This window comes from Klebsiella sp. C239, from assembly GCF_048822715.1.
GTDB classification, from domain to species: Bacteria; Pseudomonadota; Gammaproteobacteria; order Enterobacterales; family Enterobacteriaceae; genus Klebsiella; species Klebsiella quasipneumoniae.
Genome location: NZ_JBMEZK010000007.1, coordinates 111802 through 167821, shown reverse-complemented (window position 1 = coordinate 167821; position 56020 = coordinate 111802). Strand labels below are relative to the sequence as shown.

Annotated in this window: 53 protein-coding genes and 1 riboswitch (2 of these 54 running past the window's edge); of the genes, 27 read left to right on the top strand and 26 right to left on the bottom strand. The window is 60.6% G+C overall.

Annotated elements, in window-relative coordinates; all coding sequences use genetic code 11:
* Nucleotides 1-817, top strand: partial view of a pyridoxal phosphate-dependent decarboxylase family protein gene (locus ACOI6Z_RS19275; protein ID WP_420687488.1) — the 3' portion only. 665 nt of this gene lie to the left of the window's left edge; 817 of the gene's 1482 nt are visible here — the last part of the coding sequence; the start codon falls outside the window, past its left edge; the stop codon is at nt 815-817.
* A 203-nt stretch (nt 818-1020) separates the two neighbouring features.
* A complete protein-coding gene (locus ACOI6Z_RS19270) occupies nt 1021-1914 on the top strand; it encodes a LysR substrate-binding domain-containing protein (protein ID WP_420687506.1) in 894 nt (297 codons plus the stop codon).
* Nucleotides 1915-3225: 1311 nt separating this feature from the next.
* Here the strand turns inward: ACOI6Z_RS19270 and ACOI6Z_RS19265 are convergent.
* From ACOI6Z_RS19265 to ACOI6Z_RS19250, 4 genes are all read right to left on the bottom strand, one after another.
* A complete protein-coding gene (locus ACOI6Z_RS19265) occupies nt 3226-4416 on the bottom strand; it encodes a cytochrome c biogenesis protein/redoxin (protein ID WP_112201506.1) in 1191 nt (396 codons plus the stop codon).
* 102 nt (nt 4417-4518) lie between these two features.
* Nucleotides 4519-5862 carry an ATP-binding protein gene (locus ACOI6Z_RS19260; protein WP_420687487.1) on the bottom strand — a complete coding sequence of 448 codons (1344 nt, stop codon included), beginning with the start codon at nt 5860-5862 and terminating at the stop codon, nt 4519-4521.
* On the bottom strand, nt 5859-6599 hold the full coding sequence (locus tag ACOI6Z_RS19255) for a response regulator (RefSeq protein ID WP_132133615.1): 741 nt from the start codon (nt 6597-6599) through the stop codon (nt 5859-5861). The genes ACOI6Z_RS19260 and ACOI6Z_RS19255 overlap by 4 nt, the downstream gene beginning before the upstream one ends.
* A gap of 86 nt (nt 6600-6685) precedes the next feature.
* A complete protein-coding gene (locus ACOI6Z_RS19250) occupies nt 6686-7678 on the bottom strand; it encodes an alpha/beta fold hydrolase (RefSeq protein WP_171878710.1) in 993 nt (330 codons plus the stop codon).
* A gap of 242 nt (nt 7679-7920) precedes the next feature.
* Between ACOI6Z_RS19250 and ACOI6Z_RS19245 the strand changes: the two genes are divergently transcribed.
* The 7 genes from ACOI6Z_RS19245 (at nt 7921) to pqqF (ending at nt 14573) form a co-directional block, all read left to right on the top strand.
* The gene (locus ACOI6Z_RS19245; RefSeq protein ID WP_180265903.1) at nt 7921-8940 is read left to right on the top strand and encodes a dipeptidase; all 1020 of its coding nucleotides are present in this window, start codon (nt 7921-7923) and stop codon (nt 8938-8940) included.
* A 136-nt stretch (nt 8941-9076) separates the two neighbouring features.
* Entirely contained in the window at nt 9077-9148 is a 72-nt protein-coding gene (gene pqqA / locus ACOI6Z_RS19240) for a pyrroloquinoline quinone precursor peptide PqqA (protein WP_002905689.1), read from the top strand.
* A gap of 54 nt (nt 9149-9202) precedes the next feature.
* Entirely contained in the window at nt 9203-10129 is a 927-nt protein-coding gene (gene pqqB, locus ACOI6Z_RS19235) for a pyrroloquinoline quinone biosynthesis protein PqqB (RefSeq protein WP_420687486.1), read from the top strand.
* Complete coding sequence (gene pqqC / locus ACOI6Z_RS19230) at nt 10123-10878, top strand: pyrroloquinoline-quinone synthase PqqC (RefSeq protein ID WP_132133612.1); 756 nt, start codon at nt 10123-10125, stop codon at nt 10876-10878. The genes pqqB and pqqC overlap by 7 nt, the downstream gene beginning before the upstream one ends.
* A gap of 2 nt (nt 10879-10880) precedes the next feature.
* On the top strand, nt 10881-11159 hold the full coding sequence (gene pqqD / locus ACOI6Z_RS19225) for a pyrroloquinoline quinone biosynthesis peptide chaperone PqqD (RefSeq protein WP_372418776.1): 279 nt from the start codon (nt 10881-10883) through the stop codon (nt 11157-11159).
* On the top strand, nt 11146-12288 hold the full coding sequence (gene pqqE, locus ACOI6Z_RS19220) for a pyrroloquinoline quinone biosynthesis protein PqqE (RefSeq protein WP_032452962.1): 1143 nt from the start codon (nt 11146-11148) through the stop codon (nt 12286-12288). The genes pqqD and pqqE overlap by 14 nt, the downstream gene beginning before the upstream one ends.
* Complete coding sequence (gene pqqF, locus ACOI6Z_RS19215) at nt 12288-14573, top strand: pyrroloquinoline quinone biosynthesis protein PqqF (protein ID WP_420687485.1); 2286 nt, start codon at nt 12288-12290, stop codon at nt 14571-14573. The genes pqqE and pqqF overlap by 1 nt, the downstream gene beginning before the upstream one ends.
* Here pqqF and ACOI6Z_RS19210 read toward each other — a convergent pair.
* From ACOI6Z_RS19210 to ACOI6Z_RS19200, 3 genes are all read right to left on the bottom strand, one after another.
* Nucleotides 14570-15307, bottom strand: a complete 738-nt coding sequence (locus ACOI6Z_RS19210; RefSeq protein WP_101996766.1) for a glutamine amidotransferase — start codon at nt 15305-15307, stop codon at nt 14570-14572. The genes pqqF and ACOI6Z_RS19210 overlap by 4 nt on opposite strands.
* Before the next feature lie 109 nt (nt 15308-15416).
* Nucleotides 15417-17327 carry a penicillin-binding protein 2 gene (gene mrdA, locus ACOI6Z_RS19205; RefSeq protein ID WP_032452966.1) on the bottom strand — a complete coding sequence of 637 codons (1911 nt, stop codon included), beginning with the start codon at nt 17325-17327 and terminating at the stop codon, nt 15417-15419.
* Nucleotides 17328-17548: 221 nt separating this feature from the next.
* Nucleotides 17549-18181, bottom strand: a complete 633-nt coding sequence (locus ACOI6Z_RS19200; RefSeq protein ID WP_023289802.1) for a LysE family translocator — start codon at nt 18179-18181, stop codon at nt 17549-17551.
* Between the two features lie 17 nt (nt 18182-18198).
* Nucleotides 18199-18278, bottom strand: a riboswitch (ZMP/ZTP riboswitch).
* Between the two features lie 343 nt (nt 18279-18621).
* Between ACOI6Z_RS19200 and katG the strand changes: the two genes are divergently transcribed.
* Complete coding sequence (gene katG / locus ACOI6Z_RS19195; RefSeq protein WP_044523422.1) at nt 18622-20799, top strand: catalase/peroxidase HPI; 2178 nt, start codon at nt 18622-18624, stop codon at nt 20797-20799.
* Nucleotides 20800-20833: 34 nt separating this feature from the next.
* On the opposite strand, the gene zapE is transcribed toward katG, so the two are convergent.
* Together zapE and ACOI6Z_RS19185 are read right to left on the bottom strand one after the other, a co-directional pair.
* The gene (zapE, locus tag ACOI6Z_RS19190) at nt 20834-21895 is read right to left on the bottom strand and encodes a cell division protein ZapE (RefSeq protein WP_420687484.1); all 1062 of its coding nucleotides are present in this window, start codon (nt 21893-21895) and stop codon (nt 20834-20836) included.
* Between the two features lie 81 nt (nt 21896-21976).
* Nucleotides 21977-22657, bottom strand: coding sequence for an MgtC family protein (locus ACOI6Z_RS19185; protein WP_032452970.1), 681 nt, complete (start codon nt 22655-22657; stop codon nt 21977-21979).
* A 590-nt stretch (nt 22658-23247) separates the two neighbouring features.
* Between ACOI6Z_RS19185 and ACOI6Z_RS19180 the strand changes: the two genes are divergently transcribed.
* A complete protein-coding gene (locus ACOI6Z_RS19180; RefSeq protein WP_420687483.1) occupies nt 23248-24654 on the top strand; it encodes an MFS transporter in 1407 nt (468 codons plus the stop codon).
* 8 nt (nt 24655-24662) lie between these two features.
* Here the strand turns inward: ACOI6Z_RS19180 and ACOI6Z_RS19175 are convergent, their stop codons facing one another.
* From ACOI6Z_RS19175 to ACOI6Z_RS19160, 4 genes are all read right to left on the bottom strand, one after another.
* The gene (locus ACOI6Z_RS19175; RefSeq protein ID WP_023289814.1) at nt 24663-25544 is read right to left on the bottom strand and encodes a LysR family transcriptional regulator; all 882 of its coding nucleotides are present in this window, start codon (nt 25542-25544) and stop codon (nt 24663-24665) included.
* Nucleotides 25545-25690: 146 nt separating this feature from the next.
* Entirely contained in the window at nt 25691-27991 is a 2301-nt protein-coding gene (locus tag ACOI6Z_RS19170) for an FdhF/YdeP family oxidoreductase (protein WP_240247598.1), read from the bottom strand.
* Nucleotides 27992-28311: 320 nt separating this feature from the next.
* Entirely contained in the window at nt 28312-29229 is a 918-nt protein-coding gene (locus ACOI6Z_RS19165) for a bestrophin family protein (protein WP_060589518.1), read from the bottom strand.
* A gap of 242 nt (nt 29230-29471) precedes the next feature.
* Nucleotides 29472-30413 (bottom strand): cation diffusion facilitator family transporter, encoded by a 942-nt coding sequence (locus tag ACOI6Z_RS19160; RefSeq protein WP_420687482.1) that lies wholly within the window; start codon nt 30411-30413, stop codon nt 29472-29474.
* A gap of 221 nt (nt 30414-30634) precedes the next feature.
* On the opposite strand from ACOI6Z_RS19160, the gene ACOI6Z_RS19155 reads away from it, so the two are divergent.
* The gene (locus ACOI6Z_RS19155; RefSeq protein ID WP_420687481.1) at nt 30635-31321 is read left to right on the top strand and encodes an ABC transporter substrate-binding protein; all 687 of its coding nucleotides are present in this window, start codon (nt 30635-30637) and stop codon (nt 31319-31321) included.
* A 1-nt stretch (nt 31322) separates the two neighbouring features.
* Here the strand turns inward: ACOI6Z_RS19155 and ACOI6Z_RS19150 are convergent, their stop codons facing one another.
* From ACOI6Z_RS19150 to ACOI6Z_RS19135, 4 genes are all read right to left on the bottom strand, one after another.
* The gene (locus tag ACOI6Z_RS19150; protein WP_023289819.1) at nt 31323-32192 is read right to left on the bottom strand and encodes an oxygenase MpaB family protein; all 870 of its coding nucleotides are present in this window, start codon (nt 32190-32192) and stop codon (nt 31323-31325) included.
* Nucleotides 32193-32305: 113 nt separating this feature from the next.
* The gene (locus ACOI6Z_RS19145; RefSeq protein ID WP_004202630.1) at nt 32306-32737 is read right to left on the bottom strand and encodes an OsmC family protein; all 432 of its coding nucleotides are present in this window, start codon (nt 32735-32737) and stop codon (nt 32306-32308) included.
* A gap of 114 nt (nt 32738-32851) precedes the next feature.
* Nucleotides 32852-32998 (bottom strand): hypothetical protein, encoded by a 147-nt coding sequence (locus tag ACOI6Z_RS19140; protein ID WP_032452980.1) that lies wholly within the window; start codon nt 32996-32998, stop codon nt 32852-32854.
* A 15-nt stretch (nt 32999-33013) separates the two neighbouring features.
* Nucleotides 33014-33418, bottom strand: a complete 405-nt coding sequence (locus ACOI6Z_RS19135; protein ID WP_032452981.1) for a YdeI family stress tolerance OB fold protein — start codon at nt 33416-33418, stop codon at nt 33014-33016.
* 145 nt (nt 33419-33563) lie between these two features.
* Between ACOI6Z_RS19135 and ACOI6Z_RS19130 the strand changes: the two genes are divergently transcribed.
* From ACOI6Z_RS19130 to ACOI6Z_RS19120, 3 genes are all read left to right on the top strand, one after another.
* The gene (locus tag ACOI6Z_RS19130; protein ID WP_101881166.1) at nt 33564-34067 is read left to right on the top strand and encodes a hypothetical protein; all 504 of its coding nucleotides are present in this window, start codon (nt 33564-33566) and stop codon (nt 34065-34067) included.
* Nucleotides 34068-34075: 8 nt separating this feature from the next.
* Nucleotides 34076-34522, top strand: a complete 447-nt coding sequence (locus tag ACOI6Z_RS19125) for a DUF421 domain-containing protein (protein ID WP_023289822.1) — start codon at nt 34076-34078, stop codon at nt 34520-34522.
* A gap of 320 nt (nt 34523-34842) precedes the next feature.
* Nucleotides 34843-35838 carry an SDR family oxidoreductase gene (locus tag ACOI6Z_RS19120; protein ID WP_101989550.1) on the top strand — a complete coding sequence of 332 codons (996 nt, stop codon included), beginning with the start codon at nt 34843-34845 and terminating at the stop codon, nt 35836-35838.
* Here ACOI6Z_RS19120 and ACOI6Z_RS19115 read toward each other — a convergent pair.
* The 5 genes from ACOI6Z_RS19115 to ACOI6Z_RS19095 form a co-directional block, all read right to left on the bottom strand.
* On the bottom strand, nt 35835-37460 hold the full coding sequence (locus ACOI6Z_RS19115) for an alpha-amylase family protein (protein WP_420687480.1): 1626 nt from the start codon (nt 37458-37460) through the stop codon (nt 35835-35837). The genes ACOI6Z_RS19120 and ACOI6Z_RS19115 overlap by 4 nt on opposite strands.
* Before the next feature lie 39 nt (nt 37461-37499).
* A complete protein-coding gene (locus ACOI6Z_RS19110; RefSeq protein WP_048297585.1) occupies nt 37500-37673 on the bottom strand; it encodes a hypothetical protein in 174 nt (57 codons plus the stop codon).
* A 16-nt stretch (nt 37674-37689) separates the two neighbouring features.
* The gene (locus tag ACOI6Z_RS19105; RefSeq protein ID WP_023289827.1) at nt 37690-38196 is read right to left on the bottom strand and encodes a ferritin-like domain-containing protein; all 507 of its coding nucleotides are present in this window, start codon (nt 38194-38196) and stop codon (nt 37690-37692) included.
* A 23-nt stretch (nt 38197-38219) separates the two neighbouring features.
* On the bottom strand, nt 38220-38435 hold the full coding sequence (locus ACOI6Z_RS19100; protein ID WP_110243358.1) for a hypothetical protein: 216 nt from the start codon (nt 38433-38435) through the stop codon (nt 38220-38222).
* Between the two features lie 346 nt (nt 38436-38781).
* A complete protein-coding gene (locus ACOI6Z_RS19095; RefSeq protein ID WP_004143718.1) occupies nt 38782-38967 on the bottom strand; it encodes a general stress protein in 186 nt (61 codons plus the stop codon).
* Nucleotides 38968-39622: 655 nt separating this feature from the next.
* On the opposite strand from ACOI6Z_RS19095, the gene ACOI6Z_RS19090 reads away from it, so the two are divergent.
* Both ACOI6Z_RS19090 and ACOI6Z_RS19085 read left to right on the top strand, forming a co-directional pair.
* A complete protein-coding gene (locus ACOI6Z_RS19090) occupies nt 39623-40537 on the top strand; it encodes an SDR family oxidoreductase (protein WP_023289828.1) in 915 nt (304 codons plus the stop codon).
* Nucleotides 40538-40726: 189 nt separating this feature from the next.
* A complete protein-coding gene (locus tag ACOI6Z_RS19085) occupies nt 40727-40972 on the top strand; it encodes a YmjA family protein (RefSeq protein ID WP_048335843.1) in 246 nt (81 codons plus the stop codon).
* A 67-nt stretch (nt 40973-41039) separates the two neighbouring features.
* On the opposite strand, the gene ACOI6Z_RS19080 is transcribed toward ACOI6Z_RS19085, so the two are convergent.
* A complete protein-coding gene (locus tag ACOI6Z_RS19080) occupies nt 41040-41933 on the bottom strand; it encodes a LysR family transcriptional regulator (protein ID WP_044523447.1) in 894 nt (297 codons plus the stop codon).
* 114 nt (nt 41934-42047) lie between these two features.
* On the opposite strand from ACOI6Z_RS19080, the gene ACOI6Z_RS19075 reads away from it, so the two are divergent.
* Both ACOI6Z_RS19075 and sra read left to right on the top strand, forming a co-directional pair.
* Nucleotides 42048-42899, top strand: a complete 852-nt coding sequence (locus tag ACOI6Z_RS19075) for a Vmh family MBL fold metallo-hydrolase (RefSeq protein WP_420687505.1) — start codon at nt 42048-42050, stop codon at nt 42897-42899.
* Nucleotides 42900-43076: 177 nt separating this feature from the next.
* Nucleotides 43077-43217, top strand: coding sequence for a stationary-phase-induced ribosome-associated protein (gene sra / locus ACOI6Z_RS19070; RefSeq protein WP_012541615.1), 141 nt, complete (start codon nt 43077-43079; stop codon nt 43215-43217).
* On the opposite strand, the gene ACOI6Z_RS19065 is transcribed toward sra, so the two are convergent.
* Nucleotides 43214-43321, bottom strand: coding sequence for a hypothetical protein (locus ACOI6Z_RS19065; RefSeq protein ID WP_032425875.1), 108 nt, complete (start codon nt 43319-43321; stop codon nt 43214-43216). The genes sra and ACOI6Z_RS19065 overlap by 4 nt on opposite strands.
* A gap of 78 nt (nt 43322-43399) precedes the next feature.
* Here ACOI6Z_RS19065 and ACOI6Z_RS19060 point away from each other — a divergent pair, with 78 nt between their 5' ends.
* Together ACOI6Z_RS19060 and ACOI6Z_RS19055 are read left to right on the top strand one after the other, a co-directional pair.
* The gene (locus ACOI6Z_RS19060; RefSeq protein WP_004202648.1) at nt 43400-45097 is read left to right on the top strand and encodes an NAD-dependent malic enzyme; all 1698 of its coding nucleotides are present in this window, start codon (nt 43400-43402) and stop codon (nt 45095-45097) included.
* 522 nt (nt 45098-45619) lie between these two features.
* Nucleotides 45620-47332 (top strand): ABC-F family ATP-binding cassette domain-containing protein, encoded by a 1713-nt coding sequence (locus ACOI6Z_RS19055; protein ID WP_065813107.1) that lies wholly within the window; start codon nt 45620-45622, stop codon nt 47330-47332.
* 35 nt (nt 47333-47367) lie between these two features.
* Here ACOI6Z_RS19055 and ACOI6Z_RS19050 read toward each other — a convergent pair whose 3' ends face one another.
* On the bottom strand, nt 47368-48321 hold the full coding sequence (locus tag ACOI6Z_RS19050; RefSeq protein ID WP_032452996.1) for a bifunctional helix-turn-helix transcriptional regulator/GNAT family N-acetyltransferase: 954 nt from the start codon (nt 48319-48321) through the stop codon (nt 47368-47370).
* 556 nt (nt 48322-48877) lie between these two features.
* Here ACOI6Z_RS19050 and ACOI6Z_RS19045 point away from each other — a divergent pair.
* The gene (locus ACOI6Z_RS19045; RefSeq protein ID WP_044523450.1) at nt 48878-49708 is read left to right on the top strand and encodes a hypothetical protein; all 831 of its coding nucleotides are present in this window, start codon (nt 48878-48880) and stop codon (nt 49706-49708) included.
* Between the two features lie 402 nt (nt 49709-50110).
* Here ACOI6Z_RS19045 and ACOI6Z_RS19040 read toward each other — a convergent pair whose 3' ends face one another.
* Entirely contained in the window at nt 50111-50710 is a 600-nt protein-coding gene (locus ACOI6Z_RS19040; protein ID WP_032452997.1) for an inorganic diphosphatase, read from the bottom strand.
* 253 nt (nt 50711-50963) lie between these two features.
* Between ACOI6Z_RS19040 and adhP the strand changes: the two genes are divergently transcribed.
* From adhP to ACOI6Z_RS19015, 5 genes are all read left to right on the top strand, one after another.
* On the top strand, nt 50964-51974 hold the full coding sequence (gene adhP / locus ACOI6Z_RS19035; RefSeq protein WP_264032596.1) for an alcohol dehydrogenase AdhP: 1011 nt from the start codon (nt 50964-50966) through the stop codon (nt 51972-51974).
* 171 nt (nt 51975-52145) lie between these two features.
* The gene (locus ACOI6Z_RS19030; RefSeq protein WP_032452998.1) at nt 52146-53768 is read left to right on the top strand and encodes a TIGR04028 family ABC transporter substrate-binding protein; all 1623 of its coding nucleotides are present in this window, start codon (nt 52146-52148) and stop codon (nt 53766-53768) included.
* A 10-nt stretch (nt 53769-53778) separates the two neighbouring features.
* On the top strand, nt 53779-54723 hold the full coding sequence (locus ACOI6Z_RS19025) for an ABC transporter permease (protein ID WP_023289836.1): 945 nt from the start codon (nt 53779-53781) through the stop codon (nt 54721-54723).
* A complete protein-coding gene (locus ACOI6Z_RS19020; RefSeq protein WP_023289837.1) occupies nt 54720-55568 on the top strand; it encodes an ABC transporter permease in 849 nt (282 codons plus the stop codon). The genes ACOI6Z_RS19025 and ACOI6Z_RS19020 overlap by 4 nt, the downstream gene beginning before the upstream one ends.
* Nucleotides 55565-56020, top strand: the 5' portion of a protein-coding gene (locus ACOI6Z_RS19015) for a dipeptide ABC transporter ATP-binding protein (RefSeq protein ID WP_044523453.1). 1161 nt of this gene lie beyond the right edge of the window; 456 of the gene's 1617 nt are visible here — the first part of the coding sequence; it begins with the start codon at nt 55565-55567; the stop codon falls past the right edge of the window. The genes ACOI6Z_RS19020 and ACOI6Z_RS19015 overlap by 4 nt, the downstream gene beginning before the upstream one ends.

Below are 56020 nucleotides of genomic sequence, written 5' to 3'. Positions count from 1 at the left end.
GCGGATGGACGTGGCCGACCTGAAGGCGAAGATTGCGCAGGCGCAGGCTAACGGCGAACAGATCATGGCGATCGTCGCCACCGCCGGGACCACCGACGCGGGGGCTATCGACCCGCTGCGCGACATCGCCGGTATCGCCGCGGAGCATCAGATCTGGCTGCACGTTGACGCGGCCTGGGGCGGCGCGCTGCTGCTGTCTGAGCAGTATAGCGACTACCTTGACGGTCTGGAGCTGGTGGATTCCGTTACCCTGGACTTCCACAAGCAGTTTTTCCAGACCATCAGCTGCGGTGCCTTCCTGCTGAAGGATGCCCGCCATTACGAGCTGATGCGTTATCAGGCGGCCTATCTGAACTCCGAGTTCGATGAAGAACACGGCGTGCCGAACCTGGTCTCTAAATCGCTGCAGACCACCCGCCGCTTCGATGCCCTGAAGCTGTGGATGGGCCTCGAAGCGCTGGGGCAGAAACAGTATGCGGCGATCATCGATCACGGCGTCACCATGGCGAAAAACGTCGCGGAGTACGTGAAGTCGCAGCCGACGCTGGAGCTGGTGATGCAGCCGCAGCTGGCGAGCGTGCTGTTCCGTTCTCGTCCGGCGCAGATGGCGCAGAGCGACGCGGCGGCTATCGCCCTGCTCAACCAGCGCGTCGGCGACGCCCTGCTGGCTTCCGGCCGCGCCAACGTTGGCGTGACCGAGCACAACGGCGTTACCTGCCTGAAGCTGACCCTGCTGAATCCGGTGGTGACGCTGGATGATGTGAAGGTCCTGCTGAGCCTGGTGGAGCGCACCGCTCAGGAGCTGCTGGCGCAATAATCTGCCTGAGCGAGGCGGCGCCTGTCGCCCCGCTCAGCGGCCAGCCCTGCCTGCACTAAGCCGATAAGTTCCCTTATCGGCTTTTTTTATGCCTGCCTGCGCGACTTCTACGCTTCTCGCCGCAGGGTCCGTTGACGCCTGCCCGCCACGATGCCACAGTAAGGTCCCGATAATGGCAATCGCCAGAATCCAACGTCCCGGTAATAAGGATGATAATGGAGAAACGCTTAACCGGCCTCGATCTTGACGCCCTGCGCAGCTTTGTGACCGGCATGGAGTGCGGCAGCTTCGCCCTGGCGGCGCAGCGTCTGGCGCGCTCCACCTCCGCCGTCAGCGCCCAGCTCAAAAAGCTGGAGAGTCAGTGCGGCGCCGCGCTGGTGGTTAAACAGGGGCGGCACCTGGCGCTGACCGCGGAGGGCGAAAAGCTAATGAGCTACGCCAGACGGCTGCTGGCGCTCAATGATGAAACCCTGCGCGCGCTGCAGGGCGAAAGGCTCACTGGCGAAATTCACCTTGGCATGCAGGAAGATTTTGGCGAATCGCTGATGCCGGGGATCCTTGGGCAGTTTACCCGCCACCATCCGCAGGTGCGGATCGTCGCCAGGGTGGATCGCAATGGCCCGCTGCGCCAGGCGCTGGCGGAGCAGACGCTGGATCTGGCGCTGCTGTGGCAAACCGAAGATCAGGGCCCCGGGCTGGGCCGCTGCCCGCTGGCGTGGATTGCGCATCCTGACTTTGTCGTTCGCGCGCGGCTGGCGTCCGGCGAGCCGCTGCCGCTGGTGATGTTCGACAGCCCGTGCCTGATGCGTTCCCGCGCTATTGCCTGTCTCGATGCCGCAGGGATCCCCTGGCAGGTGGTGTTCGTCAGCCACAGCCTGAGCGGCATCTGGGCGGCGGTGCAGGCCGGCCTGGGGCTGACGGTACGCAGCCGCATCGGCATGCCAGGCAATCTGCGCCCCGCCGGCGGATCACTGCCATCCCCCGGCAACCTGGCCGTCAGTCTGCAACAAACCCCGCGTCAGGAACCCCATTCCGCCGCGGTCACGCTGCTCGGCGAACTGATGTCCGAGGCCCTGCAGGAGTGGGTTGTTCGGTGACAGTGTCACGCCAGTTTCCCTCACCCTAACCCTCTCCCGGAGGGAGAGGGAACCGTTCAGCAACGTCTGTTACCCCGGCAAACATTTTGTCTCCACCAGCTACGTAACCCGCCTTACCGGGCAAGCGCAGCGCCGCCCGGCAATGGGCATCCAGCACCCTTCCCGTTTCAACGCCCGGTGGCGGCTGCGCCTTACCTGGCCTACATTCTCCCTGCGCTCTCCTGTAGGCCGGGCAAGCGCAGCGCCGCCCGGCAATGGGCATCCAGCACCCTTCCCGTTTCAATGCCCGGTGGCGGCTGCGCCTTACCGGGCCTACATTCTCCCTGCGCGCTCCTGTAGGCCGGGCAGGCGTAGCGCCGCCCGGCAACAGGCATCCAGCCCCCTTCCCGTTTCAACGCCCGGTGGCGGCTGCGCCTTACCGGGCCTACATTCTCCCTGCGCGCTCCTGTAGGCCGGGCAAGCGTAGCGCCGCCCGGCAATGAGCATTCTGCGCCGTTCCCACTTCGATGCCCGGTGGCGGCTGCGCCTTACCGGGCCTACACGCGGCTCCGTAACCCCGTATGCCGGGCAAGCGTAGCGCCGCCCGGCAATGAGCATCGAGCACCCTTCCCGTTTCAACGCCCGGTGGCGGCTGCGCCTTACCGGGCCTACATTCTCCCTGCGCACTCCTGTAGGCCGGGCAGGCGTAGCGCCGCCCGGCAATGAGCATCCAGCACCCTTCCCGTTTCAATGCCGGTGGTGTCTGCGCCTTACCGGGCCTACATTCTCCCTGCGCTCTCTTGTAGGCCGGGCAAGCGTAGCGCCGCCCGGCAATGAGCATTCTGCGCCGTTCCCGCTTCGATGCCCGGTGGCGGCTGCGCCTTACCGGGCCTACATTCTCCCTGCGCACTCCTGTAGGCCGGGCAAGCGTAACGCCGCCCGGCAATGAGCATTCAGCACCCTTCTCGTTTCAACGCCCGGTGGCGGCTGCGCCTTACCGGGCCTACATTCTCCCTGCGCGCTCCTGTAGGCCGGGCAAGCGTAGCGCCGCCCGGCAACAGGCATCCAGCCCACTTCCCGTTTCAACGCCCGGTGGCGGCTGCGCCTTACCGGGCCTACATTCTCCCTGCGCTCTCCTGTAGGCCGGGCAAGCGTAGCGCCGCCCGGCAATGAGCATCGAGCACCCTTCCCGTTTCAACGCCCGGTGGCGGCTGCGCCTTACCGGGCCTACATTCTCCCTGCGCGCTCCTGTAGGCCGGGCAAGCGCAGCGCCGCCCGGCAATGGGCATAAGGGATAAAGGGAACCGTCCGGCAGTCACCGACGTCCGCGGGTCAGGCTTTGCTCTCCTGCAGCAGCTGCTGGATCACCTGCTCCTGGCGGGCATAATCCCCTTCGCCGAAGGCGGTATAGCGCAGTTGCCCACGTGCGTCGAAAATGTAATGCGCCGGCCAGTACTGATTGCCGAAGGCGTTCCAGATGGCGTACTCATTATCCGCCACCACAGGGTAGGTTATCCGCCACGCCTTCACCGCCTCGCGCAGCAGCGGTAGCGAACGCTCCCAGGGATATTCCGGGGTATGGACGCCAATCACCACCAGCCCGGCCGCGCGGTATTTGTTCGCCCAGTCGCGCACGTAAGGCAGGGTATGCTGACAGTTGATGCACTCCCGGGTCCAGAAGTCCACCAGCACCACTTTGCCTTTCAGACTCTCCGGGGTTAACGCCGGGCTATTGAGCCATGCGCTGCCCCCCGCGAGCGAAGGCATCGCGCTGCTGGGCTCGGGCGTCGCAATCGGTTGCAGAACCGTTTTTTGCGTTGGCTGCGGCAGACGGGCGGCCAGCCGCTGCTCCAGCGCCTGACTCCATTCTCCCGCGCTTTGCAAATAGCGGTCGCCGCCGCTGGCGATCAGCGCCACCGAGGCCAGCATCGCCACCCCCGCCAGCCGGCGCAGCCGTTCGCCGAACGCCAGCCCGCGACGCAGACGGGCAATCAACGCCGCGCCGCACCACCCGAGCAGGAATAACATCAGCGCCCCGCCGCCGCCGTAGGCTAACAGCAACCCGCCGGTGGTCGCCTGGCCCGGATGCACAAAACCCAGGCTCAGTATCGCCCCCAGTACCGGCCCGGCGCACGGCGCCCACAGCAGACCCACCGCCAGCCCGGCCAGCAGCGAACCGATCCAGCCGCGCTGGCGTGAGCTGGCGTCGTTAAGCTGATTCCCCAGCGCCACCAGGGGTGACGTCAGCCGCTGCGCGACGCGCGGCGAAAGCAGGCTCAGCCCGACAAGAGCGAAGAACGCCAGCGCCAGGCCGCGCCCAGCCAGCGTCAGATTCACGACCCAACCGCTGGCGACCGTCACCAGCCACGAGACAGCGCCGAACATCATCGCCATGCCCGCCAGCATGATCGCCAGTTGCCCCCGGCGGCCCCGGACGCTGGCGAACAGCAGCGGGATCACCGGCAGCGTGCAGGGGCTTAGCAGGGTTAACATCCCGCCCAAAAATGCAATCAATATCGACATCGCCTTCTCCTCATTATGCCATCGCTGCCGAAGGTGGCAGCCACGACATTACAGCAAGGGGATGTAGAGCGGATGTGTCGGGAAAGCGGGAGAATTGTCGGCTTAGTTTTCTATCTGCGCCGGTGATACAGCAGGATACAATCCCTGCGCGGCGAGACGCACGCTGGCATCCAGACCGCCCTGCGGGCGATTGGCCAGGCGCAGCGTGCCGTTCATCTGGCTGACCAGCTGCGCGGCGATCGCCAGCCCCAGGCCGGTGCCGCCGGTATCGCGATTGCGCGAGTCCTCCAGGCGAAAAAAGGGCTGCAGCACCGCCTGCAGCGACGCCTCAGGGATCCCCGGCCCCTCATCCAGCACATGAATGAAGATATCCCCGGCGGCGTCGCGGTTCAGGGCGACCGTTACCGTGGCGCCGAATTTCAGCCCGTTATCGATAAGGTTGGTCATCACCCGGCGCAGGGCCTGCGGTGGGATCCACACCACTCCGGCGCGTGCCTCGGGGCAAAACCGCACCGGCCGGCCGACATCGGCATAATCGCAGGCGATGCTGTCGAGAAAGGCGTCAAGGTTCAGCCGCTGGCGCGCCTCCTCCAGCGGCTGCGAGGTGCGGGCGAAGGCGATACCTTCGCGCACCAGGCGGGTCATATTGTCGAGATCCTGCAGCAGTTTGTCGCGCAGTTCAGGCTGGTCGGCCATCTCCACCCGCAGCTTCATCCGGGTGATCGGGGTTTGCAGATCGTGGGAGATGGCGGCGAGGATCCGCGCCCGCTCCTGCAGATGATCGTGGATGCGGGTCTGCATCGCGTTAAACGCGCGGGCGGCACGGCGCACCTCCTCCGGCCCCTGCTCGGCCATGGTTCCCGCCGTGTCGCTGGCCGGCTCAAGCGCATTCACCGCATGGGTAAAGCGAGTGATGGGCTGCAGTACCTGGCGAACCGCGTACCAGGCGCAGGCCAGCAGGAGGACAAACTGAGCGATCAGCACCACCGGCAGCCAGCGGGCGATGGGCGGTAGTTTCGGCCACAGGTCGAGGGTTAAGGGGGCGCCATCGTGGAGGGTAATATGGGCCTGGATATGCTGCCGCGGACCGGGGATCGCCACAATACTCACCGGATACTGCGCGCTCAACGCCTCCTGCAGGGAGCGCGCCGCGTCGCGGGCGCGCCAGCTGTCCGGGTAGTCGCCGCGCTCGCCGGCGTCCAGCTGATAGCGGTAGTTGCCGCGCGCCAGCTTCGGCAGCCACTGCGGGCGTTCAGCGGGCGGCAGACGGTCGAGGATCGCCACGCTGGTGGCGACATCAGAGGCCAGATTGCCCAGCATCACGCTGCGGGCGCTGCTCATACGCTCATAAAACAGCAGCGACAGGGTTAAGGTATTCGCCAGCAGCAGCGCCAGAAACAGCAGCGCCATCAGCCTCGACTGCAGCGAGGCGGGCCAGAACCTCATTCATGCCTCTCGCGGATGGAGACCGGGACCGACAGCACATAGCCTTCGCTGCGCACCGTCTTAATGTAGGCCGGCTCGCGGGCATCCTCCCGCAGGCGCTGTCGCAGCCGGCTCACCAGCAGGTCAATTGACCGCTCAAACAGTTCGGCGTCGCGTCCCTGGGTCAGATTCAGCAGCTGATCGCGGTTCAGCACCCGCTGGGGATGGTCGAGAAACACCCGCAGCAGTCGATACTCCGCCCCGCTGAGGGCGACAATCGCCCCGCTGTCGTCCAGCAGATGGCGGGCGGCGGTATCGAGCAGCCAGTCGCCAAACGCGATCAGCCTGCCCGCCTCGGTGATCTGCAGGTTGGGCGGCAGCGCCCGGGTGCGGCGTAAAATGGCTTTGATGCGCGCCAGCAGTTCGCGGGCCACAAAGGGCTTCACCAGATAGTCGTCAGCCCCCATCTCAAGGCCGAGGATCCGGTCGCTGTCGTCGGTGCGGGCGGTGAGCATCAGCACCGGGATATCCTGTTGCGGGTTTGCGCGCAGCTGGCGACAGAGCGTTAAACCATCCTCCCCCGGCATCATGATATCCAGCACAATCAGGTCGATTTGATGGTTTTTGAGCACCGACCACATGGCTTTGCCGTTCGCCGCGCCGCTAGCGCGGTATCCCGATTTTTCCAGATAGTCGACAATCAGTTCCCGGATGTCGCGGTCGTCATCGACGACCATGATGTGGTCAATACGCTCCAAAGGCTGCTCCTGCGGCAAAATAGACTCTTCACAAGCATAAGCCGTGTTGCCGGAAGCGCAACGTCGCGCCGCCGGCAAGGCGCGGGTTACAAACGATCGGCATCCACCACCGCCTGCACAAACGCCGTCGGGTCCTCCTGCGGCGGGTTATGGCCCACCGGCCCCTGCAGATCCCGGTGCTCATATTTACCGATAAATTTGGCCCGGTAGCTGGCGGGAGCCGGATGCGGCGCGCCGTTATTCGCCCCTTCCAGAGTGATGGTGGGCACCGTAATCGGCGGCAGCGCCGCCAGCCGTTGTTCATAGCTGGCATACTTCGCTTCTCCCTTCTCCAGCCCCAGGCGCCAGCGGTAGTTGCTGATGGTGATCGCCACGTGGTCCGGGTTATCCAGCGCCCGGGCGGTTTTGGCAAAGGTTGCGTCGCTGAATGGCCACTGCGGCGACGCCTGATGCCAGATAAATTTCGCAAAGTCATGGGTGTTCTGCCGGTAACCGGCTTCCCCGCGCGGAGTGGCAAAATAGAACTGATACCACCACGACAGCTCCGCCTGCGGCGGCAGCGGTTTTTCGCCAATCTGCTGACTGCTGATCAGATACCCGCTCACCGAGACCAGGGATTTCACCCGCTGCGGCCACAGCGCGGCGACGATATCCGCCGTGCGCGCCCCCCAGTCAAAGCCGGCCAGATCCGCCTGCCTGATGTTCAGGGCATCCATCAGATGGACAATATCGGCCGCCATCGCCGACGGCTGACCGTTACGCGGCGTGCTGGCGGAGAGGAAACGGGTGGTGCCGTAGCCGCGCAGATACGGCACAATCACCCGGTAGCCCTTCTGCGCTAAAGCTGGCGCCACCTGGGCATAGCTCTGAATATCGTAGGGCCAGCCGTGCAGCAGAATCACCGGCTGGCCGTCGCGCGGGCCGATATCCACGTAGCCAATATTCAGATCGCCGGCGTGGATCTGGTGGATCTTGTCGAACGCCCCCGCATCTTCAGCGGCGCAAACGGCGGCGGACCACAGGGTGGATAACCCCAGCGCCGCGGCGCTGGTATACCGGATCAGGGATAATCTGTTCATCGCTATGTCACCTTTTATCGTCATCAAGAGAGTACGTAACCAGTTAAGCGGAAATTTGTATCCGCCGTGTGCCCGACCGGGGCCGTTTTTATCTCTTCATGTCAGCGATCCGCCGCGGGATACAGTGTGATACATAATCAATGTTGGCAATTGTTGCTGGCTTGTGAATTTCTGCTTGCCCCCGGGCATAAATCCGCTACCGTGACAGCCATTTTTACCACCTGATAACCCAGGAGCCCGCTGTGGCGATTTTTGATGGTCACAATGACCTGCTGCTGAATCTCTGGCTTCACCATCGCGAGGATCCGGTGAACGCCTTCTTTGCCGGGATAGAGAACGGCCACCTCGATTATCCGCGTATTCGCCAGGGCGGTCTGGCCGGCGGCCTGTTCGCCCTCTTTGTACCGCCGCAGGAGTATATCGCCCGCGTGGCGCCCCAGTACGCCAGTCAGGCGTGGGACCCATTAACGATCCTCTGGCAGCAGCTGGCTATCCTCAAAGCGATTTGCGCCCATGACGCCAGCCGCGCGCGGCTGTGCCTGAGCGCGGCGGATATCGAACGCTGCCGTCAGGATAAGGCGCTGGCGATGGTGGCGCACATCGAAGGCGCCGGCGGGTTCGACGCCCAGGGCGAAGATCTGCAGGACTTTTATCGCGCCGGGGTGCGCAGCATAGGTCCGTTCTGGAACATCGCCAATCGCTTCGGCTGCGGGGTCACCGGCGCCTTTCCCGGCAGTCCGGACAGCGGGCCGGGTCTTACCGGCGAGGGCATTGCGCTCATTGCCCAGGCCAACGCCCTGAAGATGCAGATCGATGTTTCGCACATGAATGAACAGGCCTTTTGGGATACCGCCCGTCACTCCACCGCCCCGCTGGTGGCCACCCACTCCAATGCCCACGCCCTGTGCCCACAGCCGCGCAACCTGACCGATCGGCAACTGCGAGCGATCCGCGACAGCGGCGGCGTGGTGGGCGTTAATTTCGGCAACGCCTTCCTGCGCGCCGACGGACGGCGCGATAGCGACACGCCCTTCGCCACCATCATCCGGCATATCGACTATCTTATTAACATAATGGGTGAGGATCATGTGGCCCTTGGATCGGATTTTGACGGCGTCACCCTGCCGGACGCGCTGGGAGATGTGGCCGGCTTACCGCGGCTTATCAATGCCTTGCGTGACAGCGGCTATGATCAATTGGTGCTGGATAAGCTGCTGTGGCGTAACTGGCTGCGGGTATTAAAAAATGTTTGGCAACAATAGGTTATATTGTAAACATAAAGTTAAATCCTTACAGATTCCGGGTTGATCTCTCTCCCGGTGAAGCGCAATATGCGGCGGCCGTCACAGATCCTGCATTATCCGTGAGGCCTGTCGTCATTTTTAAGAGGAACAAAACATGTGGAAGAAACCTGCTTTTATCGATTTACGTCTCGGTCTGGAAGTGACGCTGTACATTTCTAACCGCTAATCGCCCCGCCCGCCGTTCGCGCGGGCCTCTTTTTTCATTACCCGGTCCGTCTTCATGTTCATTAAAGTCCTCGGTTCCGCCGCCGGCGGCGGTTTCCCGCAATGGAACTGCAACTGCGCCAACTGTCAGGGTCTGCGCGACGGCACGATCCAGGCCAGCGCCCGCACCCAGTCGTCGATCATCGTCAGCGATAACGGTCAAGAGTGGGTGCTGTGCAACGCCTCGCCGGATATCAGCCAGCAGATTGCCCACACGCCCGAGTTAAATAAAGCCAGCGTGCTGCGCGGAACGCATATCGGCGGCATTATTCTCACCGACAGCCAGATCGACCACACTACCGGGTTACTCAGCCTGCGCGAAGGCTGCCCGCACCAGGTGTGGTGCACCCCGGAGGTCCATGAGGATCTCTCCACCGGCTTCCCTGTGTTTACCATGCTGCGCCACTGGAACGGCGGCCTGGTGCATCACCCCATCGCGCCGCAGCAGCCTTTTACCGTTGACGCCTGTCCTGATTTGCGGTTTACCGCGGTGCCTATCGCCAGCAACGCGCCGCCCTATTCGCCGTATCGCGACCGGCCGCTGCCGGGCCATAACGTGGCGCTGTTTATCGAAAACCGCCGCAACGGGCAGACGCTGTTCTACGCTCCGGGGCTCGGTGAGCCGGATGAGACCATTCTGCCCTGGCTGCAAAAAGCGGACTGTCTGCTGATCGATGGCACCGTCTGGCAGGATGACGAACTGCAGGCCGCCGGCGTCGGGCGCAATACCGGCCGCGATATGGGCCACCTGGCGCTCGGCGATGAGCACGGGATGATGGCCCTGCTGGCCTCCCTGCCGGCAAAACGCAAAATTCTTATTCATATCAATAACACCAACCCGATCCTTAACGAGCGCTCTCCCCAGCGTCAGGCGCTGACGCAGCAGGGGATTGAAGTGAGCTGGGACGGGATGGCTATCACCCTTCAGGATATCGCATGCTGATCATCGACACGCTGTCGCCGCAGGCCTTTGAAGCGGCCCTGCGGGCCAAAGGCGCCTTCTACCATATTCACCACCCTTACCACATCGCCATGCATAACGGCGACGCGACCCGCGAGCAAATTCAGGGCTGGGTGGCGAACCGGTTTTATTACCAGACCACTATCCCGCTGAAAGACGCGGCGATCATGGCCAACTGCCCGGACGCGCAGACCCGGCGCAAATGGGTGCAGCGGATCCTCGACCACGATGGCAGCCACGGCGAGGACGGCGGGATTGAAGCCTGGCTGCGGCTGGGGGAAGCGGTCGGTCTGAGCCGCGACGATCTGCTCAGCGAGCGCCACGTGCTGCCCGGCGTGCGCTTCGCGGTGGATGCCTATCTTAACTTCGCCCGTCGCGCCTGCTGGCAGGAGGCGGCCTGCAGCTCCCTGACCGAGCTGTTCGCTCCGCAGATCCATCAGTCGCGCCTCGACAGCTGGCCGCAGCACTATCCGTGGATCAAAGAGGAAGGCTATTTTTACTTCCGCAGCCGTCTGAGCCAGGCTAACCGCGACGTGGAGCATGGCCTGGCGCTGGCGAAGGCCTACTGCGACAGCGCTGAAAAACAGAACCGGATGCTGGAGATCCTGCAGTTTAAGCTCGACATTTTATGGTCGATGCTCGACGCCATGACCATGGCCTATGCCCTGCAGCGCCCGCCCTATCATACGGTCACCGACAAGGCGGCCTGGCACACGACCCGACTGGTGTAATCATGCAAAAAACCTCCATCGTCGCCTTTCGTCGCGGCTACCGCCTGCAGTGGGAAGCCGCCCAGGAGGGCCATGTGATCCTCTATCCGGAGGGAATGGCCAAACTCAATGAGACCGCCGCGGCGATCCTCGAGCTGGTGGATGGCCGGCGCGACGTCGCGGCGATTATCGCCATGCTCAACGACCGTTTCCCGGAAGCCGGGGGCGTTGATGACGACGTCATCGAGTTCCTGCAGATAGCCTGTCAACAGAAGTGGATCACCTGCCGTGAGCCAGCGTAAACCCGCCGTCAATCCGCCGCTGTGGCTGCTGGCGGAGCTAACCTATCGCTGCCCGCTGCAGTGCCCCTACTGTTCGAATCCGCTGGACTTCGCCCAACAGGAAAAAGAGCTGACCACCGAACAATGGATCGAGGTCTTTCGCCAGGCGCGGGCGATGGGCAGCGTTCAGCTGGGCTTTTCCGGCGGCGAGCCGCTGACCCGTAAAGATCTGCCGGAGCTGATCCGCGCCGCGCGCGACCTCGGGTTTTATACCAACCTGATCACCTCCGGGATAGGGCTGACGGAGAGCAAACTCGACGCCTTCAGCGAGGCCGGGCTGGACCATATCCAGATTAGCTTCCAGGCCAGCGATGAAGTGCTCAACGCCGCGCTGGCCGGCAACAAAAAAGCCTTCCAGCAGAAGCTGGCGATGGCCAGAGCGGTGAAAGCGCGCGACTATCCGATGGTGCTCAACTTCGTTCTGCACCGGCACAACATCGATCAGCTGGATAAAATTATCGCGCTGTGCATTGAGCTGGAAGCGGATGACGTTGAGCTGGCCACCTGCCAGTTTTACGGTTGGGCGTTCCTCAATCGCGAGGGGCTGCTGCCGACCCGGGAGCAGATCGCCCGCGCCGAGCAGGTGGTCGCCGACTACCGGCAGAAAATGGCCGCCAGCGGCAACCTCACCAACCTGCTGTTTGTCACCCCGGACTATTACGAAGAGCGGCCGAAAGGCTGCATGGGCGGCTGGGGATCGATTTTCCTCAGCGTCACCCCGGAAGGCACCGCCCTGCCGTGCCACAGCGCGCGCCAGCTGCCGGTGGCGTTTCCGTCGGTGCTGGAGCAGAGTCTGGAGTCGATCTGGTATGACTCGTTCGGCTTCAATCGTTACCGCGGGTATGACTGGATGCCGGAGCCGTGCCGCTCCTGTGATGAAAAAGAGAAAGACTTCGGCGGCTGCCGCTGCCAGGCCTTTATGCTGACCGGCAGCGCCGATAACGCCGACCCGGTGTGCAGCAAATCCCCGCATCATCACAAAATCCTCGACGCCCGGCGCGAAGCGGCCTGCAGCGAGATAAAAGTCAGCCAGCTGCAGTTCCGCAACCGGGCCAGCTCGCAGCTGATCTACAAAACCCGGGACCTGTAATGACGCTGGCGACCCGCACCGTCACGCTGCCGGGCGGCCTGCAGGCCACCCTGGTCCATCAGCCGCAGGCCGAACGCGCGGCGGCCCTGGCGCGGGTCGCCGCCGGCAGCCACCACGAACCCTCGCGCTTCCCCGGGCTGGCGCACCTGCTGGAACACCTGTTGTTTTACGGCGGTGAGCGCTACCGGGATGATGACCGGCTGATGGGCTGGGTGCAGCGCCAGGGCGGAAGCGTGAATGCCACCACCCTGGCCCGCCATAGCGCGTTCTTTTTCGAGGTCGCCGCCGATGGTCTGGCTGACGGTGTCGCGCGTCTACAGGAGATGCTGCAGGCGCCGCGGCTGCTCAGGGAAGATATTCAGCGCGAAGTGGCGGTGATTGACGCCGAGTACCGCCTTATCCAGCAGCATGAGCCGTCGCGCCGGGAAGCCGCCGTGCGTCACGCCGCCAGCGCGCCCGCGGCGTTTCGCCGCTTTCAGGTAGGCAGCGCCGACGCGCTGGCGGGCGATCTCCCTGCACTGCAGGCGGCCTTACGCGATTTTCACCACACCCATTACGTCGCCCGGCGGATGCAGCTCTGGCTGCAGGGGCCGCAGTCGCTGGAGGCGCTCGGCGAGCTGGCGGTCCGTTTCGCCGCCGGGCTTGCCGCAGGCGAGGCTCCGCCGCCGGCGCCGCCGCTGCGCCTGGGCGAGACCACTGAGCTGCAGCTGGCGGTCGACGCCCGGCCCGCCCTGTGGCGCTGTCCGCTGATCGCCTTAAGTGACAACGTCACCTTACTGCGCGAGTTTTTGCTCGATGAAGCCCCCGGCAGCCTGATGGCCGGGCTGCGCCAGCGTGGTCAGGCACAAGAGGTAGCGCTGAACTGGCTGTATCAGGATCGGCACCTCGGCTGGCTGGCGCTGGTCTTCGCCAGCGACCAGCCGGAACAGGTCGACCGGCAGATAACCCACTGGCTGCAGGCGCTACAGCGGACGACGCCAGACCAGCAGCAACACTACTATCAGCTCTCCCGGCGCCGTTTTCAGGCGCTGTCGCCCCTCGATCAGCTGCGCCAGCGGGCATTCGGCTTTGCCCCCGGCGCGCCGCCCGCCGGGTTCGCCGATTTTTGCGCCGCCCTGCAGGCCGCCCCTACGGTCAGCCTGGCCTGCCAGATCCTTTCCCCAGGGGAGCCTGTTGCCACCCAGGGCTTTAGCCTGCCGCTCAGCCGCTGGCGCCGCCGCCCGGTCACTGCCCCGGCGCTGAAATTCGCTTTTTATCCGCAAGCCGCTGGCGGCCTCGTGGCCGAAAGCCCGGCGCAAGCCGCGCCGCTGCTCCACCTCCCGTCACCGGGAGAGCCGCCGAGGCTCCTGCTCCGACCGCCCTTCTCCTGCTCGCCCACTCAGGCCGAGGGGCTGGCGCGCGGGGAACAGCTGCGCCCGCTGCTCGCCGCGCTGCGCCACGCCGGGGGCCACGGCGAGTGGCATCGCGTCGACGGCAGCTGGCAGCTGCTCCTGCAGTTGCCAGCTGCCGGCCGGCGGCCGGAGGCTATTCTGCAGGCCATCGTGCGGCAGCTCGCGCTCCCGGCCGACCCGCTGACCCCGCCGCCGGAGAGTATTGCTATCCGTCATCTCATGGCCCAGCTCCCCGAACGGTTGGTCACATCAGAGCATCAGGCAGGTTGGCTGGCGGCCCTGGCCGGCGGTAGCGCGGAGGATGCGCGGTGGGTCGCGCGCCAGCTGAGCCTGCTTACCGTCCCGGTCAACCCGCCGGGCAGCCTCCCCGACCCCTGCCGTCGCGGCGTCGAACGGCTGGCTTTCCCCGGGGGCGATACGGCGCTGCTGGTCTTTATTCCGCTGCCGGATGGCGCCTCGCTGGCGGCTCTGCGGGTGCTGGCGCAGCGCTGCGAACCGCTCTTCTTCCAGCGCCTGCGGGTAGAGCAGCAGATTGGCTATGTGGTGAGCTGCCGCTATCAGCGCGTCGCCGATCGCGACGGGCTGCTGATGGCGCTCCAGTCCCCGGACCGCCGCGCCGCGGAACTGCTGCGCTGTTGCAAAACCTTTCTGCGCCAGCTGCCGCCGCTGGATGAGGCGGCCTTCAGGCCGCTACAGCAGCGCCTGGCCGCACAGGTCCGCGCCCGGACGCCGCCCGAGGCGCAGGCGCTGGTCGCCCTGCGTCAGAAGTATGCTTTACCGGAGCTGACGGCGCAGGCGGCTGACGCGCTGCGCGTCGAAGCGGTCGTTGACCTGGCCCACGAGATGTCCCGCCGACGTCGCCGCTGGCGGGTGCTGTTCACTGCAGGGGATTAATGGCCGGGTGCATCAGGGGGCAGAAAGGCGCTGACGAAGCGCGTGAGGATTGCCGCGGCCTGCGGGCTCTCCTGCACCTCATTGTATAACCGCTGCGGGTCGATGCCCTCTGCCTGCAGCACCGCCTCCCGGTAGCGGATCAGCGCGCGGGCAATCGGCGCGGTGAACTCCGGGTGAAACTGCGTGGAGACCGCATGCGGCCCGTAGCGCACGATCTGGTGGGGGTCGTGAGCGGACGCGGCCAGCACCGTGGCCCCCTCCGGCAGGCGGGTAATGGTTTGCATATGGCTCAGATGCGCGGGAAAGGCGGCCGGCAGGTCCCGGAGCAGCGGGTCGTCGACACCCCACGGCGATAGCGAAACGGTTTGGCTGCCGCTTTCCCGTCCGGCTGGATGATACGCCACCTCGCCACCCAGGGCATGAGCCATCAGCTGATGGCCATAGCAAACGCCGAACAGCGGCATGCCGATAGCCACCGCCTGACGGATCCAGTCGGCGGTCCGTTCGCTCCACGCCAGGCGGTCGGAAACCATCGCCCAGGAGCCGGTCAGCACCGCCACCGTCTGGCGATCCGGCGCCGGCAGCGGCTCGTCCTCAAACACCCGTACCGCGGTGAGCTGCGCCTGCCATGGCGCCAGCAGCGTGCGGAACCAGCGCGGCAGATCGCCATGCTCCTCGCGGATGGCTGCCGGGGGCGTCCCGGTCTGAACCAGCAATAATCGCTTACGTGTCACCCTTCCTCCTCACTCGTCATGTTCCTTAAAAATACTATGCCGCCGGGAAGATAAGGGGACAAATAACCAATTTCTATGAACGATGCGCCTGCGGAATAAGTCCTGCCGCTTACTGGGCGTCCGCGCTCTCCCGCTGCGGCACGTCGGCGGCCGCCGCCGGCGCCTGCTGCGGGACAAAAATATGGTCCAGGATGGCGCGCGCCGTCGGTCCGGCCACCACCCCGTCCCCGCCGCCGTTCTCCAGGATCAGCGCCATCGCCACCTTCGGATGCTGATAAGGGGCAAAGAGGGTATAGAAAATGTGGTCGCGCAGACGCACCGGGATCATTTTGGCGTTATAGGTCTGGTTTTGCTTCAGACTGAACACCTGCGAGGTCCCGGACTTTGCCGCGATCTGATACGGCGCGGTATGGAACAGTTTATAGCCGGTGCCGTTGGGCAGATTCGCCATCCCATACATGCCGTTGCGCACAATGCCCCAGTAGGGGGATTTCGGATCGCCGACCTGCGGCAGGTTCGCCGGCTGCTGATAACGTTCCACATGATTGCCCTGCTTCATCGAATAGAGCAGATGCGGATCCTGCACCTTACCATTGTTCAGCAGCGTGGTGAGCGCTTTCACCATCTGGATGGGAGTGGCGATCCAGTATCCCTGGCCGATGCCGACGGAGATGGTATCCCCCTGATACCAGGGCTTTTTATGCACCCGCTGCTTCCACGCCCGGCTCGGCAGCACCCCGGCATACTCCTCATTGAGATCGATGCCGGTAGACTGGCCGTAGCCGAACTTGCTCAGCCACTCATGGATCCGGTCGATACCCATCTCGAAGGCAACCTGGTAGAAAAAGGTGTCCGCGGACTCTTCAATGGCTTTGGTGACGTTGAGCATGCCGTGGCCGGTTTTCAGCCAGTCGCGATAGCGGCGTTGCGTGCCCGGCAGCGTCCACGTCGGCGCCCCGAAGAAGGTGGTATTCGGCGTGATCACGCCCGCGGAGAGCGCCGAGAGCGCCATATAGGGCTTCACCGTCGAGGCCGGGGGATACAGCCCCTGGGTGACACGGTTGATTAACGGTCGGTCGGGGTTATCCAGCAGCGATTTATAGGCCTGATAGCCGATGCCTTTGACGAACGGGTTAGGATCGTAGCTGGGGCTGGAGACCATCGCCAGTACCCCGCCATCACGAGGATCGACCACCACCACCGCCGCGCGCTGCCCCTTCAGCACCGACTCGATATACTGCTGCAGGTGCAGGTCAAGGGTCAGGTAGAGGTTTTTCCCGGCCACCGGCGGTACCTCTTTCAGCAGACGTACCACCCGGCCGTGGTTATCCACCTCCACCTCCTGGTAGCCGGTGGTGCCGTGGAGCGCTTTTTCGTAATAGCCTTCGATCCCCTGCTTGCCGATATTGTGGTCGGCAGCATAGTTCTCCTCTTCACCGTCTTTCGCCAGCCGCTGCAGGTCGCTGTCGTTGATTTTCGACACATAGCCCACCACGTGCGCCAGCTCTGCGCCGTAGGGGTATTCACGCTGCTGGTAGCTCTCCACTGTCACCCCGGGGAAACGGAATTCGTTGACCGCGAAGCGGGCCACCTCTACGTCGCTGAGGTCGGACTTGAGGGTAACCGCTTTATAGCGGCTGCTGTGGTGCATATCGTCGCGGAAACTGGCGATGTCGTCCGGCGTCAGGTCGACAATCGGCGTCAGGCTTTGCAGCAGCGCGGCCATATCGGGAATTTTGCTCGGGATCACCTGCAGGCGATACAGGGTAATATTCTGCACCAGCGGAATGCCGTTGCGATCGAATATCAGCCCGCGGCTGGGGGCGATGGGCAGCATTTTGATATCGTTTTGGTTGGAGCGGGTCTGGTAGAAATCGTGCTGCTCCACCTGCAGATGGTAGAGGTTGAAAATCAGCACGCCAAAGCAGACCACCACCAGCAGAAAGGCGATTGCGGCCCGGCGGATAAACAGCATCTCTTCCGCGGAGTGGTCGCGAATTTCATCTCTCAAAAGGGGCATTAGCGGTACATCACCTGGATCACGGGAAAAACCAACGGCGTAACGGCCGGGAAGCATAGCCTTATCGCGGCGTTAGCCCTACTGAAAGGTTGCTAATGATCTGGCAGAAATGTTTCAGCATGTTAGAGCGTGGAGAGCCTTGCGCAGTGAGAGCAAGGCATCAGGGCGCGAGGTTGGCCAGCGACAGGTCTCGCTGGCTAACCTTTCCCCGGTAAACCCGGTTATTTTCTGGCCTCAAAAGCGATCTTAACCGCCATCCCGGCCAGTACCGTCGCCATCAGCCAGCGTTGAAATTGTTGCCAGCCCGGCCGCCGACCAAGAAAAAGCGCCACCTGCCCGGCCAGCAAGATAATCAGGCCGTTCACCGCCACGCTGATTAATACCTGGGTACAGCCTAATATCAACGACTGGCTGAGCACGCTGCCGAGTCCGGGGGTGATAAATTGCGGCAGCAGGGACAAATACAGGATGGCAACTTTGGGGTTCGCCAGGCTGGTGATAAATCCCATCAGAAACAGCTTACGTCCACTGTCGGCGGGTAAGTCGCGCACCGCGAATATCGGCCGCCCTCCCGGTTTAATCGCCTGCCACGCCAGATAGAGCAAATAAGCGACCCCGCACAAACGCAATGCATCGTAGGCGTAAGGGACCGCGAAAACCAACGCGGTAATGCCGAAAGCGGCACACAACATATAGAAGAAAAAACCCACGGCCACCCCGGCAAGGGAGATAAAGCCAGCGCGTTTTCCCTGGCAAATCGAACGCGAAGTGAGATACATCATATTGGGGCCAGGGGTTAACACTAACCCCAGCGCCACCGCGGCAAAGGCCATTAAAGAAGCTAATTCAGGCATAACTTATCTCCAGATAGCGGTAATGCCCAGGCGCGCGGCGACGTTGACCATGCTCCCCAACAGTATTCTGTCTTTAGCGCCAGTCACATGGTGTCTAAGTATTAGCTTATTCTGCGTTTGCCAACAACCCCTGCGTCGGGCATTCGTTACGCTCGCGCAGCGGAAAACCCTCATCCTTTTCTCATAGTAAAATTGTCATATCTCAAACAATTAGCATTCCTTCTGCCCGTTTGATACAGATCGTTTCCTTTGCCGTCTCGTTACGACTATGGTTAATGATGAGGTGTATTTTTTACCCCTGGATCCGCCAGGGCATATAAAAGGGTGTTTCGCCCTTCGTTGAACGGAATTAGCTATTAAATCCGTAGACTCATTCAAATATCGCTTATTGGTAGCAGTGTATATCGTAACGGCATTAACAAAAGCAAACGGAGCCTGATATGAGCACGTCTAACGACCCATCCAACAACGCATCCGCCGGAAAGTGCCCTTTCCACGCCGAGACGCCCAAGCAGAGCGCCGGCAGCGGCACCGGCAACCGCGACTGGTGGCCTAACCAGCTGCGTGTCGATCTGTTGAACCAGCACTCCAGTCGTTCCAACCCGTTGGGTGAGGATTTTAACTACAGGGAAGAGTTTAAAAAGCTCGATTACTCCGCGCTGAAGGCTGACCTCAGAGCGCTGCTGACCGATTCGCAAGAGTGGTGGCCGGCAGACTGGGGCAGCTATATCGGTCTGTTTATTCGTATGGCCTGGCACGGCGCCGGCACCTACCGCACCGTTGACGGTCGCGGCGGCGCGGGTCGTGGACAGCAGCGCTTTGCGCCGCTGAACTCCTGGCCTGATAACGTCAGCCTCGATAAGGCCCGCCGTCTGCTGTGGCCGGTGAAACAGAAATATGGCCAGAAAATCTCCTGGGCCGACCTTTACATGCTGGCGGGTAACGTGGCGCTGGAAAACGCCGGCTTCCGCACCTTTGGCTTCGGCGCCGGCCGTGAAGATGTCTGGGAACCGGATCTGGACGTCGACTGGGGCGATGAGAAAGAGTGGCTGGCCCACCGTCACCCGGAAAGCCTGGCGAAACAGGCCATCGGCGCCACTGAAATGGGGCTGATCTACGTTAACCCGGAAGGCCCTAACGCCAGCGGCGAGCCGCTGTCCGCCGCGGCGGCCATTCGCGCCACCTTCGGCAATATGGCGATGGACGATGAAGAGATTGTCGCGCTGATCGCCGGCGGCCACACCCTGGGTAAAACCCACGGCGCAGCCGAGACCAGCCACGTCGGCGCCGAGCCGGAAGCCGCCCCGCTGGAAGCTCAGGGTCTGGGCTGGCACTCCAGCTACGGCAGCGGCGCAGGCGCGGATGCCATCACCTCCGGTCTGGAAGTGGTCTGGACGCAGACGCCCACCCAGTGGAGCAACTACTTTTTCGAGAACCTGTTCAAATACGAATGGGTGCAAACCCGCAGCCCGGCGGGCGCTATCCAGTTCGAAGCCAAAGACGCGCCGGAAATTATCCCGGATCCGTTTAACCCGGGTAAAAAGCGCAAACCGACCATGCTGGTCACCGACCTGACCCTGCGCTTCGACCCGGAGTTTGAGAAGATCTCCCGTCGCTTCCTCAACGATCCGCAGGCCTTTAACGAGGCGTTCGCCCGGGCGTGGTTCAAGCTGACCCACCGCGATATGGGGCCGAAATCCCGTTACCTCGGGCCGGAAGTGCCGAAAGAAGATCTCATTTGGCAGGATCCGCTGCCGGCGGCGACCCATCAGCCGAGCGCGGACGACATCGCCAGCCTGAAAACCGCCATCGCCGGCGCCGGCCTGTCGGTGAGTGAGCTGGTGTCGGTCGCCTGGGCCTCCGCCTCCACCTTCCGCGGCGGTGATAAGCGCGGCGGCGCCAACGGCGCGCGTCTGGCGCTGGCCCCGCAGAAAGACTGGCCGGTCAATGCTATCGCCAGTCGGGTGCTGCCGACCCTGCAGGCGATCCAGCGCGCCTCCGGCAAAGCGTCACTGGCCGATATCATCGTGCTGGCTGGCGTGGTCGGCGTGGAGCAGGCGGCGGCGGCGGCCGGCGTCAGCGTCAACGTGCCGTTTACTCCAGGCCGCGTCGACGCCCTGCCTGAGCAGACCGACGTCGAGTCGTTTGACCTGCTGCAGCCGCTGGCGGATGGCTTCCGCAACTACCGTCGCATCGAGGGCGGTGTGTCGACGGAAACGCTGCTGATCGATAAAGCGCAGCAGCTGACCTTAACCGCTCCGGAGATGACGGTTCTGGTGGGTGGACTGCGCGTGCTGGGCGCCAACTACGACGGCAGCAAACACGGGGTGTTTACCGACCGCGTTGGCGTGCTCAGCAATGACTTCTTCGTCAACCTGCTGGATATGGCCACCGTCTGGAAAGCGGCCGATGATCGGGCGGAGCTGTTTACCGGCAGCGACCGTAAAACCGGCGAAGCGAAGTACAGCGCCACCCGCGTGGATCTGGTGTTTGGCTCCAACTCGGTCCTGCGCGCGCTGGCGGAAGTCTACGCCTGCGCCGACGGGCAGCAGAAGCTGGTGCATGACTTTGTCGCCGCCTGGACCAAGGTCATGAACCTCGACCGTTTCGACCTGTGATCCCCTCGCCCCGGCACCCGCCGGGGCGTTTTTTTTATACCGCCCGCGGCAGCTGTTGCAGGCGGCTCCGCGTTCGCTGAATATCCTCCAGTTCCACCCCGGCCACCAGCGTCTCCAGGTCGCAGCGGGTCACCAGCAGCAGGCGGATCTGCTTTTCATACAGCACATCAATCACGTTGATAAAGCGCTGCTGGGCCGCCGGCCCTACCGTGGCCAGCGGCGGCACCTCGTCCAGCAACCAGACGGCATAACGTTCGCTGAGCGCCAGATAGTCCATCACCGCCGTGGCGGCCTGGCAGAGTTGGGCAAAAGAGAAATGGAGCAAGTCGGGTGACGCCGCGGCCGCCTGCAGCGTGCGATAGCCTACCGCCAGCGGAACCGGTTCGGCAGGCAGCGAGGGCAGATCGTACAGCTGACGCTGTTGTTCGCTCGGGTTAACCCATAGCCGCCCGCTGCAGAAGGCGTTATCCTGGCTCAGGTGCCGTTCGCGATAATCTTCCTCGCCGTTAAGCGCGACGACCGCCAGGTGGGCGCGGATCAGCGCGATCGACGGTAAAAAGCGATCGTGATACAGCGGATTAGGCAGCAGCATCTCCGGCGGGTAGTTAGAGGTTGCCAGCAGCACGATGCCCCGTTGAAAAAGGTGTTCCAGCAGCGCCTTTATCAGCATGGCGTCGCCGGGGTCGTGAAGATGAAATTCGTCAAAGCACAGCAGGCGGCAGCCGGAGGTCATCTGCATCATCACCGCCTGCAGGCCGGGCGCGCCGGGGGCATTCAGCCGCTGATGCAGTTCGCGGAAGAAGTGATGAAAATGGACCCGACGCCTGGCGGCGAGCGGCAGGCTGGCAAAAAAGTGGTCGAGAATAAAGCTTTTCCCTCGCCCGGTGCGTCCCCAAACGTACAGTCCCTGCGGCGTGCCGGGCGCGGACAACAGCTGCTGGCCCAGGGCGTCGAGGCGGGCGATGAGCGACAGCTGATCGTCGTCCAGCGTCAGACGGGCACGCGCCGCCTGCTCGGCCATCACGCGGGTAAAGCGACAATCAGCCGTCGTCATAGTCTGGCCTGTTTCCGACGGCACACATCCATTATTTAACATTCTTATAACCTCCGGCAGGAGGCCATTCTAGCCGCTTTCCCGCGGGTTGGCGAATCGCGCGGCGAGCGGCCATGTCTGTCTCTACGCTTCTCCGACGCGCCAGTGTACCGAGGTGACATTCTGCTGGCCGGCCACCTGCGCCATAATCTGCGCCAGCGTTTTGTGATGCTGCTTATGGCTAATCAGCTCCGCGCAAATCTCCAGCTGATCCGCCGTATCTGCCGCCGCCGACTGCAGCCCCTGCAGGGTGAACCTCTGCTGCTGAGCAATATTCAGCAGCAGCTGACGCACGGCTTTTTCATGCTCGCGTAAACAGGTGACGCGCAAGATATAGCGTTTCTCTTCGTCTCCGGCGCCCGGCAAGGCATGAATGCGCTGCGCCGCTTCGCGGAGCAGGATATTAGCGCACAGAATAATCAGCGTCGCCGCCGTCGCGTTCCAGAACTGTCCCAGGCCGCAGAGGACACCGATACCGGCCGAGCACCACAGGGTGGCGGCGGTATTGAGGCCGCGAACGTTCATGCCATCGCGCATAATCACTCCCGCCCCAAGGAAGCCGATACCGGAGACGATCTGCGCCGCAATGCGCCCGGGGCTGTCCGGCGACGCCGACATCGCGCTAAGAATAAACACCGCCGCGCCGGTGGCCACCAGCGCATTGGTCCGCAAGCCGGCCATACGTTGCCGCCACTGTCTTTCCGCGCCGATCAGCGCTCCCAGCAGCATCGCCGCAAGTAAATGTGTCATATAAGGAAATACCATCGCGCCTTCCTCCAGATAACAGAAAGCCAAAAATTATTGATGTCGCGCTCAGCCGCGCCGGGCAATTAGCGGGCGGGTGATGGTGGAGGAAATAAGCTGGTGGGAAACAGAAACATAACGGTGCCTCTCGCGTACGGTCGCGAATCACTACATTAAGGGAGGCAATCCGATAATCAAAGATTGCTGCCCGCCGGTTCGGCAAGCAGCGAAAACAGTCGCGTTAGCTTGCCGGAGAAAAACAATAAGGATGACTGTCCAACGCATGACTCCTGTATGAAAGTGGGCACATTATAGCCCGGCGTAATAGCGGGTAAAGCGGGAAAACGCCGCCGGTGAGGATTCGTTTACTCTGTCTGGCCCGGGCCCTGGGCAGCGCGATAACGCCAGGCGGGGAACATTGCCGCCCACGGTGATTTACTTCAATTCTTCCCCTGGCGTGCGGCGAAAAGCAGCATAAATCTCAACTTTCCTCCTGTACGGCGCGATCTTGCGCTAAAGATTGCCGTTAACGCTGAAGATTAAAAATTTAAAACTATTAACAATCACTTAACATTAGCAGGCAAACCATTCTTCCTGAGGAACACAACACCATGTCTACCACCCAGGTTCTCGGCGAAACGCCCTATGCTTCGCCAGGACAACCGCACGCCAGCTTAACCGGACGCATTGACGCGCTGCCCGCCTCCTTCGGGTTATGGTCGTTTATCACCCTGCTCTCTCTCGGCGGCTTCTTCGAGCTCTACGACTTGTTCCAGACCGGGTACATCAGCGCGGGCCTGCTGGCGGAGGGTATTTTCCACACCGGCGCGGCGGGGATCTTTGGCATCGCCGATCAGGCGGCCTTTGCCTCCGCCACCTTTATGGGGCTGTTTATCGGCGCGAGCCTGCTGGCGCCGCTGGCGGACAAGCTGGGACGCCGGCTGACCTTTATGGTGGCGCTCGCCTGGTACGGCTTTTTCTCGCTGCTGATGGCGACCCAGAGCAGCGCGGAAGGGGTGATCTTCTTCCGCTTTCTGGTAGGGATCGGCCTCGGCATTGAGCTGGTGACCATTGACACTTACCTCAGCGAATGGGTCCCTACCCACCTGCGCAATAAAGCCTTCGCCTTTGCCTTCTTTATTCAATTTCTGTCGGTTCCGGCGGTGGCGCTGATGTCCTGGATATTGGTGCCAACCACCCTCTTCGGCCTCAGCGGCTGGCGCTGGGTGATCATCTTCGGCGCGCTGTTCTCGCTGGCGATCTGGTTTATCCGCAAAAAATTGCCGGAGTCAGCCCGCTGGCTGGAAACCAAAGGGCGGCATGATGAGGCGCATGCGGTGATGTGCACGATGGAATCCCGCTGCGGCCTGACGCCGTCGCCGAAGCATGCGCAGGCGGCGGAGAGCGTCGTCAAACGCGGCACCTTCCGCGAAATCTGGGCGCCGCAGTATCGGCAGCGCACCCTGATGCTGATGGTGATGAATTTCTTCCAGGCGATCGGTTTCTTCGGCTTTGGCAACTGGCTGCCGGCATTGCTCTCCGGTCAGGGCGCCAGCATTACCCACAGTCTGCTGTACGCCTTCTTTATCACCCTCGCCTATCCGCTGGGCTGCCTGTTCTGCACCCGCTTCGTGCATCGCTTTGAGAACAAGTGGCAGATCGTCCTCTCCGCGCTGATGACCGTCATCTTCGGCACCCTGTTTGCCCTGCAGAACAGTCCGGTTCTGCTGGTGATCTGCGGGTTTATGATCACCTGGTCCAACGCCTGGCTGACCATCAGCTACCACGCCTACCAGGCCGAGGTCTTCCCGACCCATATTCGCGCCCGCGCCGTCGGCTTCTGCTACTCGTTCAGCCGGCTCTCGACCGCGGTGACCAGCATCCTGATCGGCATTATTCTGCAATATGCCGGCACGCCGGGGGTGATTAGCTTTATCGTCGTCAGTATGCTGATGGTGATGCTGTCGGTGGGGATCTTCGGCCCGAGAACCCGGGGCATTCGACTGGAGAATATCTGAGGCTGGCCTCAGCCAAAAATCCCCTGCGCCTCGGCGAAGCATTTTTCCGCCAGCGTCGAGACCGGCTCCTGCTGGCGCATAATCAGCGCCAGCTGCGAATCGACCTGGCTTTCGGCGATGGGCAGGATGTCAAGATTGTCGCTGAGGGCTTCCAGGCCGTTGTTGAGCGGCATGATGGCGCAGCAGATCCCCGCCTGCACCGCCTGGATTATCTGAAACGTCGAATCGCTTTCAAAGACAGACTTCGGCGTTAGCCCTTTGGCCTTAAAGCTGATTTCAATGGATTCCCGGTAGTACATTCCCTTGGTCAGAAAGCCAAGGGGCAGCGTCGCCAGCGTATCCCACCCCGGCGTCCCGTCGCTGAAGTCGAAATGGCGTTTATCGTGCAACAGTCCCATCCGAGTTTGCGGCAGCCGGGCGATCTTAAACAGACGTTCATCCAGATGCTGCAGGTAACAGATCCCCAGGTCCAGCTGGTTGCGGCTGACGCCATCGATAATCTGCTCCGAGGTCATTGACAGCAGGCTGAACTGCAGCGCCGGGTATTTCTCCGCGAGAGGTTTAATCAGCTGCATCGGATTGAGGCTCGCCAGCGGCACCATGCCAACCCTCAGCTGACCGACCATCTGTCCGCGACAAATGGCCGCCTCCGCCGCCAGACCGTCATGGGCGGCCAGCACCGCCCGCGCCCAGGCCAGGATCCGCTCCCCCTCCGGGGTAAAACCCTCGAAGCGCTGGCCGCGCTGGATAAGGGTCAGGTTCAGCTCCTCTTCCAGATTACGAATGCGCATGGAGAGGGTCGGCTGGGTAATATGGCAGGCTGCCGCCGCCTGGCCAAAATGGCGCGTCTGATCGAGCGCGATCAAATATTTGAGTTGCTTAATGTCCATTCTTTTTCCCGTTTGAACCCCGCCGTTCACCCCCGGGGCCGCGCACAGGTTACCAGAATGTTAGTTTCATAACCGATAAATTCAAGCGAGGAGACGAGGGGGCGACGGGCGCAGGACGGCGCGACTCCGCCCAACGCCCTCCTTCTTTAACGCACACCGGACAGCGGGCGGATCTCTTTCGAGCGCAGCGTCAGGCGGACGGGGACCGACTTATAGGAGGGCGTCCCGCTCTCTTCATCCAGATAGTTCAGCGGCACCAGCACGTTGGCTTCCGGATAATAGGCGCCGACGGTGCCGGGCGCGATGCCGTAGGCCACCACCGTGATATCTCTGAGCGTCAGCGAGCTGCCCGGCAGCGCAGTGTGGATATCGACCCGATCGCCATGCTCCAGACCCTGGGCGGCCATATCCTGCTCGTTCATAAACAGCACGTCGCGGCGGCCGAAGACGCCGCGGTAGCGGTCATCCATGGCGTAGATGGTGGTGTTGTACTGGTCGTGGCTGCGCAAGGTCACTAAGCGCATCACCTCCTCGCCCTCCACCACCACGTTCTCATGCACGCCTTTGAAAACCGAGAACATGGCTTTGCCGGTGGCGGTAGGCCAGATGCGCTCGGTCGGCGGCAGCGGCATGCGAAAGCCCCCGGGGTGGCGAATGCGCTGGTTATAATTTTCGAACCCCGGAATGGTCTGTTCGATCAGCTCCCGAATACGGTCGTAATCTTCCACCAGATACAGCCAGTCCACTTTGCTGGCCGGCAGAGTGGCCTTCGCCAGACCGGCGACAATCGCCGGCTCCGAGCGCAGCGTCGGCGAGGCGGGCTTTAGCTTGCCTGACGAGGCATGCACCATCGACATCGAATCCTCGACGGTGATCGACTGTCGGCCGCTGGCCTGCAGGTCAAGCTCGGTGCGGCCAAGGCACGGCAGAATAAAGGTCTCTTTCGCCGTCAGCAGGTGCGAGCGGTTGAGCTTGGTGCCGACGTGCACGCTGAGCTCAAGGCCGCGCATCGCCGGGAAGGCGCGTTCGTGATCCGGCATCGCCACGGCGAAGTTGCCCCCGAGGCAGATCAGGGCTTTGGCGTCGCCGGCGATCATGGCTTCCAGCGCCTTCACCGCATCGTGACCGTGATGCCGCGGCGGCGTGATCCCCATCACCCGCTGCAGGCTGTCGAGGAAGGCCGCGGAAGGTTTTTCGCTGATCCCAACGGTGCGGTTTCCCTGCACGTTAGAGTGGCCGCGCAGCGGACAGATGCCGGCCCCCGGCTTGCCGATATTGCCGCGCATCAGCAGCAGGTCGGCAATCAGCCGGACGTTGGAAGTGCCTTTATTATGCTGAGTGATCCCCATGCCGTAGGTGACGATGGTGGCCCTGGATTTGGCGTAGGCCACGGCGACCTGGGTCAGCGACTCGCGCGTCAAGCCGGACTCCTGCTCAATGTCCTGCCAGCGGGTGGCGTGCAGATCCTCGGCGAAGGCGGCGAACCCCTGGGTATGTTGCGCAATAAACGCGTGGTCGAGCACCTGGCCCTGCTCCTCCTCCAGCTGCAGCAGCGCTTTGGCGATCCCTTTCAGCGCCGCCGCGTCGCCGCCGGCCCGCACCTGGTAGTAGGTCGAAGCGATCGGCGTCGAGCGATACGTCGCCATCTCCATCACGTTTTGCGGGTCGGCAAAACGCTCCAGCGCCCGCTCACGCAGCGGATTAAAAACGATAATCGGCACGCCGCGGCGGGAAAGCTCATGCAGGGTGCCCATCATCCGCGGGTGGTTGGTGCCCGGATTATGGCCGATAGAGATCACCAGCTCGGTCTGGTCAAAATCATCGAGGGAAACGGTGCCTTTGCCAATGCCGATCGACTGCGGCAGGCCCACGCTGGTGGATTCATGGCACATGTTAGAGCAGTCGGGAAAGTTATTGGTGCCATACTCGCGGGCAAACAGCTGAAACAGCCACGCCGCTTCATTGGAGGCCCGTCCGGAGGTGTAGAATTCAACCTCATCCGGCTGCAGGCCGCGAAGGATCTCGCCGATACGGGCGAAAGCCTCTTCCCACGCCACCGGGCGCAGCGTGTCGCTGGCGCGGTCGTAAACCAAAGGATGGGTTAAGCGGCCATAGCCCTCCAGTTCAAAATCGCTTTTCGCCAGCAGGGAGGTCACGGTGTTAGCCGCGAGGAACGCTGGCGTCACCCGTTTGGTGGTCGCCTCCCAGGTCACAGCTTTGGCGCCGTTTTCGCAAAACTGAAAAGTGGATTTATGCTCTTTATCCGGCCAGGCGCAGCCCGGGCAATCGAAGCCGTCAGGTTGGTTGGTTCGCAGCAGCGTGGCGGGCGCTTCAAAGGCATCCATCTGGGTACGCACGGCGATGGCCGTCGCCTTCAACGCGCCCCACCCGCCTGCCGGACCGTCATAAGGGTGAACACCGGGAACCGCGCGTCTTTTATTGGTCATCTTTTTACTCCTGCTGCTCTGTTCTGGCCGCCGCCGGCTGAAAAAAAGCGTGCGACGACCCCGGCGACGAGGCGTGGTGTGCGCGGCGTCACCTGATAAGAATGCTGTTTCTCAAGGATAGTACGATGGGAAAGCGTAGGTACTGCGTTTGTTAACCGAATAATAACATACACCACAAATCTGTATAATTGATGTTATCTATCGGGTGTTAAATTTAACTTATTTGCAAATTTTGCTTTTATCGCCCCCTCCGCGCGGCGGGTCGCATGGGCGCGGGAAAGTGATGACCGGGCAGCGGAAACTGCCCGGTGCGCAGGGGCTCAGGTCAGGTTGAAGTACCGGTCCGGACGCAGCGTCTCCGGCAGCGGATGTTGACCGGTCATGTCGAGCAGATTGCGCTCAATGGTATTGCACATCGCGTTCAGCGGCAGGTCGTTGGCGGCGGTGCCGAAGGGATCTTCCAGCTCTTCCGCCAGTGAATCCCACGACAAAAAGGTGTAGGAGATAAAGACCGAGACAAACGGCGTCATGTAGTGCAGATCCCCGACCAGGGCGAACGGCAGCAGCGTGCAGAACAGATACACGGTGCGCTGGAGGATCAGGGTATAGGCGAACGGCACCGGGGTGGTGGCCAGCCTTTCGCAGCCACCCAGCACGTGCGCCAGCTCATCGAGTTTGTTGTCCATCAGCCCATAGGTGATGTCGCTAAGCTTGCCCGCCTCGCGCAGCTGGCCGATTTCGTTGCCGACCAGCAGCAGGATCCGGTTGGTGGGCATTGAGCTGGCGAGGATCTCCGCCACCTGGTCCGCCGGCAGCAACCGCCGCAGGTCAGCCGTCGGATCGGTTTTGCGCAGCTGGTGCTTCAGGCTCCAGCTAAAAGCCACCAGGTAGCTGACGATGCGGCGATGGGCATCGTGTTCGGCCGGCAGGATATTGCGCAACTGGCGCACCAGCGTACGTTCGGCGATAAGCACCGTCCCCCACAGATTGCGCGCCTCGACGAAGCGGCTGTAGCTGGCGCTGTTGCGAAAGCCGAGGAAAATCGCTATCGCGATCCCCAGCAGGCTGAACGGCGCCACCGTTAAGTGGATCCCCAACTGCGCGTACCATTGATAGCTGATAATGGCGATGATGGACATCAGCACATTAAGCAGCAGACGAAAGATGATTTTCGACAGCACGGAGCCGTGCCAGTCAAATAGGCGAAGAAACCAGTGTTGTTCTGGCCGAATGATCATTGTCTGACTTCCTGAATTACCGCTCTGGTTATTATCTCTAAATAAAAAATAGAGAGTATCGATGAACCGATTGGTTTATTTTATCGTTAACTGCAACGGGCAGATCTGCGCCATTATTTAGCGATGGTCATGGCCGGCTCAGTATGAGCCTTATTTATCGTTCGGGCAATCAAAGTGCGAGCGGGTGGCCGAGGAATAATGGCTCAGGGATAAAATAGCCGCTGAGCCAGTCTGTTTTCCGCTTATGACGTCAGGCAGTTTGCCTTCCCCGGCGAACCGGCAACCGCCGCGCTGGGATCGAGATGCACCATCACATTGAGCACCGGATGGTGCGCTATGACCCGCGCCCGCGCCTGCCGGGCAATCTGATGCCCTTCGGCTACCGACAGCTCTGCCGCCACCTCGAGATGGACATCCACCAGCACCAGATCCCCCGCCTTACGGGTTTTCAAATCGTGCAGACCCGCCACGCCCGGCGTGGCCCGCAGCGTGCCGGCGATCGCCCGCTGCGTCTCTTCATCGACGGCGCGGTCCATTAAATCGTGCAGCGCGGTGGCGGCGAAACGATAGCCCATCCGCGTAATCACCAGCCCCACCGCCAGCGCGGCGAGCGGATCGAACCAGGCAAACCCGGCCAGATTACCGATAATCCCCAGCGCCACCACCAGGGATGACGCGGCGTCCGAGCGGGCATGCCAGGCGTTGGCGATGAGCAGCGAGGAGTTCAGCCGCCTGGCGGCCGCCAGCATATAGCGAAACAGCCCCTCTTTGACCACCAGCGCCGTCAGCGCCATCCACAGCGCCACGCTGTGCACCGGCGCAATCGTCTGCGGTTGCGCGAGATGACCCGCTGCAGACCACAGCATACCGACTCCGACCAGCGCCAGGATCGCGCCGAGGACCAGAGAGGCGCCGTTCTCATAGCGCCAGTGGCCATAATGGTGATCGTGGTCAGAGGGCCGGCGACTCTTTTTATTCGCCACCAGCACAACGCCATCGGCGAGCAGATCGGAAAAAGAGTGCATTCCATCGGCAATTAACCCCTGGGAACCCGAGAATATTCCCACCGCAATCTGCAACGCGGAGAGAAAAATATTGACCACCACGCTAACCAGGGTACTCTTTCGCGCCTGCTCCGAACGCTGATGATATTTATTATCATTGTCAAAATTATGTTGTGTCATTATTTCTCTCCCTCAGTGAGCGGGAAGAATAAACTGACAAGCTGAGTTTATGCTTAACAATATAAAAGCCATTGCCTTGCGGTTTAACGAATTCGCTGCGGTCGTTAATGAATAGATTCTGAAAGTGTGGCCGGAGAGGTACAACCGCGCGCGGATGGACTATCTTATCACTGGCGCCGACAGGTCGGGCCGCCTTCTCTTAGCCACCACAGGAGTCAGCGATGTCAGATATCACACCCTCCCGGCTGCGTTTTGCCATTAATCTGGGCAATGCGGTACTGGCCCATCCTGGCGAAAGGGGCGTGCCGACAGGCATTACCCCCGAGCTCAGCCATCGACTGGCGAAGCGCTGGGGCGTCGCCGCCGAGTTCGTCACCTATCCTGCCGCCGGTAAAGTGGTGGCCGACGCCGGCGGCGAACGCTGGGATATTGCCTTTCTGGCCATCGATCCGGCACGGGAGGCGACCCTGCGCTTTACCTCTCCCTATATCACCATCCAGGGAACCGCGCTGGTGAGAGCCGGTTCGCCCTGCCAGAGCGTGGTCGATATGGATCGCCCGGCAACCACGATTAACGTCGGGCAAAACGCCGCCTACGATCTGTGGCTAACCCGCCATCTGCAGCACGCCAGCCTGAATCGTCTCCCCTCCTCGCAGGAGGCCATCGACGCCTTCCTCGCCGGTAAAGGGGATATGGTCGCCGGCATCCGTCAGCCGCTGGAGGCGACAGCGCGCCGCCATCCGGAGGTGCGGGTCCTGGCGGATAATTTTACCGAGATCCACCAGGCCATCTGCGTCGCCCGGGAAGACGTGGCCCGCTTTAGCGCAGTGAACGACGCGTTGAACGAATGGCGAGCGGACGGTAGCCTGGAGGCGCTGATTGCCCGGCACCTGAGCGAGGCGGGCTGAATCACGCCTCTGCCATCCGGCGCATGGCGCAATGCCAGGCGCCGTTGCGTACCGAGGCGCGCAGCACGCGGGCGATAGCCTGCACCATCAGACGCGTCGTGCGCCGCTGCAGCGGCGTCAGCGACAGTCCCAGCATCTCCTGCGCCCATGGCGGCAGAAGATCGATCCCGGCCCGCATCATCACCTGGCCAACCGGCTGACTCAGGCGACCCGGCAGACGGGTGGTGAGCAGCACCTCGGCCACCTCCCGGGTACGTTCGTCACAGCGCAGCTGCGGGCGCATCGCCTCAAGATAGTCCGCGACCTCATTCGGCGTCCGGGGAATATCCTCGGCCCCCAGCCGGCGAGCGATCTCCGCCGACTCGCGAAAATAGTCCTCCTGGCGCTGGACGCTGACCACCGTGCGCTTATAGCGCAGGTGGGAGGCCATAAAGCGGCTGCACTCGGCGACATGCACCCAGGTCAACAGCGCCGGGTCGCTTGCCTGATACGGCGTGCCGTCCTTATCCACCCCGGCGATCCGCTGATGGATCCCCTGCACTTTGGCGATCAGCCGCTCCGCGTCAGGGGTGGCGGCAAAGGTGGTGGCGGAGATAAACTGACTGGTGCGGCGCAGGCGGCCAAAGATATCCTCGCGAAAACGGGAGTGGTCCCAGACGCCGGCCAGCGCCAGGGGATGCAGCATCTGCAGCAGCAGCGCGCTAATGCCGCCGCACAACATAGAGGTAAAATCGCCATGCACCTGCCAGATGGCTGATTGCGGACCAAACAGCCCCGGCTCCCCTTTGGGCTGTTCAAAATCAATCTCTTTTAGCGCCATACCGGTCAGGCCGAGCACCTGCGCCTCGATCATCCCGCGAATGCCGATCATGATGGAGTCCTTTACGTTTGCGAAAGGACCCAAGATACCACTATTGCGCAGCGGAGGCAGTGGCGGGGAGAGAGATCGCGGGAACGGTGCCCGCAGAGTGCGGGCACGACAGCTTACGGATTCAGCTGGTAGTCGAGGGTGATATTGGCTTTCAGCACCTGCGATACCGGGCAGCCGGCCTTCGCTTTCTGGATGATCTCATCGAACGCCGCCGGCGCGACGCCCGGCAGGACAATCTGGCTTTGCAGCGCGATGTCGGTTATCGCAAACCCGCCGTCGGTTTTATTGAGGGTGACCACCGCGGTGGTGTCGATGGACGTCGCGGTATAGCCCTCTTCGCTGAGCATCAGCGACAGAGCCATCGAGAAGCAGGCGGCATGCGCGGCGCCGATCAGCTCCTCGGGGTTGGTGCCTTTCACCCCTTCAAAGCGGGTGTTAAAGCCGTAGGGCTGCTGGCTCAGCGCCCCGCTCTCCGTCGACACGGTGCCTTTGCCATGCTTGAGATCGCCTTCCCAGTGCGCCAGCCCTTTCTTATGAATCGCCATATGACTCCTCCTGTGATGATGTCGAACAAAAAGTATAGTGCCTGATGCCGAACCTGCGTCTATTCTGCAGCCCGCCACCCCGGCGTTCCCGAAAAGTACCCGTTGCGGGTGACGCTAACGGCCATCGTGAGGATGATAAGGATCGGTTTTGTCATCCTCGCTGTCGTCCCGTTTACGCGGCACTTCGCCCTGTTCGCCCGGCGCCTCGCGCGCAGGGTGCTTCCCGCGCTCCTCGCCGTGCGGGTGAGATGTTGTGCTCATACCGGCAAGCTCCCCTTATTTAGGCGACTGTTTGAGCAGGCGATCGATACGCACTACCGGTGGCGTCATTTTGCGATCAAGGCTACCGTTAATACTGACCAGATCGTCAGGCTCTACATGCTGTTCATTAAACGCGGCAACCGGAATAATGGCGGTGATGGTGCCGCTTTTATCACGAAACTGATAACGGTCATCTCCCTGCCGGGTCAGCAGATTGCCGCGCAGCGAAATCGTGGCGCCGTCGTGCATGGTTTTCGCCTGCTCAACGGTCATGATCCGCCCCTCCTCGACGCCGCGATAGCCGTCATCCAGTTTGTGCGGCGGCGGCGGCGCGGCATCCTGGCTAAAACCGCCCTTATCGTCCGCTTGCGCGACAGCGGCGGCAAACAAACAGGCCATGGCCAAGGCTAATTTTTTCATCATGCCTCCTTGTTTTTGCTGATGAACAGAATAAAGCCTGGCTGAGGCTGGCCATTTTTACAAAGTCAATTGTTCTGATATCGTCTAATATAAGAATGTCCTTATCGTTGCGCTGATGCCGAAACGAAACGCGGGAAAAATAATAATGATTGAGAATCAACAGCCTTGTCCCATCGTCGACGAAAATGAACGAGCCCTCCGCTTTGAATATCGCTTCAGGCGCTATGGGATAATTGCACTCAGCCTCATTATCCTTACCGCGTTAAGCGGCCTGTGGTCCTCTGGTTATTTCAGTGAGGCGCACCGGGAAAGCGCCGGAGGTGAATTAATCGTCGATTACCAGCGTTATGCCAGACTGATGAGTGAAACCGAACTCAATATTCAGATCAAACCCACCAAGGAAAATGACACCACGATCAGCTTCGCCGCCACGTTATTAACTCGCTACCAGCTTGGCGATATCCGCCCGCAGCCGGATAAAATGTACAGTGCCGACGGGAAATTATATCTGGTGTATCAGCGGACGACCAGCCGCTCGCCGCTCTCGGTGTGGTTAGCGATTACCCCCAAAACCATAGGCACGCTCTCCCTGCAGGCGGCCGTCAACGATCGCCCTGCCGTCAGCTGGCAGCAGTTTGTCTATCCGTAGGAGTCGCGATGGAAATGGTCCTTAGAGCCGCAGCAATCTATCTGATATTGCTGATTATTTTCAAGATTGCCGGCAGACGAACCCTGATGCAGTTAACGAATTTTGACCTGATATTGCTGCTGATTATCAGCGAAGCCACCCAGCAGGCGATGCTCAGCACAGACTATTCCGTCACCGGTTCGATGCTGACTATCGTCACCCTGGTCAGTATTGATATTTTATTTGGTTATATTAAGAAAAAATTTGCCCAGGCGGAAAATTTCCTTGATGGCACGCCGGTTATCGTGGTGGAAAATGGTGCTGTCATCGATGAGAAAATCAAGCTCGTCAATATTTCTGTCGATGATATCCTGCTGGCGGCCAGGCAGCACCATGGGATTTATGAACTGAAAGCGATCAAATTCGCTATTCTCGAACGTAACGGCCAGATATCCATTATTCCGCAACAGGAATAACAGCGGAATAGCTATTTATCGCGCTCCGGTTGTTTATCCCCCGATTCCGGGGCGCGGGTGGCGTCATCCTCTTCTTTTTCAACGCTACGCGTGTTTAATGTCAACATTTTTCCTCCTCGCGGGTTGTCAGGGACCTTACAGATTATAGAACCTCAATGTCTGCTTATGCAGAAACAGGCCAGAGTCATCACGATATGTCGCCTGATTCACACTGCGCTTATTCCAGGATATTTCCCACCTCACCGTTGTTATTTGTGCTTAATAATTATTCGATCCGTGCAGCTTAAATTTGCGATAGCGAAAAAATGAATGAGGTCACTATGTCCGTGATGGTTATTACCGGCGGAACCGCCGGGGCAGGAAAAGCCACCGCGCTGCGTTTCGCCCGCGCAGGGTATCACGTGGCGCTGATCGCCCGCGATGAAACGGGTCTGCAGGAGACGCAGCAGGCCTGCGAACGGTTTGGCGTCAAAACGCTGGCGATTAGCGCCGATGTTGCCGATGCCGGGGCTGTGCAGCGCGCCGCCGCCGAGGTGGAAGCCACCCTCGGTGCCATAGACGTCTGGATCAACAACGCCATGACCACCGTGCTGGCGCCCTTTCGTCAGATGAGCGACGACGAATTTCGCCGGGTGACGGAGGTGACCTATCTCGGCTATGTCAACGGTACCCGCGCGGCGCTGGAGGTGATGACGCCCCGGGATCGGGGGGTGATTATTCAGGCTGGATCGGCGCTGGCCTGGCGCTCGATCCCCCTGCAGTCGGCCTATTGCGGAGCCAAAGCGGCCATTCGCGGCTTCACCGATGCCGTGCGCACCGAGCTGATGCATGAGAAAAGCCACCTCCAGTTGACCATGGTCCAGCTGCCGGGGATGAACACCGCTCAGTTTGGCTGGGCACGCAACAAAATGGATCAGGCCATGCAGCCGGTACCGCCGGTCTATCAGCCGGAGGTCGCCGCCGAGGCTATCTACAGCGTGATCCAGCGGCCGGTGAACGAACTGTGGGTGGGGAAAAGCACCATCCAGTCGATCCTCGGCCAGGTCTTCTTCCCTCGTCTGCTCGATCGGCTGATGGTGAAGAAAGCGTGGGAGGGACAGTTTACCGGCCAGCCGAAGCCGGCAGAGCACCAGGACGACCTGTTCACGCCGGTGCGCGGCAATCATCCCGGACACGGCCCCTTTAACGATGGCGCACGGCGTAAAGCAGTGACCATCAGCGCCGATCTCCCGGGCAAAGTGGCTGCTGGCGTCGGCGTGGCGGTGGCGACGATGGCCCTGCGCGCGTTGTTCCGCCGACCGGGGAGACGGCGCTAAGCCAGGCTGCGGCTGAACCAGCGGTAGCCATACCCTGAGAGCGCCAGCCGCGCCTCTTTCCCGCCGTGCAGCCCGTCCTGGTAGAACTTATCTTCCAGAATCGGGCTCCAGTAGCCCTCGGCCAGCGGCGGGAGCTGGACCTCTACCGCCTGCTGGCTGCAGTTCGCCAGCATCAGCACCTCCCGCGATTCGCTGCGATAGCACAAGCCCAGCACCGCGGCAGGCTTCACCGTAAGGAGGGTAAAAGGGATGGAGCCCGGTTCAGTATATTCCGTGCGCGCCAGCACCATATTGCGCACCCGATGCAGTAGCGAGCGGGGGTGGCGCAGCGCCGCTTCGACATTGATCCGCTGGTAGCGAAACCGTCCGCTGGCCACCGGTTTTACCGGTAAATCCTCCCGCGCCGCCCGGGAGAAGCCGCCGTTGGGCGCCGCCGACCACTGCATCGGCGTTCGGACCGCGTAGCGCTCCGGTAAGCGCAGATCGTCGCCCATACCAATCTCGTCGCCATAGCGCATCACCGGCACGCCAGGCAGCGCCAGCAGGATAGCATGGGCCAGCGCGATGCGTCGGGTATCGCCACCCAGCATCGGCGCCAGCCGCCGGCGCACGCCGCGCTGGTAAACCGACATCGATTTATCCGGGGCAAAGGTACGGATAACCTGGCGCTTGTTGCGTTCGCCAATCCCCTCCAGGTCCAGTTCATCATGGTTACGCAGCCAGTTGACGAAGCAGCATCCGTCCGGCGGGGCCACCATCGCCTGCAGCGCCTTCACCACCGGGGTGGCGCGCTGCTGCGCCAGGCTGACATAGAGGTATTTATTAAGCCAGAAATTGAGCACCATCTGCAGCCGATCGCCGCGGCCGAAATAATGGCGATACGCTTCCACCTCCACGTCCACTTCACCCAGCAGTATCGCGTCGGGGTTGAGGCGCTGCACGACCTGGCGAAGATGCGTCAGCAGCGGGTAGCCCCGCGCCTCTTCACCCTTCCCGGCCTGCTTCACCAGATGTGACGCCGCATCGAGGCGAAATCCTGACACCCCGGCCTGCAGCCAGAAGGTGATGATGTTTTCTATTTCGGCGATCACCGGCGGATGAGCGAGATTCAGGTCGGGCTCATGCCGATAAAACATGTGACGATAGTATTGTCCGGCCTGGTCGTCCCAGCTCCAGACGCTCTCCTCGACGCCGGGAAACATGGGCGGATCGTCGTTCTCCGGCGGCCGATCGGCCCAAAGATAGTATGGCCGCAAAGGCGAGCGGGGATCGCGTCGCGCCGCCTGAAACCACGGGTGCCGGGCGGAGGTGTGCTGGATAACCAGCTCAACGATCACCCGCAGTCCCAGCTCCCGGGCGCGGGCAAGCAGCTCAATCACGTCGGCGATGGTTCCGAAGCGGGGATCGGGCTGCAGATGGTCGCTGATATCATAGCCATCATCCTGCAGTGGGGTGAGATAGAAAGGGGTCAGCCAGAGCACCGTCGCCCCCAGACTACGAATGTAGTGTAGCTTTTGGCGTATGCCGGCAAGATCGCCAAACCCATCGCCGTTGGCATCGTAAAACAGAGAACTGTCCACCTGATAGATGACCGCTCTGTGAAACCACTCTTCCTGTTGCATCACTATCACCTTGCGTTCTGCCCGCCACTGTCAGCTTCCTCAGCGCGCCCTCCTGTTCCTGACGTCTGCTTTGCCGACAGGCGATACGGGATCGGGCTCTGCAGGAGGGGCCCTGTTCGCCACCGCGTCCACCAGCGCCTGCTGCCTGGCGGTTAATTTCAGCGGAACCGCTTTCTCCGTGGCGAGCAGCGCGATGGTGTGGCGCTTAACCATATTTGACTCCGGCGGCTTATTGTCCGGCCTCAACGCCGGGCAGATTGTTATGCATCAGATATTGCCCGGTCAGCGCCGGTAGATGATGCAGCAGCCAGTCAGCCATCCCTCTCTCTTCGGCAAGGATCCCTTCCAGAGTAGGCATCGCGCTATGGTCTCCCACTCGCTTCGCCGCCGTTAATAAAGCGGTATAGCAGGCGACCTCAAAATGGGCAAAAACGTAGGCGGTGATAATCAGTTTAATGAGCTCATCGCCGGGCAGCATGATGCCAATAGTCTGGCCCAGGGCTGCGACCCGGCTCATCGCATCCTTCAGCGCCGAGCGGGAAATGTGGTTGCGGGCGATAAGGTCCTGCAGGGCCGACAGTTGCCGACGGGTTTCATAGAGATGTTGTTCAAGGCGGGTCCGTAATTGCGGTTCATTATCGAGGCGTCTGATGGTGGCCATAAGCAGTGACTCGGCCTGTTTTTCCATGGCATGGGCATCGCGAAGCCAGTTATGGTAATTTTCACTATCCGTCATATACACCTCTGATCATTAATTTTTTATTTTGAAGGGGACTCTTCATTCTCTTCCGCCGCCTGGTCAGCTCGCGCTGCGCTATATCCGGATAAATGCCCAACAATATTAGCGTAAATACTGATGAGAATGACCCACAGGACGCTGTCTTTCCACCAGATTAACGAGGGTATCGCCAGACCCACCCACATAACGGCGGCCACAAGATGACAACGCTTAATAAATACCGGCGTCAGTTTCATTTTATTACCTTAGATCTGAACAATATTTAGCAAGCGGATGTGTTGCTACCCACCCCTGGTATCCGGCGGTTAATACCTGGCTGACAATATCTTCCCTTTCCACAGCCATAAAAATAGTGCCGCCATTTACTCGCCCTTACCGCTTCCCCGGCACATTGCCGTTGCGGTAAACAGCGCTTAATAATTAAGGTTGCTATAATTTAATTATCCTGCTCCTTTTCTTCCGTCGCGGACAATAGACGATGGGTAAGTGAAAGCGTTCGCAAATAAACAGAAACCTGCGGACCGCCAGGCCCACAGGTTTCTGTCCCGACGCCGTCGAAACGGCGTCACGGGTCATCAGCCGCTAGCTGTCGCCGGATTTACGGCCGCCGCCATGACTGTTCTTACCACCCTTTTTACCGGCTTCGGATGCACGCTCAGGATCATTTTTAAAGTTCCCGCCGCTGTGCTGTCCACCTTTACGCCCGGCTTCGGATGCTTTTTCACGATCTTCTGCAAAATTACCTGAACCGCCTCTATGCTCTGCCATAATGTTCACCTTTGGTTTGATCAATATCGGTTGGTAAATGGAAAATGACCCTGTTACAAATCATCGCCCTCGATATCTAACACTAGAGGAATACCCGCAGGAGTCAAATTAATTCCGGCCATTAATCAGCGTTACCAATAAATAAATTAACCACAGCGAAGCGGCACTAAAAATTAATCTTTCTGCAACTCCTTCTTCGCTTTGGATTATATGCCCATTATGGTCTGTTCTGCGGACAGCACTCCTCGTTTGTAAACAAATGAAAATAATCTGATGAATAAATATTTCTTCCACTCCCGGACAGCCACCCTTACAAAAAATACCACCTAAGAGGTATGGCGTTATTAGCCATGCGTAGCGGGTTAACTTAATATTCCCTTTTTCACAACGCGTCTTCCTCTCCGTCTTTAAAAAAATTTTCCCGGGGAGAAAAATAGCCCAGCCACGTTAAATATTGATGGAATAATCCTAATTTAACCCCAGCGATATTAACGCAGCGCTATTCACTTAAATACGCCGGGGATCAGTCGGTTAAGGAATAACAGTACCTCTTTTCCCGGGCATTCACTGGCCCTGGGCGAGTCACCCGGGGTCTGGCGATGGGGGAACCTGACCTATCCTTACAGCTGGCCCGTTCTGTCTGAAGGAGATGACTATGCAAGATGAAAAACCGCCAATGAAGAAATTACCCACCTCCATGTTGCCAGAAGAGACGGCTCCACGTCCGGAGTTCCCGGAGCAAGAACAAAACCCGCCGGGTCTGGATGCTGAAATGGAGCCGTCACCGGACCATGGGGAAACCAGCTACACCGGCACCGGGCGGCTGGCCGGTAAGAAAGCGCTCATTACCGGCGGTGACTCCGGCATTGGCCGCGCGGTGGCGATCGCCTTTGCCCGTGAAGGGGCCGATGTCGCCATAAGCTATCTGCCGGAAGAGCAAGAGGATGCCGATGAAGTCATCGCCCTGATTAAAGCCGAAGGCCGCACCGCGGTGGCCCTGCCGGGGGATATTCGCTCCGAGTCCTTTTGTCAGTCGCTGGTGGCCGATGCGGTGGAACAGCTGGGTGGCCTGAGCATCCTGGTCAATAACGCCGGGCGTCAGCAATATTGTGAGACTCTCGAGGAGCTCACCACCGAAGACTTTGACGCCACCTTTAAAACCAATGTCTACGCGCCGTTCTGGATCACCCGCGCCGCGCTGCCCCATCTCCAGGCCGGGAGCGCGATCATCAACACCACCTCGGTGCAGGCCTATAAACCCAGTCCGATCCTGCTCGATTACGCCCAGACCAAAGCCTGCCTGGCGATCTTCACTAAATCGCTGGCCAAACAGGTGGCAAAACGCGGCATTCGCGTTAACGCCGTGGCGCCAGGCCCTTACTGGACGGTACTGCAGTCCAGCGGCGGTCAGCCGGACGAGAAAGTGAAACAGTTCGGGAAAGACACGCCGATGGGGCGTCCGGGACAGCCGGTCGAGATCGCCCCGCTGTACGTCACCCTGGCATCCGATGCCTGCTCTTATACCTCCGGCCAGGTTTGGTGCTCTGACGGTGGGGACGGGGTAGTCTAAGCCTCCCGGCAGACCGGCGTGCGACATCGCGCGCCGGTTTTACCCTCCGCCCCCGGGGATCGGTATCTGCCCTCTCGCCTCGCCGGCGCGGCGATTTTTCCTCTCCTGCAGCCTACCGGCTGCATGCTATGATACTCGCCCGCCGCTTTGCGCTAACCCCGGCCCTGACGCCAATCCTGAGGACGACAGATGAGTAATGACATCCCCCTGAAATTTTATGACATCGTGGACGAATACGAGACCGAAGCGGCTGCCCCGGTTAAGGATGAGGAACGCGATGCGCTGGCGCGCTATTTTCAGCTGCTGATTGCGCGGTTAACCCATAACGAAGAGATCGACGAAGAAGCGCAGCAGGAGATGGCCCGCGAGGCGGCCATTGACGAGCGCCGTATTGACGATATCGCTAACTTCCTCAATCAGTGGGGCAACGAGTAAGTCTTATCGTCAGCTCACCGGCAGGGCCGCCGCCCGCCGGTGTTGCCGCTGAAGGCGACGCCGCTGCTCAGGCATCGGCGAGCGTCTCCCCCAGACGTCGCTGCAGCGCATCCAGAAACAGCGGCAGCCCATCGGGCTGATAGTCGCGGGAAAGATAGATGCCGTAAACGCTCAGCGCCTTCGGCGTCCAGTCAGGCAGCACCACCTCCAGCGCGCCGCTGGCAATCGCGCCCCGCGCCTCCAGTTCGGGGAGCATCGCGATGCCGCACCCGGCGACCGCCGCCTCCAGCAGCAAGGAAGAGATCCCCGCGCTCAGATTACCGTTCACCGACACCGACGCCTCCTGCCCCTGCGCATCGCTGAACTGCCAGCGCTGGCCGGCAAAATGGCTGTATAACAGGCAGTTATGCTGTTGCAGATCGTCAAGCGTCGTCAGCGGACCATGCTGGCGGAGCCAGCGCGGCGCAGCGCAAAGTAGCGACCGGCACACGCCGAGACGGCGAGCGATAGCCCCGGCCTCCGGATTATCGGTAATGCGAATGGCCACGTCGATGCGCTCGCCGATCAGGCTGACCGGATGGTTATTGATATCCAGCTCCAGGCGCAACAGCGGATAGCGAGCGAGAAAGTCCGGCAGCAGCGGGGAGATCAGCTGCATCGCGGTAAAATGCGCGCACGCCACCCGCAGCGTGCCGCTGGGGTCGGCCCGCTGGCGCTCGCCGGCGATTTCATCGGCGATCCGCGTCAACCCGCGGGTCTTGAGCAACACCTTCTCCCCCGCCGGGGTCAGCGTCAGCCGCCGGGTTGAGCGATGGATCAGCCGGGCGCCGGCCCAGCTCTCCATCTGTTCCAGATAGCGGCTGACCATCGGGCGCGACATCCCCAGCGCGCGCGCCGCGGCGCTGAGGCTTCCCAGTTCGCAAATCCGCAGATATACCTGCGCCGCAATCACCCTGTCCATCACGCCCCCTTCATCTGCACGATTTATGAAACTCAGCATCTCTTATTTCAGGAATTCTATCAAATAGCGAAATCCGTACAATGCTACGCATTCCCCTGTGACTGAGAATAAATGATGAAATTATCTGCCCTTGCTATTGCCACCGCCCTGTTCAGCGGCGCGGTCTTCGCGGCGCCGCTGACGCTGCAGACTTACAACCCTCAGGAGAAAGGTATTTTTGCCGTCAACTCCACCCTCGTTTCCGGCCCGCATGAAGCGGTGCTGTTTGACGCCCAGTTCAGCGTCAAAGACGGCGAAAAGCTGGTGGACATGATCAAGAAAAACGGCAAACCGCTGTCGCGGATTGTGATCACCTCCGGCGATCCTGACTTCTACTTTGGCCTTGAGCCGCTGGTGAAAGCCTTCCCGCAGGCGGAAGTGGTCGCCACGCCGGAAGTGGTTAAACATATTGAAGCCACCAAAGCGGCAAAGCTGGCGTACTGGGGCCCGCAGATGAAAGACGGCGCGCCGACGCAGGTGTACGTCCCGCAGGCGCTGAAAGCCAACAGCTTTACCATCGATGGCGAAACAGTGACGATTATGCAGCCGCATGACTACGCGGCGTTCGTTTGGATCCGGGCGAACAAAACGATCCTCGGCGGCACCGGCGTGGCGTGGGGCATGCATCTCTGGACCGCCGACACCCAGACGCCGGCCAGTCGCCAGCAGTGGCGCACTACGCTGGACCAGATGATTGCCCTGCGCCCGCAGCAGGTGATCCCGGGGCATTACCTCGGCACGCCGCCGGAGGGTGACCGCGCGGTGCGCTTTACAAAAATCTACCTCCAGCAGTTTGAGCAGGCGCTGAAGACACATAAGGATTCCGCCGGGGTGATCAAGGCCATGGAGACGCAGTGGCCGGGGCTGGCGGAAACCAGCTCGCTGGAGCTTAGCGCCAAAGTTAACACCGGCGAGATGAAGTGGTAATGCCGGAGCTGCGCGAGGGAGACTGTTCTTAATCTGGCGCGCTAAGGTTGCTATTGCCCTGAAAATGGACCACCCTACCTGAGGCCGCATAAAAAACGTGCGGCCAACTTTGGGTTACATTTCATCCGGTCACCACCGGGTTTGCCCTTGAAACCAGAACAGGATAAAGGAGTCAGAATGAAATCGAACCATCAGGCACGTCATCTTCTCGGTCTGAACTACAAGCTTTCCCAGCAGAAAAAAGTGGTGCTGGAAGGCGATGAAGAAACCACCCTAAACCATATCCATGCTACCGGCCGCAAACGCCGCGGTGGTTAATTTTCAGCCTGAGTGATGATAAACAACACCGTCCTGTTGCCAGGATGGTGTTTTTTTATGGCAATTGACGGCTTGTTTACCCGCTTGAAGACCTTCTGCTCTATACTCTGCCCGCTGCTTTTCCACCCGCCCTTCGCTTATCGCCGCGCCGGGACTGTGGACACGATCAAGGAGTTAGTGCGATGCAATTTACCCATAAGAAAAACCGTTCCCTGTACATCCCCTACGCGGGCCCCGTTCTGCTTGAATTCCCTCTGCTCAACAAGGGCAGCGCCTTCAGTATGGAAGAGCGCAGCAGTTTCAACCTGCTTGGCCTGCTGCCGGAAGTGGTTGAAACCATCGAAGAGCAAGCGGAACGCGCCTGGATCCAGTATCAGGGATTCAAAACAGAAATCGACAAACACATTTATCTGCGTAATATCCAGGACACCAACGAGACCCTTTTCTATCGCCTGATTGGCAACCATCTCGAAGAGATGATGCCGGTTATCTATACCCCGACGGTGGGCGCCGCCTGCGAACGTTTCTCCGAGATTTACCGTCGCGCCCGCGGCGTCTTTATCTCCTACCAGAATCGCCATAACCTTGACGACATTCTGCAAAACGTCCCGAACCATAATGTCAAAGTGATTGTGGTGACCGATGGCGAGCGTATCCTCGGCCTCGGCGACCAGGGGATCGGCGGGATGGGGATCCCGATCGGTAAACTGTCGCTGTACACCACCTGCGGCGGCATCAGCCCGGCTTACACCCTGCCCATCGTGCTGGACGTCGGGACAAACAACCAGCAGCTGCTGGACGATCCGCTGTATATGGGCTGGCGTCATCCGCGTATTACCGACGACGAGTACTATCAGTTCGTTGACGACGTGATCCAGGCGATTAAAGCCCGCTGGCCGGACGTACTGCTGCAGTTTGAAGACTTTGCGCAGAAGAACGCCATGCCGCTGCTCAACCGCTACCGCAATGAGATCTGCTCCTTTAACGACGATATTCAGGGCACCGCGGCGGTCACCGTCGGGACGCTGATCGCCGCCAGCCGCGGCGCCGGCAGCCAGCTGAGCGAACAGAAAATCGTCTTCCTCGGGGCGGGCTCCGCCGGCTGCGGCATCGCCGAGCAAATTATCGCCCAGATCGTCCGCGAAGGACTCAGTGAAGAAGAGGCCCGCCAGCGCGTATTTATGGTTGACCGCTTCGGCCTGTTAACCGACGGCATGCCTAATCTGCTGCCGTTCCAGAACAAGCTGGTGCAGAAGCGTGAACATCTGCAGGGCTGGGATACCACTAACGATGTCCTGTCCCTGCTGGACGTGGTGCGCAACGTGAAACCGAACATCCTGATCGGCGTTTCGGGTCAGCCGGGGCTGTTCACGGAAGAGATTATCCGCGAGATGCATAAGCATTGCCCGCGGCCGATCGTGATGCCGCTCTCCAACCCAACGTCACGGGTGGAAGCCACGCCGCAGAATATCCTGAGCTGGACCGACGGCGAGGCGCTGGTCGCCACCGGCAGCCCGTTTGCCCCGGTCACCGTGAAAGGCAAACAGTATCCCATCGCCCAGTGCAACAACTCCTATATCTTCCCGGGCATTGGTCTGGGGGTGATCGCCTCCGGCGCGTCGCGGGTCACCGACGAGATGCTGATGGCCGCCAGCGAAACCCTGGCGAAACACTCGCCGCTGGTGAACAACGGCGAAGGTCCGGTTCTGCCGGAGTTGAAGGATATCCAGACCGTCTCGCGGGCGATTGCCTTCGCGGTCGGTAAGGTGGCTCAGGAGCAGGGCGTGGCGGTGAAAACGTCCGCGGAAGCGCTGCTGCAGTCCATCAGCGATAATTTCTGGTTGCCGGAATATCGTAATTACCGCCGCACCTCAATTTAATCGCGCTCACCGGGCCGCACGATCGGCCCGGTTATTAATAGCGTCCGGATAATATTTCCCGCCACTGAAACGCCTTTTTCGCCCATATTCATTTATCGTAAAAATAGAAACCAGATAGCATTTGCCGCGCGCCTTGTGCCACGCAAAATCATGGCCTCTGCCCCCTCGCAGACGATCCGCAGGCAGAAACTACAGCCGCGCTGGGCGGGACAATCGATATCCGACGCTTCTCCACACCCTGCCAGTTTTGTCACTGGCGCGCTTTTCCTTTCCCCACTACACTGCCATCACCCATTCACTTACTGAATATAAAAGGAGGCCCCCCATGCTGTATTGTGAAATGTTTATTGTTTCACATGCCTTAGGCAATGGCGCCAGCTCAAGCGTTATCGGTATCGTGCTGCGATAACTTTGGCTTGAGCGAAGACCCTTCACAGAATCCCTTCTCTCCGGCTTACCGGGTTATCGTCAGCGAGTTTTGACGAGGCATTCGCATGCCTGTAACTCTTGAGTAAGTTGACTATGAGTACATTACTAACTGCCCATGCGCTCCACGTGGAGACTGCCTTTGGGCCGCTGTTTAATACCCTCTCCTTCACCCTGAAGAAAGGCGACCGTATCGGTCTCATCGGCCATAACGGTTGCGGCAAAAGCACCCTGCTGCAGGTGCTGGACGGCACCCTCGCGCCCACCTCGGGCAGCGTCTCACTCGCCGGTCAGTGTCTGATGGCCCGCGTTGAACAGCATCTGCCGGAGGCGCTGCGTTCGCAGTCGCTGCTGCAGGCGGTGCTGGACCTGTTACCCGCCGACGCGCGGGAAGCACAGCGCTGGCTGGCCGAACGCCTGCTGGCGCAGATGGACTTCACGCCGGCGGTGATGGAGCAGCAAACCAGCACCCTGAGCGGCGGACAGCATACGCGCCTGCTGCTGGCCCGGGCGCTGATCCGCCAACCTGACCTGCTGCTGCTGGATGAGCCCGGCAACCATCTCGATCTGCCCACCCTGCTGTGGCTGGAAAGCTTCTTGCAGACCTGGCAGGGGAGCTTCGTGCTGGTGTCACACGACAACGCTTTACTGGATGCTGTAACTAATGCCAGTTGGATCCTCCGCGACCAGACGCTGCACAGCTTCGCCTTGCCCAGCAGCGCTGCCCGTCAGGCACTGCAGGAGCAGGATGAAAGCGCCGCGTTACGTCATAAGGCGGAGCAAAAAGAGATCGACCGGGTCAGCGCCAGCGCCCGGCGGCTGGCCACCTGGGGGCGGGTGTATGACAACGAAGATCTCGCCCGCAAAGCCAAACAGATGGAGAAGCAGGTCGCCCGCCTGAAAGACGAGCAGACCGAGCTCAGCATCGGCCCGCCGTGGCGCCTGGTGTTGCAGGGGGACGCCCTGCCGGCGGATCGCCTGCTGGAGATGGACAGGCTGCCGGTGGCTCCCGCGCCGGGACTACCGGCCCTGTTCACCACCGGCGTGGCGCGACTGCGCAGCGGCGATCGCGTGGCCATCATGGGCCGCAACGGCGGCGGTAAATCGTCCTTGCTGCGCCTGCTGTGGCAGCAGATGAACGACGCATCGCCGCTTCCGGGGCTGCGTCTGCACCCCCGGCTTCACCCTGGGTACTACGACCAGACCCTGGCGCAGTTGCCGGACGAGGCCAGCCTGCTCGACGCCCTGACGCCGTTCGCCCCGTCGGCGGACACCCGTAAACGGGCGCTGATCGCCGCCGGGTTTGGCTGGGCGAGGCATGGACAGAAGGTCTGCACCCTCAGCGGCGGCGAGCGGTCGCGGCTGCTGTTCGTCGGCCTGTCGCTGGCGCGCTACAGCCTGCTGCTGCTGGATGAACCCACCAACCATCTGGATATGGAGGGCAAAGCGGCGCTGGCGCAGACGCTCCGCGACTATCCCGGCGGCGTGCTGCTGGTCAGTCATGACCGCCAGCTTATTAGCGAAAGCTGTAACCGCTTCTGGCTGATCGACAGCGCCGGGTTAACGGAGTGGCACAGTCTGGAGGAGGTCTATGCCCGTCTGCAGGCGCAGACCCCCACCCTGACGGCGGCCTCCTCATCCCAGGAGCCGTCACTCGCGGCTGATGATGAAGAGGCGCTGCTGACGCGCCTGATAGCCCTGGAGCAATGGTTGGCGGACGATATGGCCCGTAAGCCGAAACATCAAAAGCCCTCGCTGCAGGCCCAGTGGCGAGAGGAGATCGCCCGGCTGCTTAACCAGCTGGCGTAATCTTCGCGCTCCCCGCCGGCTAAGGCACCACGCCCTTAGCCGGCGTTTCCTGGCCGGGTAAACTGCTGCTCGGTCATCATCTTTCCCCACTGGTCTCCCTGCCATTCGCGGGTTAACGTGAAGCCAAAGGACTCATACAGTTTGCGGGCCGCGTCCAGACCTTTAAACGTCCACAGCTGAACGGCGCTGAACTGACGACTGTCGCAGAAAGCCATCGCCTCACTGAGCAGCCGCCTGCCAATGCCGGTTCCCCGGCAGCTGTCATCGAGAATGAACCAGCGCAGATGCGCCTGCTGCTGGCCGAGATCCTCGCCATCGATCGCCACCGAACCGACAATCTTCCCCTCGCGCATCGCCAGCCAGATCTGGTTGACCGGCGAGGAGAGCCGGGTGGCGAATTCCGCGACGCCGCTGGCAACCTTGCCTTCAAAAAAAGCGCCGAAATCATGGTGCCGGGCGTAATACTCCCCGTGCATCTGGGCTATCCGGCCGATCGCCCCCGGCTGATAGCCGGTCACCAGCGAAATTTGCGGCGTCGTTTCCGCAAGCGCAGCATCCCGACACTGCGCCAGCGCCTGAGCATAGGCCGCCAGTCCGCTGGCGACGGTCCGCTGCTGCGTCTCATCGAGATGCGCTAACGCCTCCACCACCCGGCGGGTACCGTAGGCGTTAATCGTTGCCACCGTGTCGTGCCCTTTCGCAGTCAGCGCCAGCGATTTAGATCGCGCGTCCTCCGCGCAGGGGCGCTCCTCCAGCTCTCCGGCGGCCAGCAGACGGGCGACCATCCGGCTGACGCTCGATTTTTCCAGCCCGAGCAATGTGACCAGCTGCGCGGCGGTTATCGTCCCCCTGACCGACACCTCCAGCAGGGTATGCACCGCCGAGGGTGAATAGTGGGTGGCGGCCAGCGTGGTGTTCATAAAACCCAGCTCGCGCACCATTAACCGCGAGGCCGTTCGAATTTGTTGGATTAAAGGCGTGTCAGACATAGTGAGGCGTCCAGTGAAGTAGATAGTTGTATAATACAACCATCATCTGCATCGTTCGTCAAGGCTCACTGACCCGGGGAAATCTTTGCAGCTACCGTGTTAAGTTCCCTGGTGTCGCTGGAATAACTGAAAAACATTCCTCCTGATTGTCAGCGGCAAGCTGCCGGCGCTAAGGCCCCTGAAACCTCTGGCGTCTGAACCCTCTTTGACAGTTACCGATATGTCACCGCGTGTTTACTCTGATTTTTAAATAATGCAAATTTACGGATGCTCACCCGTGCAGATTATGGCGGGAACTCATAACAAGGTCTGCAGGCATCTCATCGTTTTTTTACATTGCCCGGCTCTGCTTTATTGGCAATGTTTCCATAAAGAAGGCAACGTGAAGCATTATATATTAATTCAGTGAATGCGCAGCCACTCATGATTTATATGACATATTATTTTCCCTATGAAATTAATGCAAAGTATTTATGAAGTGATCTAATTCACATTCTTCACAGCTAACTATATATATTGTGATTTACAGCATTCAATTACCAAAAGGAGATTTAATATGGAAAGCAATGAAATTATGTGTAATGTAGAACGCTGGTTGGATAATCAGGCTGTTAATTCAATTGGTATATGCTTAGATGGTCTAAACACCACCGGCAACACGCATATTTCGGGTGGTTCTTCCGTGCTTACTGGTTCTGCCGCAACGCAGGAGCGTGAAATTGGTAAGGAATTAAGCCTTATTACTGATATTGATGAACTTGCGGAAAAACTGGTTTCCAGCCCTGCAAATTTTGTCACCACAGTCATGGGGATAGCGCAAAGTCGCTCCGGGTGGAAACCGCTTGAACCTGAAAGTGCAGACAATGCTGAGAATTTCAAAAAATATATTGATCAGATAATGAAATTCCCTTTAATGATTGTAACCAAAACTGACACGACCACAGTGACCTATTCCGAAGGAAATTATGATTCTTTAATTGATAATATAGCCGACATTTACTCCGGCATGAGCGATGGAGATAAAAACTCCGTTAAGGCAGGGCTTACATCACTGGCGAAAAGTTGTATGAGTCGGGTAAATGAAAAGCAAAAGAAAGTGTTATTTACTCAAAGCACAATGTGTGTAAATGATGAAGTGACTACATCCTTTTATTCATCTAATGTTGCAATGGAGAAGAAACACAGTAGCGGCAAGAATGCTCCGGCAGATGAATTTAGTTCAGAAGTACAGGTCAGCAGAGTAGAGGTTAAATTTAACCGTATGGCGCTGAATAAGAATATTGCTAAAAAACTATGTTCACTTCTGTTCAAGTCAATTGATGACTGGCTCGAAGAGACAAATACTAAGCAAACCGATAAGAAAATCGAATTTTGTTTTGGTGACTAACATTGGTGTCTGGTAGCACCTCATCTTCCCCGGTACTCACCGGGGATGTTTATATAATGAAATGATATTAGCGCAACTCTTTGGTACCTTGACATTGACATCCTCCCTGCAGACTAACCTCCCCCAATTTTAGTCATGTTGCGATCGGTGGTGTGAACCGTTCCAGTTTCGGCTTTTCGCTCATCGTGGACTGCGCTCATTTACTGCTATGAGCGCTTTATTGAGTTCAGTGCCCGCCTGGTACAATCAGGTTGATAGTTCTTGTTACAGGCCTTCGTCATTAAAAACGGTTCCTCTCATCATGACGCCATAATACCCGTGCGCCCGTTTCCGCAGGACTTCGCCAGACAGGGGATGATAAGCAGGATCGCCGCGGGCGCCGGACTGCGCCCGCGATAAGTATTATTGCGGGTTCTTCGCCTTCCAGGCCTCCCAGGCCGATTTGATCTCCTGCTTCGCGGCGGCGGCATCATTAAAACCGGCCAGCTCGACCTTTTTCCGCCCCTCTGGTAGTTCTTTATAGACCCGGAAGAAGGCCTCCAGCCGCTGCTGCTCGATTTTCGGCAGATCGGTGATGGTCAGAATGTCGTCATAGGTCGGATCAATTTTACTGGCCGGGACGGCGATGATTTTGTCGTCTTTCTCACCGCCGTCTATCATCTTAAGGACGCCGATCGGCCGCAGCTTAATCAGCGTGCCCGGGGCCATCGGCGCGCGGGTGTAAAACACTACGTCCAGCGGGTCGCCATCCCCGGCCAGCGACTGGGTTAATGAACCGTAGTTCGCCGGGTAAGCCACCGGCATCGACTGAAAGCGGTCGGCGACGATAAACCCCGTTTTAGCGTCGGTTTCATACTTAATGATCCCGCCTGCCGGGATCTCGGTGACCGCGTAAAACTCTTCCGGATTGTTTTCCGGCTGCGGGAATTCCAGCACATTGTGAGCCTGCGCGGCGGCGGAAAAAAGCAGACCGGCGGTGAGGAGCGTTTTGACCAGATGCATTGTTGTATCACTCTGTTGTTATAAGAAATTGATGCGCAAAACAATAGAGTTGGGTGATGAAGAAAACATGACTATTCCGTGACGCTATTATTACCTACCAAAATTAGAGGTATTGTCTGAATTTTGTGCTACCGCTGTAGCAAAAAACCACATCCTGTACTAAAGCGCCTTGTTTTTTTCTCCATAGCGTCTAATCCTTATTGGGTAATATTGCATTAATAAAATTAATCAATCCCCTCTCAAGGAGACAGGCATGAAGGCAGCTGTTGTTACTCACGACCATCAGGTTAACGTTACGGAAAAAACGCTGCGCCCGCTGGAATACGGCGAAGCGCTGTTGAAAATGGAATGCTGCGGCGTGTGTCATACTGATCTGCACGTGAAAAACGGCGATTTTGGCGATAAAACCGGCGTTATTCTCGGTCATGAAGGGATCGGGGTAGTACAAAAAGTCGGCCCTGGCGTCACCTCCCTGAAGCCGGGCGATCGCGCCAGCGTGGCGTGGTTCTTCGAAGGCTGCGGCCACTGCGATTACTGTAACAGCGGCAACGAGACGCTGTGCCGCTCGGTGAAAAACGCTGGCTATACCGTCGACGGCGGCATGGCGGAAGAGTGCATCGTCACCGCCAACTACGCGGTTAAAGTCCCGGACGGCCTCGACTCCGCCGCCGCCAGCAGCATTACCTGCGCTGGGGTCACCACCTACAAAGCCGTTAAGGTTTCCCACATCAAGCCGGGCCAGTGGATCGCTATCTACGGCCTCGGCGGGCTGGGCAACCTGGCGCTGCAGTATGCCAAGAATGTCTTTAACGCCAAAGTGATCGCTATCGACGTCAACGACGGCCAGCTGGAGCTGGCGGCGTCGATGGGCGCTGACCTGACCATCAACTCGCGCAATGAAGATGCGGCGAAAGTGATTCAGGAAAAAACCGGCGGCGCCCACGCTGCGGTGGTGACCGCGGTGGCCAAAGCGGCCTTTAACTCGGCGGTGGATGCCGTTCGCGCCGGCTGCCGCGTGGTGGCGGTAGGCCTGCCGCCAGAGGCGATGAGCCTCGATATTCCACGTCTGGTACTCGACGGTATCGAGGTGGTCGGCTCGCTGGTCGGCACTCGTCAGGATCTGGTGGAAGCGTTCCAGTTCGCCGCCGAAGGCAAAGTGGTGCCGAAAGTCACCCTGCGTCCGCTGGAAGATATCAATGCCATCTTCAAAGAGATGGAACAAGGTCAGATCCGCGGCCGTATGGTTATCGATCTGCGTAGCTAATCGCCAGCGCCTCTCCCGCCCGGGCGAGGCGCTTCTCCTTTCGCGCTTCCCCTCGCTTCCCGCCGCGTAAAGTAAATGCAATTTCCGCAAATGCTTAGCGCAATTCCTTGGTTCCTTTGTTTTTAGCCGCGCCCGATGATGGCAACACAATAGATAACAAAGGAATTCACCATGCATCGTCATTTTCGCCTGCCCGCGCTGGCCGCGCTGTTTCTCTCCGGCGCCTTTTCCGTCTGGGCCGCCGACACGCCGGTTAAAGGCGGTACCTTGATTTATCTGGAGCAGCAACCGCACACCAATCTCTATCCACCCGCCGGCGGCTTTTATCCCAATGGCGGCATACTCAATCAGATCACCGACAAGCTGACCTGGCAGAACCCGAAAACGCTGGAGATTGAGCCGTGGATCGCCGAAAGCTGGACCAGCAATGCCGATAAAACCGAGTACACTTTTCACCTGCGAAAAGGGGTCACCTTCTCGGATGGCACGCCGCTGGACGCCGCCGCGGTCGCCAAAAACTTCGACACCTATGGGCTGGGGGATAAAGCCCATCGCCTGCCCGTCTCGGAGGTGATCAATAACTACCAGCGCAGCGAAGTGATCGACCCGCTGACGGTGAAATTCTACTTCAACAAGCCGTCGCCGGGCTTCCTGCAGGGGACCGCCACCATCGGCTCCGGCCTGGTCTCCCTCAGCACCCTGCAGCGCAATTTCGAGGAGCTGGGCGATGCCCGGCACATCATCGGCTCCGGTCCCTTCGTGGTGCAGGATGAAAAACCGGGCCGCGAGCTGACGCTGGTGGCGCGCAAGGATTATCAGTGGGGGCCGAAAAACATCGCCCAGCAGGGCCCCGCTAACCTCGACGGCATCACCTATATCGTCACCCCGGAAGACAGCGTGCGCATCGGCGCGCTGCTGGCGGGCCAGGCGGGCTTTATTCGCCAGGTGCAGGCCTACGATGAAAAGCAGGCGACCGATCAGGGATTTACGGTCTACGCCGCGCCTACCCGCGGGGTCAACGACAGCCTCAGCTTCCGCCCGGATAACCCACTGGTCGCCGACCTGCGGGTGCGCCAGGCCCTGCTCCATGCCACCAACGCCCGGCAGGTGGTGGAGACGCTGTTCTCCGCTAACTACCCGCAAGCCACCTCCGTGCTGGCCAGCTCCGCCGCCGGCTATGTCAATCTGAGCGATAAGCTCACCTTCGACCAGGCCAAAGCCCGGCAGTTGCTGGATGAGGCCGGCTGGAAACCCGCCGCCGACGGCATTCGCAGCAAAGACGGGCAGCGGCTGGCGCTGACGGTCTATGAGTCGCTCCCCCAGCCGCAGAATAAAGAAGTGCTGCAGCTGATCGCCCAGCAATGGCGCCAGGTGGGGGTAGCGTTAACGGTCAAAGCCGGGGACGCCGGCAGCCGGACGCTCGACAACCTCGACCCGCAGAAAACCCCGCTCACCGTCTCGGAAGTGGGCCGCGCCGACCCGGATGTAGTAAAAAGCATGTTCTTTCCCAACAACCGTGACGCGCTGCTGCAGAAAGGCGGCTCCAGCGATAAAGTGCAGCACTTTCGCGATGATAAGCTGAACGACCTGCTGACCGGCATCTCCGCGGCGGTGGAGCCGCAGCAGCGCCTGCAGTTAACCGGCGATGCCCAGCGCTATCTGATCGATAACGCCTATGTGATCCCCATTTTCGAAGAGCCGCAGGTGTTCGCCGGCGCGCCGTGGGTGAAAGGCGTCAGCTTCGAAGCCGTCGGGCGTCCGTCGTTCTACGGCGCCTGGCTGGATAAACACTAAGAGGCCGGATATGAGCGCTTATCTTCTGCGACGGTTCGGCCAGGGGCTGCTGGTCCTGTGGGCGGCGTTTACCCTCACCTTTTTCCTGCTGCAGGTGCTGCCGGGGGATGCGGTGCTGATCAAGTTTCAGAACCCGGACCTCGGTCTGAGCCCGGCGCAAATCGCCGACATGCGGCTGGCCTACGGCGCCGACAGCCCGCTGTGGCGCCAGTACCTGCACACGCTGCTGGCGATGCTGCACGGCGACTTTGGCTATTCCCTGCAGGCGGGTCTGGCGGTCAGTAGCCTGATTGCCAGCAACCTGCCGGATACCTTAAGCCTCGCCCTGCCGGCGTTCCTGCTGGCCGTGATCCTGGCGTTTGCCCTCGCTTTCGCCTCACGTCTGCCGGGGTTGCGCTGGCTCAGTAACCTCCTGCAGTCGCTGCCGGTGCTGTTTATCTCGTTGCCCACCTTCTGGCTGGGTATCGCCCTGATCCAGCTCTTTTCGTTTCAGCTGCGCTGGATCCCGGTGATCAACCCCGGTCCGCTGGAGGGGCTGATTTTACCGGTTATCGCCGTCGCGCTGCCCATCTCCGCCCCGCTGGCGCAGATCCTGATGCGCAGCATGGATCAGGTGGCGGTTCAGCCCTTCGTCGCGGTCGCCCGCGCCAAGGGAATGAGCGAGACCGGCGTCCTCTGGCGCCATGTGATGGGTAACGCCCTGCTGCCGGCGCTGAATATAGCCGGGCTGCTGCTGGGCGAGCTGATTGCCGGGGCGCTGATCACCGAGACCGTCTTCGGCCGCAGCGGCCTCGGCCAGCTGACCCAGCAGGCGGTGAATAACCAGGATATCGCCGTACTGCAGGCGGTGGTGATGATCTCAGCTCTCGGTTTCGTCCTGATCAACCTGCTGGTCGACCTGGTCATGCCGCGGCTGGATCCCCGACTCCAATTACAGACCGGAGGTGCGAAATGAGCCTGGTCGACTATGCCATCGCGGTTCGCCGCCGCCCGGAGTGGCGCAAAGTGCGTCTCCAGCCAGGCCTGTGGCTGGCGTGGGCGGTGATGATCACCGCCCTGTTAATGGCCCTTGCCCCACAGTGGTTTACCTCCGCTAACCCGCTGGAAGGGATCCCCGGCGCTCAGCGCCTGGCGCCGCAGGCGCACTACTGGCTGGGTACCGACCAGCTGGGCCGCGACCTGTGGACGCGGGTGGTTTACGGCGCGGTACATTCTCTGTCGGCGGCGCTGATCGCCGTCGCCATCGGTCTGGTGGTAGGCACCGCCCTTGGCACCCTCGCCGGGGCGCTGGCCGGCCGCGTGGAATCAACCATCATGCGCCTGGTGGATGTCCTGCTGGCTATCCCATCCCTGCTGCTGCAGCTGACGGTGATCATTCTGCTGGGTTTTGGCACGGTGAATGCGGCGGTGGCGGTCGGCGTGGCGGCCATCGCCAGCTTCGCGCGCCTGGCGCGGGCGGAGGTGGTGCGCGTGCGCCACAGTGATTACGTCGAGGCGGCCCGGGGCAGCGGCGGCACCTTTCTCGCCATCTTCTGGCGTCATATCCTGCCCAACTCGCTCACCGCGGTACTCGCCTTCGCCACGCTGCAGTTTGGTCAGGCGATGCTGGCGCTGGCCACCCTCAGCTTCCTTGGCTACGGCACCCCGCCACCGGTCCCGGAGTGGGGATTACTGATCGCCGAAGGTCGTAATTACCTGTCGACCGCCTGGTGGCTGACCACCTTCCCCGGCCTCGCCGTGGTCGCGGTGGTCCTGGCCGCCAATCGTCTTAGCCGCCAGTGGAGTGGAGTACGCCCATGAACGTTCTCTCTGTTGAAGATCTGCGCATCAGCTACCGGTCGCGGGGCGAATGGCGCGAAGTGGTGCATAACGTCAGCTTTTCCATTCAGCGCGGCGAAATGCTGGCCTTCGTCGGTGAATCCGGCTCGGGGAAAACCACGACCGCGCAGGCCATTATCGGCCTGCTGGCGGATAACGCCCGCCGCGACGCCGGGCGGATTATCCTCAATGGCGAAGTGATCAGCGACTGGTCGGCAAAACGCCTGAACCGCCTGCGCGGGGTGAGCATCAGCCTGGTGCCGCAGGACCCCGGCAATTCGCTTAATCCGGTAAAAACCATTGGTCAGCAAGTGGAAGAGATCCTGCGGCTGCATCAGTCCCTTTCCGCCGCCGAACGCCGGCAGCAGGTTCTCAACCTGCTCGCTAAAGTCGGACTCAGCCACCCGGAACAGCGTTTTGACCAGTACCCGCAT

What these genes read in the sequence shown, in the direction of transcription:
- ACOI6Z_RS19265 (WP_112201506.1), bottom strand. Translation starts at nt 4,416, where the DNA reads ATGTCGATATTGATTGCATTTTTGGGCGGGATGTTAACCCTGCTAAGC.
- ACOI6Z_RS19260 (WP_420687487.1), bottom strand. Translation starts at nt 5,862, where the DNA reads ATGAGGTTCTGGCCCGCCTCGCTGCAGTCGAGGCTGATGGCGCTGCTG.
- ACOI6Z_RS19250 (WP_171878710.1), bottom strand. Translation starts at nt 7,678, where the DNA reads ATGAACAGATTATCCCTGATCCGGTATACCAGCGCCGCGGCGCTGGGG.
- pqqB (WP_420687486.1), top strand. Translation starts at nt 9,203, where the DNA reads ATGTTCATTAAAGTCCTCGGTTCCGCCGCCGGCGGCGGTTTCCCGCAA.
- pqqC (WP_132133612.1), top strand. Translation starts at nt 10,123, where the DNA reads ATGCTGATCATCGACACGCTGTCGCCGCAGGCCTTTGAAGCGGCCCTG.
- pqqD (WP_372418776.1), top strand. Translation starts at nt 10,881, where the DNA reads ATGCAAAAAACCTCCATCGTCGCCTTTCGTCGCGGCTACCGCCTGCAG.
- pqqF (WP_420687485.1), top strand. Translation starts at nt 12,288, where the DNA reads ATGACGCTGGCGACCCGCACCGTCACGCTGCCGGGCGGCCTGCAGGCC.
- mrdA (WP_032452966.1), bottom strand. Translation starts at nt 17,327, where the DNA reads ATGCCCCTTTTGAGAGATGAAATTCGCGACCACTCCGCGGAAGAGATG.
- ACOI6Z_RS19200 (WP_023289802.1), bottom strand. Translation starts at nt 18,181, where the DNA reads ATGCCTGAATTAGCTTCTTTAATGGCCTTTGCCGCGGTGGCGCTGGGG.
- katG (WP_044523422.1), top strand. Translation starts at nt 18,622, where the DNA reads ATGAGCACGTCTAACGACCCATCCAACAACGCATCCGCCGGAAAGTGC.
- zapE (WP_420687484.1), bottom strand. Translation starts at nt 21,895, where the DNA reads ATGTTAAATAATGGATGTGTGCCGTCGGAAACAGGCCAGACTATGACG.
- ACOI6Z_RS19185 (WP_032452970.1), bottom strand. Translation starts at nt 22,657, where the DNA reads ATGGTATTTCCTTATATGACACATTTACTTGCGGCGATGCTGCTGGGA.
- ACOI6Z_RS19180 (WP_420687483.1), top strand. Translation starts at nt 23,248, where the DNA reads ATGTCTACCACCCAGGTTCTCGGCGAAACGCCCTATGCTTCGCCAGGA.
- ACOI6Z_RS19175 (WP_023289814.1), bottom strand. Translation starts at nt 25,544, where the DNA reads ATGGACATTAAGCAACTCAAATATTTGATCGCGCTCGATCAGACGCGC.
- ACOI6Z_RS19170 (WP_240247598.1), bottom strand. Translation starts at nt 27,991, where the DNA reads ATGACCAATAAAAGACGCGCGGTTCCCGGTGTTCACCCTTATGACGGT.
- ACOI6Z_RS19165 (WP_060589518.1), bottom strand. Translation starts at nt 29,229, where the DNA reads ATGATCATTCGGCCAGAACAACACTGGTTTCTTCGCCTATTTGACTGG.
- ACOI6Z_RS19160 (WP_420687482.1), bottom strand. Translation starts at nt 30,413, where the DNA reads ATGACACAACATAATTTTGACAATGATAATAAATATCATCAGCGTTCG.
- ACOI6Z_RS19155 (WP_420687481.1), top strand. Translation starts at nt 30,635, where the DNA reads ATGTCAGATATCACACCCTCCCGGCTGCGTTTTGCCATTAATCTGGGC.
- ACOI6Z_RS19150 (WP_023289819.1), bottom strand. Translation starts at nt 32,192, where the DNA reads ATGATCGGCATTCGCGGGATGATCGAGGCGCAGGTGCTCGGCCTGACC.
- ACOI6Z_RS19145 (WP_004202630.1), bottom strand. Translation starts at nt 32,737, where the DNA reads ATGGCGATTCATAAGAAAGGGCTGGCGCACTGGGAAGGCGATCTCAAG.
- ACOI6Z_RS19140 (WP_032452980.1), bottom strand. Translation starts at nt 32,998, where the DNA reads ATGAGCACAACATCTCACCCGCACGGCGAGGAGCGCGGGAAGCACCCT.
- ACOI6Z_RS19135 (WP_032452981.1), bottom strand. Translation starts at nt 33,418, where the DNA reads ATGAAAAAATTAGCCTTGGCCATGGCCTGTTTGTTTGCCGCCGCTGTC.
- ACOI6Z_RS19130 (WP_101881166.1), top strand. Translation starts at nt 33,564, where the DNA reads ATGATTGAGAATCAACAGCCTTGTCCCATCGTCGACGAAAATGAACGA.
- ACOI6Z_RS19125 (WP_023289822.1), top strand. Translation starts at nt 34,076, where the DNA reads ATGGAAATGGTCCTTAGAGCCGCAGCAATCTATCTGATATTGCTGATT.
- ACOI6Z_RS19120 (WP_101989550.1), top strand. Translation starts at nt 34,843, where the DNA reads ATGTCCGTGATGGTTATTACCGGCGGAACCGCCGGGGCAGGAAAAGCC.
- ACOI6Z_RS19115 (WP_420687480.1), bottom strand. Translation starts at nt 37,460, where the DNA reads ATGCAACAGGAAGAGTGGTTTCACAGAGCGGTCATCTATCAGGTGGAC.
- ACOI6Z_RS19110 (WP_048297585.1), bottom strand. Translation starts at nt 37,673, where the DNA reads ATGGTTAAGCGCCACACCATCGCGCTGCTCGCCACGGAGAAAGCGGTT.
- ACOI6Z_RS19105 (WP_023289827.1), bottom strand. Translation starts at nt 38,196, where the DNA reads ATGACGGATAGTGAAAATTACCATAACTGGCTTCGCGATGCCCATGCC.
- ACOI6Z_RS19100 (WP_110243358.1), bottom strand. Translation starts at nt 38,435, where the DNA reads ATGAAACTGACGCCGGTATTTATTAAGCGTTGTCATCTTGTGGCCGCC.
- ACOI6Z_RS19095 (WP_004143718.1), bottom strand. Translation starts at nt 38,967, where the DNA reads ATGGCAGAGCATAGAGGCGGTTCAGGTAATTTTGCAGAAGATCGTGAA.
- ACOI6Z_RS19090 (WP_023289828.1), top strand. Translation starts at nt 39,623, where the DNA reads ATGCAAGATGAAAAACCGCCAATGAAGAAATTACCCACCTCCATGTTG.
- ACOI6Z_RS19085 (WP_048335843.1), top strand. Translation starts at nt 40,727, where the DNA reads ATGAGTAATGACATCCCCCTGAAATTTTATGACATCGTGGACGAATAC.
- ACOI6Z_RS19080 (WP_044523447.1), bottom strand. Translation starts at nt 41,933, where the DNA reads ATGGACAGGGTGATTGCGGCGCAGGTATATCTGCGGATTTGCGAACTG.
- ACOI6Z_RS19075 (WP_420687505.1), top strand. Translation starts at nt 42,048, where the DNA reads ATGAAATTATCTGCCCTTGCTATTGCCACCGCCCTGTTCAGCGGCGCG.
- sra (WP_012541615.1), top strand. Translation starts at nt 43,077, where the DNA reads ATGAAATCGAACCATCAGGCACGTCATCTTCTCGGTCTGAACTACAAG.
- ACOI6Z_RS19060 (WP_004202648.1), top strand. Translation starts at nt 43,400, where the DNA reads ATGCAATTTACCCATAAGAAAAACCGTTCCCTGTACATCCCCTACGCG.
- ACOI6Z_RS19055 (WP_065813107.1), top strand. Translation starts at nt 45,620, where the DNA reads ATGAGTACATTACTAACTGCCCATGCGCTCCACGTGGAGACTGCCTTT.
- ACOI6Z_RS19050 (WP_032452996.1), bottom strand. Translation starts at nt 48,321, where the DNA reads ATGTCTGACACGCCTTTAATCCAACAAATTCGAACGGCCTCGCGGTTA.
- ACOI6Z_RS19045 (WP_044523450.1), top strand. Translation starts at nt 48,878, where the DNA reads ATGGAAAGCAATGAAATTATGTGTAATGTAGAACGCTGGTTGGATAAT.
- ACOI6Z_RS19040 (WP_032452997.1), bottom strand. Translation starts at nt 50,710, where the DNA reads ATGCATCTGGTCAAAACGCTCCTCACCGCCGGTCTGCTTTTTTCCGCC.
- adhP (WP_264032596.1), top strand. Translation starts at nt 50,964, where the DNA reads ATGAAGGCAGCTGTTGTTACTCACGACCATCAGGTTAACGTTACGGAA.
- ACOI6Z_RS19030 (WP_032452998.1), top strand. Translation starts at nt 52,146, where the DNA reads ATGCATCGTCATTTTCGCCTGCCCGCGCTGGCCGCGCTGTTTCTCTCC.
- ACOI6Z_RS19025 (WP_023289836.1), top strand. Translation starts at nt 53,779, where the DNA reads ATGAGCGCTTATCTTCTGCGACGGTTCGGCCAGGGGCTGCTGGTCCTG.
- ACOI6Z_RS19020 (WP_023289837.1), top strand. Translation starts at nt 54,720, where the DNA reads ATGAGCCTGGTCGACTATGCCATCGCGGTTCGCCGCCGCCCGGAGTGG.